The organism is Streptomyces sp. LaPpAH-108 (assembly GCF_000373625.1).
Taxonomy (GTDB): Bacteria; Actinomycetota; Actinomycetes; order Streptomycetales; family Streptomycetaceae; genus Streptomyces.
The window spans coordinates 1-55,209 of record NZ_KB891988.1; the positions used below are offsets into that span (position 1 = coordinate 1).

At 72.3% G+C, this 55,209-nt stretch carries 53 protein-coding genes, 3 tRNA genes and 1 pseudogene (1 of these 57 only partly in view); 24 read left to right on the plus strand and 33 right to left on the minus strand.

The annotated features are described in order from the left end of the window. Positions 1–267 precede the first annotated feature (267 nt). Positions 268–987: pseudogene (locus B079_RS36405) on the plus strand (MFS transporter); the annotation flags it as partial. A gap of 36 nt (positions 988–1,023) precedes the next feature. On the opposite strand, the gene B079_RS36410 reads toward B079_RS36405, so the two are convergent. Beyond that, entirely contained in the window at positions 1,024–1,326 is a 303-nt protein-coding gene (locus tag B079_RS36410; protein ID WP_078495903.1) for a hypothetical protein, read from the minus strand. Positions 1,327–1,548: 222 nt separating this feature from the next. Between B079_RS36410 and B079_RS36415 the strand changes: the two genes are divergently transcribed. Beyond that, positions 1,549–1,977 carry a DUF2267 domain-containing protein gene (locus B079_RS36415; RefSeq protein ID WP_324604050.1) on the plus strand — a complete coding sequence of 143 codons (429 nt, stop codon included), beginning with the start codon at positions 1,549–1,551 and terminating at the stop codon, positions 1,975–1,977. On the opposite strand, the gene B079_RS0106075 is transcribed toward B079_RS36415, so the two are convergent. Next, on the minus strand, positions 1,939–2,733 hold the full coding sequence (locus B079_RS0106075; RefSeq protein WP_018544889.1) for an HNH endonuclease: 795 nt from the start codon (positions 2,731–2,733) through the stop codon (positions 1,939–1,941). The genes B079_RS36415 and B079_RS0106075 overlap by 39 nt on opposite strands. 160 nt (positions 2,734–2,893) lie before the next feature. Here B079_RS0106075 and B079_RS31425 point away from each other — a divergent pair, with 160 nt between their 5' ends. After that, complete coding sequence (locus B079_RS31425) at positions 2,894–4,111, plus strand: DNA cytosine methyltransferase (protein WP_018544890.1); 1,218 nt, start codon at positions 2,894–2,896, stop codon at positions 4,109–4,111. On the opposite strand, the gene B079_RS0106085 is transcribed toward B079_RS31425, so the two are convergent. The 4 genes from B079_RS0106085 to B079_RS0106100 form a co-directional block, all read right to left on the minus strand. Next, positions 4,112–4,609 carry a very short patch repair endonuclease gene (locus B079_RS0106085; protein WP_078495860.1) on the minus strand — a complete coding sequence of 166 codons (498 nt, stop codon included), beginning with the start codon at positions 4,607–4,609 and terminating at the stop codon, positions 4,112–4,114. 13 nt (positions 4,610–4,622) lie between these two features. Then, positions 4,623–5,375, minus strand: coding sequence for an NgoMIV family type II restriction endonuclease (locus B079_RS0106090; protein ID WP_026248399.1), 753 nt, complete (start codon positions 5,373–5,375; stop codon positions 4,623–4,625). Between the two features lie 12 nt (positions 5,376–5,387). Continuing rightward, positions 5,388–6,350 carry a NaeI family type II restriction endonuclease gene (locus B079_RS0106095; protein ID WP_051095030.1) on the minus strand — a complete coding sequence of 321 codons (963 nt, stop codon included), beginning with the start codon at positions 6,348–6,350 and terminating at the stop codon, positions 5,388–5,390. A gap of 105 nt (positions 6,351–6,455) precedes the next feature. Further along, positions 6,456–7,469, minus strand: a complete 1,014-nt coding sequence (locus B079_RS0106100; RefSeq protein WP_018544894.1) for a hypothetical protein — start codon at positions 7,467–7,469, stop codon at positions 6,456–6,458. 165 nt (positions 7,470–7,634) lie between these two features. Between B079_RS0106100 and B079_RS0106105 the strand changes: the two genes are divergently transcribed. Together B079_RS0106105 and B079_RS0106110 are read left to right on the plus strand one after the other, a co-directional pair. Continuing rightward, the gene (locus B079_RS0106105; RefSeq protein ID WP_037801376.1) at positions 7,635–7,934 is read left to right on the plus strand and encodes a DUF6412 domain-containing protein; all 300 of its coding nucleotides are present in this window, start codon (positions 7,635–7,637) and stop codon (positions 7,932–7,934) included. A 138-nt stretch (positions 7,935–8,072) separates the two neighbouring features. Beyond that, entirely contained in the window at positions 8,073–8,774 is a 702-nt protein-coding gene (locus tag B079_RS0106110; protein ID WP_018544896.1) for a YidC/Oxa1 family membrane protein insertase, read from the plus strand. A 13-nt stretch (positions 8,775–8,787) separates the two neighbouring features. Here B079_RS0106110 and B079_RS0106115 read toward each other — a convergent pair whose 3' ends face one another. From B079_RS0106115 to B079_RS0106125, 3 genes are all read right to left on the minus strand, one after another. After that, positions 8,788–9,672 carry an LLM class F420-dependent oxidoreductase gene (locus B079_RS0106115; protein ID WP_018544897.1) on the minus strand — a complete coding sequence of 295 codons (885 nt, stop codon included), beginning with the start codon at positions 9,670–9,672 and terminating at the stop codon, positions 8,788–8,790. A gap of 140 nt (positions 9,673–9,812) precedes the next feature. Then, entirely contained in the window at positions 9,813–10,292 is a 480-nt protein-coding gene (locus B079_RS0106120; RefSeq protein WP_018544898.1) for a heme-degrading domain-containing protein, read from the minus strand. Further along, positions 10,292–11,365, minus strand: a complete 1,074-nt coding sequence (locus tag B079_RS0106125) for a Gfo/Idh/MocA family oxidoreductase (protein WP_018544899.1) — start codon at positions 11,363–11,365, stop codon at positions 10,292–10,294. The genes B079_RS0106120 and B079_RS0106125 overlap by 1 nt, the downstream gene beginning before the upstream one ends. A 48-nt stretch (positions 11,366–11,413) precedes the next feature. Between B079_RS0106125 and B079_RS0106130 the strand changes: the two genes are divergently transcribed. From B079_RS0106130 to B079_RS0106155, 6 genes are all read left to right on the plus strand, one after another. Further along, the gene (locus tag B079_RS0106130) at positions 11,414–12,553 is read left to right on the plus strand and encodes an ROK family transcriptional regulator (protein ID WP_037801377.1); all 1,140 of its coding nucleotides are present in this window, start codon (positions 11,414–11,416) and stop codon (positions 12,551–12,553) included. A 273-nt stretch (positions 12,554–12,826) separates the two neighbouring features. Further along, the gene (locus tag B079_RS36420; RefSeq protein ID WP_158684945.1) at positions 12,827–14,038 is read left to right on the plus strand and encodes a hypothetical protein; all 1,212 of its coding nucleotides are present in this window, start codon (positions 12,827–12,829) and stop codon (positions 14,036–14,038) included. A gap of 61 nt (positions 14,039–14,099) precedes the next feature. Beyond that, positions 14,100–14,879 (plus strand): HAD-IIA family hydrolase, encoded by a 780-nt coding sequence (locus B079_RS0106140; protein WP_018544902.1) that lies wholly within the window; start codon positions 14,100–14,102, stop codon positions 14,877–14,879. A gap of 214 nt (positions 14,880–15,093) precedes the next feature. Beyond that, positions 15,094–15,711, plus strand: coding sequence for a hypothetical protein (locus B079_RS0106145; protein WP_324604040.1), 618 nt, complete (start codon positions 15,094–15,096; stop codon positions 15,709–15,711). A gap of 16 nt (positions 15,712–15,727) precedes the next feature. Continuing rightward, on the plus strand, positions 15,728–16,405 hold the full coding sequence (locus B079_RS0106150) for a class F sortase (RefSeq protein ID WP_018544904.1): 678 nt from the start codon (positions 15,728–15,730) through the stop codon (positions 16,403–16,405). A gap of 107 nt (positions 16,406–16,512) precedes the next feature. Continuing rightward, positions 16,513–17,553: a glycoside hydrolase family 6 protein gene (locus B079_RS0106155; RefSeq protein WP_026248401.1), complete on the plus strand. Its 1,041-nt coding sequence runs from the start codon at positions 16,513–16,515 to the stop codon at positions 17,551–17,553. 67 nt (positions 17,554–17,620) lie between these two features. Here the strand turns inward: B079_RS0106155 and B079_RS0106160 are convergent, their stop codons facing one another. The 3 genes from B079_RS0106160 to B079_RS0106170 all read right to left on the minus strand — a co-directional run bounded on the left by B079_RS0106160 (position 17,621) and on the right by B079_RS0106170 (position 22,170). After that, on the minus strand, positions 17,621–19,558 hold the full coding sequence (locus B079_RS0106160; RefSeq protein WP_026248402.1) for a kelch motif-containing protein: 1,938 nt from the start codon (positions 19,556–19,558) through the stop codon (positions 17,621–17,623). Further along, complete coding sequence (locus B079_RS0106165) at positions 19,555–21,771, minus strand: glycosyltransferase family 2 protein (RefSeq protein WP_018544907.1); 2,217 nt, start codon at positions 21,769–21,771, stop codon at positions 19,555–19,557. Before B079_RS0106165 ends, B079_RS0106160 begins: the two co-directional genes overlap by 4 nt. A gap of 325 nt (positions 21,772–22,096) precedes the next feature. Further along, positions 22,097–22,170 (minus strand) — tRNA-Lys (locus B079_RS0106170). Positions 22,171–22,366: 196 nt separating this feature from the next. Between B079_RS0106170 and B079_RS0106175 the strand changes: the two genes are divergently transcribed. The 4 genes from B079_RS0106175 to B079_RS0106190 all read left to right on the plus strand — a co-directional run bounded on the left by B079_RS0106175 (position 22,367) and on the right by B079_RS0106190 (position 26,232). Then, positions 22,367–23,680: a peptidoglycan-binding protein gene (locus B079_RS0106175; protein WP_018544908.1), complete on the plus strand. Its 1,314-nt coding sequence runs from the start codon at positions 22,367–22,369 to the stop codon at positions 23,678–23,680. A gap of 116 nt (positions 23,681–23,796) precedes the next feature. Beyond that, positions 23,797–24,942: an SPFH domain-containing protein gene (locus tag B079_RS0106180; protein ID WP_018544909.1), complete on the plus strand. Its 1,146-nt coding sequence runs from the start codon at positions 23,797–23,799 to the stop codon at positions 24,940–24,942. A gap of 125 nt (positions 24,943–25,067) precedes the next feature. Next, on the plus strand, positions 25,068–25,667 hold the full coding sequence (locus B079_RS0106185) for a lytic polysaccharide monooxygenase auxiliary activity family 9 protein (protein ID WP_018544910.1): 600 nt from the start codon (positions 25,068–25,070) through the stop codon (positions 25,665–25,667). A 136-nt stretch (positions 25,668–25,803) separates the two neighbouring features. Continuing rightward, on the plus strand, positions 25,804–26,232 hold the full coding sequence (locus B079_RS0106190; protein WP_018544911.1) for a hypothetical protein: 429 nt from the start codon (positions 25,804–25,806) through the stop codon (positions 26,230–26,232). Positions 26,233–26,381: 149 nt separating this feature from the next. Here the strand turns inward: B079_RS0106190 and B079_RS0106200 are convergent, their stop codons facing one another. From B079_RS0106200 to B079_RS0106245, 10 genes are all read right to left on the minus strand, one after another. Continuing rightward, a complete protein-coding gene (locus tag B079_RS0106200) occupies positions 26,382–26,585 on the minus strand; it encodes an ATP-binding protein (protein ID WP_234016760.1) in 204 nt (67 codons plus the stop codon). A 169-nt stretch (positions 26,586–26,754) separates the two neighbouring features. Further along, positions 26,755–27,969 (minus strand): helix-turn-helix domain-containing protein, encoded by a 1,215-nt coding sequence (locus B079_RS0106205; protein ID WP_026248403.1) that lies wholly within the window; start codon positions 27,967–27,969, stop codon positions 26,755–26,757. Positions 27,970–28,045: 76 nt separating this feature from the next. After that, positions 28,046–28,771, minus strand: a complete 726-nt coding sequence (locus B079_RS0106210) for a dienelactone hydrolase family protein (RefSeq protein WP_018544914.1) — start codon at positions 28,769–28,771, stop codon at positions 28,046–28,048. 110 nt (positions 28,772–28,881) lie between these two features. After that, a tRNA-Lys gene (locus B079_RS0106215) sits at positions 28,882–28,955 on the minus strand. Positions 28,956–29,029: 74 nt separating this feature from the next. Further along, entirely contained in the window at positions 29,030–29,788 is a 759-nt protein-coding gene (locus B079_RS0106220; RefSeq protein ID WP_018544915.1) for an IclR family transcriptional regulator, read from the minus strand. A 211-nt stretch (positions 29,789–29,999) separates the two neighbouring features. Then, positions 30,000–30,794 carry an ectoine/hydroxyectoine ABC transporter ATP-binding protein EhuA gene (ehuA, locus tag B079_RS0106225; protein WP_018544916.1) on the minus strand — a complete coding sequence of 265 codons (795 nt, stop codon included), beginning with the start codon at positions 30,792–30,794 and terminating at the stop codon, positions 30,000–30,002. Next, positions 30,784–31,434: an ectoine/hydroxyectoine ABC transporter permease subunit EhuD gene (gene ehuD / locus B079_RS0106230; RefSeq protein ID WP_018544917.1), complete on the minus strand. Its 651-nt coding sequence runs from the start codon at positions 31,432–31,434 to the stop codon at positions 30,784–30,786. The genes ehuA and ehuD overlap by 11 nt, the downstream gene beginning before the upstream one ends. Then, positions 31,431–32,159 carry an ectoine/hydroxyectoine ABC transporter permease subunit EhuC gene (gene ehuC, locus B079_RS0106235; protein ID WP_018544918.1) on the minus strand — a complete coding sequence of 243 codons (729 nt, stop codon included), beginning with the start codon at positions 32,157–32,159 and terminating at the stop codon, positions 31,431–31,433. Before ehuC ends, ehuD begins: the two co-directional genes overlap by 4 nt. Beyond that, positions 32,156–33,067 carry an ectoine/hydroxyectoine ABC transporter substrate-binding protein EhuB gene (gene ehuB, locus B079_RS0106240; protein WP_026248404.1) on the minus strand — a complete coding sequence of 304 codons (912 nt, stop codon included), beginning with the start codon at positions 33,065–33,067 and terminating at the stop codon, positions 32,156–32,158. Before ehuB ends, ehuC begins: the two co-directional genes overlap by 4 nt. 54 nt (positions 33,068–33,121) lie before the next feature. Continuing rightward, complete coding sequence (locus B079_RS0106245) at positions 33,122–34,078, minus strand: D-2-hydroxyacid dehydrogenase (protein ID WP_018544920.1); 957 nt, start codon at positions 34,076–34,078, stop codon at positions 33,122–33,124. A 251-nt stretch (positions 34,079–34,329) separates the two neighbouring features. On the opposite strand from B079_RS0106245, the gene B079_RS0106250 reads away from it, so the two are divergent. Continuing rightward, the gene (locus tag B079_RS0106250; RefSeq protein WP_018544921.1) at positions 34,330–35,031 is read left to right on the plus strand and encodes a hypothetical protein; all 702 of its coding nucleotides are present in this window, start codon (positions 34,330–34,332) and stop codon (positions 35,029–35,031) included. 113 nt (positions 35,032–35,144) lie between these two features. Further along, positions 35,145–36,233 (plus strand): LLM class flavin-dependent oxidoreductase, encoded by a 1,089-nt coding sequence (locus B079_RS0106255; protein ID WP_018544922.1) that lies wholly within the window; start codon positions 35,145–35,147, stop codon positions 36,231–36,233. A gap of 6 nt (positions 36,234–36,239) precedes the next feature. Here B079_RS0106255 and B079_RS0106260 read toward each other — a convergent pair whose 3' ends face one another. Then, entirely contained in the window at positions 36,240–38,075 is a 1,836-nt protein-coding gene (locus B079_RS0106260; protein WP_026248405.1) for a putative bifunctional diguanylate cyclase/phosphodiesterase, read from the minus strand. 375 nt (positions 38,076–38,450) lie between these two features. Here B079_RS0106260 and B079_RS0106265 point away from each other — a divergent pair, with 375 nt between their 5' ends. Next, the gene (locus B079_RS0106265) at positions 38,451–39,665 is read left to right on the plus strand and encodes a M6 family metalloprotease domain-containing protein (protein WP_078495905.1); all 1,215 of its coding nucleotides are present in this window, start codon (positions 38,451–38,453) and stop codon (positions 39,663–39,665) included. Between the two features lie 93 nt (positions 39,666–39,758). On the opposite strand, the gene B079_RS0106270 is transcribed toward B079_RS0106265, so the two are convergent. The 7 genes from B079_RS0106270 to B079_RS0106300 all read right to left on the minus strand — a co-directional run bounded on the left by B079_RS0106270 (position 39,759) and on the right by B079_RS0106300 (position 45,987). Further along, positions 39,759–39,832 (minus strand) — tRNA-Lys (locus tag B079_RS0106270). Then, on the minus strand, positions 39,823–40,395 hold the full coding sequence (locus B079_RS33685; protein WP_026248407.1) for a bifunctional DNA primase/polymerase: 573 nt from the start codon (positions 40,393–40,395) through the stop codon (positions 39,823–39,825). Before B079_RS33685 ends, B079_RS0106270 begins: the two co-directional genes overlap by 10 nt. 123 nt (positions 40,396–40,518) lie before the next feature. After that, positions 40,519–40,890, minus strand: coding sequence for a hypothetical protein (locus B079_RS0106280; protein WP_026248408.1), 372 nt, complete (start codon positions 40,888–40,890; stop codon positions 40,519–40,521). 139 nt (positions 40,891–41,029) lie between these two features. After that, positions 41,030–42,367 (minus strand): AAA family ATPase, encoded by a 1,338-nt coding sequence (locus tag B079_RS0106285; RefSeq protein ID WP_018544926.1) that lies wholly within the window; start codon positions 42,365–42,367, stop codon positions 41,030–41,032. Continuing rightward, positions 42,364–43,962 (minus strand): hypothetical protein, encoded by a 1,599-nt coding sequence (locus tag B079_RS0106290; protein WP_018544927.1) that lies wholly within the window; start codon positions 43,960–43,962, stop codon positions 42,364–42,366. Before B079_RS0106290 ends, B079_RS0106285 begins: the two co-directional genes overlap by 4 nt. Then, positions 43,953–45,083 carry a hypothetical protein gene (locus B079_RS0106295; protein ID WP_018544928.1) on the minus strand — a complete coding sequence of 377 codons (1,131 nt, stop codon included), beginning with the start codon at positions 45,081–45,083 and terminating at the stop codon, positions 43,953–43,955. Before B079_RS0106295 ends, B079_RS0106290 begins: the two co-directional genes overlap by 10 nt. Continuing rightward, positions 45,046–45,987 (minus strand): phosphatase PAP2 family protein, encoded by a 942-nt coding sequence (locus tag B079_RS0106300; protein WP_018544929.1) that lies wholly within the window; start codon positions 45,985–45,987, stop codon positions 45,046–45,048. The genes B079_RS0106295 and B079_RS0106300 overlap by 38 nt, the downstream gene beginning before the upstream one ends. A gap of 220 nt (positions 45,988–46,207) precedes the next feature. Here B079_RS0106300 and B079_RS0106305 point away from each other — a divergent pair, with 220 nt between their 5' ends. Beyond that, the gene (locus B079_RS0106305) at positions 46,208–46,804 is read left to right on the plus strand and encodes a histidine phosphatase family protein (RefSeq protein WP_018544930.1); all 597 of its coding nucleotides are present in this window, start codon (positions 46,208–46,210) and stop codon (positions 46,802–46,804) included. 45 nt (positions 46,805–46,849) lie between these two features. Here B079_RS0106305 and B079_RS0106310 read toward each other — a convergent pair whose 3' ends face one another. Further along, positions 46,850–48,331: a hypothetical protein gene (locus tag B079_RS0106310; protein WP_026248409.1), complete on the minus strand. Its 1,482-nt coding sequence runs from the start codon at positions 48,329–48,331 to the stop codon at positions 46,850–46,852. A gap of 264 nt (positions 48,332–48,595) precedes the next feature. On the opposite strand from B079_RS0106310, the gene B079_RS0106315 reads away from it, so the two are divergent. Beyond that, positions 48,596–49,003: a hypothetical protein gene (locus tag B079_RS0106315; protein ID WP_018544932.1), complete on the plus strand. Its 408-nt coding sequence runs from the start codon at positions 48,596–48,598 to the stop codon at positions 49,001–49,003. A 408-nt stretch (positions 49,004–49,411) separates the two neighbouring features. Then, complete coding sequence (locus B079_RS0106320) at positions 49,412–50,284, plus strand: spermidine synthase (protein ID WP_026248411.1); 873 nt, start codon at positions 49,412–49,414, stop codon at positions 50,282–50,284. 18 nt (positions 50,285–50,302) lie between these two features. Here the strand turns inward: B079_RS0106320 and B079_RS0106325 are convergent, their stop codons facing one another. Next, a complete protein-coding gene (locus B079_RS0106325) occupies positions 50,303–50,977 on the minus strand; it encodes a hypothetical protein (RefSeq protein WP_018544934.1) in 675 nt (224 codons plus the stop codon). Between the two features lie 56 nt (positions 50,978–51,033). Next, positions 51,034–51,576 (minus strand): hypothetical protein, encoded by a 543-nt coding sequence (locus B079_RS35130; RefSeq protein ID WP_026248412.1) that lies wholly within the window; start codon positions 51,574–51,576, stop codon positions 51,034–51,036. Positions 51,577–51,687: 111 nt separating this feature from the next. Between B079_RS35130 and B079_RS0106335 the strand changes: the two genes are divergently transcribed. The 3 genes from B079_RS0106335 to B079_RS0106345 all read left to right on the plus strand — a co-directional run. Next, positions 51,688–52,395 (plus strand): response regulator transcription factor, encoded by a 708-nt coding sequence (locus tag B079_RS0106335; protein WP_018544936.1) that lies wholly within the window; start codon positions 51,688–51,690, stop codon positions 52,393–52,395. Further along, positions 52,392–53,768, plus strand: coding sequence for a sensor histidine kinase (locus tag B079_RS31435; RefSeq protein WP_018544937.1), 1,377 nt, complete (start codon positions 52,392–52,394; stop codon positions 53,766–53,768). The genes B079_RS0106335 and B079_RS31435 overlap by 4 nt, the downstream gene beginning before the upstream one ends. A gap of 166 nt (positions 53,769–53,934) precedes the next feature. Beyond that, positions 53,935–55,209 carry the 5' portion of a cellulose binding domain-containing protein gene (locus tag B079_RS0106345; RefSeq protein WP_018544938.1) on the plus strand. It continues 165 nt past the right edge of the window, so the window shows 1,275 of its 1,440 coding nt (coding positions 1–1,275); it begins with the start codon at positions 53,935–53,937; its stop codon lies beyond the right edge, outside the window.

The following is a 55,209-nucleotide window of genomic DNA, read 5'->3' on the forward strand; positions in this document are numbered from 1 at the left end:
TTGGCTCGGGTGGGGTGCCGCTGGCGGGGTGCGGGTTGGGGCTTTGGCTTGGGTGGGGTGCCGCTGGAGGGGAGTGGGCGGGGGTTTGGCTCGGGTGGGGTAGCGCTGGCGGGAGAGCAGGGCGGGGGTTGGAGTCGTTGGCCGGGGGGTGTCGCCGTGGGTGGGGCTGTCATGGGGTCGAGGCGACGCTGAACGGGTGATCGGCCGGCCTGTTTCCGCCGGCCCGGGGAACCCGGTTCTGCACCTTCGACGAGGAGGCCGCAGCCCATGAGCCGAGCCGAGTCACCGGCGTCCCGCCGCACCGTCCCCACGATCACCACCGACATCCCCGCCCGGCTGGACCGGCTGCCCTGGTCCCGCTGGCACTGGACCATCGTGATCGGCCTGGGGACCGTATGGATCCTGGACGGCCTGGAGGTCACGGTCGTCGGCAACATCGCGAGCCGGCTGTCCGAGCCGGGCAGCGGGCTGGCGATCTCGTCCGGGCAGGTCACGGGCGTGGCGGCGGCGCTGTACGTGGCGGGCGCGTGCACCGGTGCGCTGTTCTGGGCGCGGCTGACGGACCGGTTCGGGCGCCGCAGGCTGTTCATGATCACGCTGGCGGTGTACCTCGCGGCGACGGCGCTGACCTCGCTGTCGACCGAGGCGTGGTGGTTCTTCCTGTTCCGCTTCCTGACGGGCTTCGGCATCGGCGGGGAGTACGCGGCGATCAACTCCGCGATCGACGAGCTGATCCCCTCCGAGCACCGGGGCCGGGTGGACCTGATCATCAACGGCAGCTTCTGGCTGGGCGCGGTGGGCGGTTCGCTGCTGTCGATCGTGGCCCTGGACACGGCGTTCCTGCCGGAGAACCTGGGCTGGCGGCTGACGTTCGCGCTGGGTGCGGTGCTGGCGCTGGTGATCCTGCTCGTACGCCGTCATGTACCGGAGAGCCCGCGCTGGCTGCTGATCCACGGCCGGGAGCGGGAGGCGGAGGAGATCGTCGCGGGGATCGAGCGGAAGATCGAGGCGGACGGGGGGGGCTTAACCGCGTCGGTCCGCGACCGCCCAGGACGCGAGGGCGACCGCGCCCGCGACGCCGAAGACCGACGGCCAGGCGCCCACCTTCTTGGCGAGGGGGTGGGAACCGGCGAAGGCGGCGACGTAGGCGGCGGTGAGGCCACCGGCGACCGCGGTACCGGCCTGCTCGCGCCACTGCCGGGCGGCAGCCGCACCCGCGGCGGCCAGGACGACACCGCCGAGCGGACGCTTCTTGGTCCAGCGGGCGACGCCGTAACCCCCGACGAGCCCAGCGGCGGCGATCGCCGCACTCGGAATCCTGGCCATGAATGCCTCCTGATTGTTCCCGTATGTCGTGTCCCGGCCGAGGCTAACGCGCACAGGGGGGACGGGCCGCGACCGGGTGGCAGGAGGCGAACGCGCGCCGACAGACCGCCCCGGATCGGCGGCTGCGGCCGGACATTGGCCGAAACCGTCCCTCATACGACCGGAAGGACGGGGCACCGGGAGCTTCGCCACCCCATGCCACGCCCCGCAGGAGGAGCCCCGATGACCGTGACGACCCCGCACCCGAGAACCACCGTCCCGGCCCCCCTGCCCCTGACCGACGCGGTACGCGAGACCGGCCAGTACGGCACCCGGACGGAAGCGGCGACCGTCACCCGCACCGTCCTGACAGCCCTGGCCGCCCTGATCCCCCTCGAATCCCGCGAACCCCTGACCACCACCCTCCCCCCAGAAGCCGTCACCCCCCTCCTCACCCAGCCCCCGACCCCCCACCCCGTCACGGCCCGCGCATTCGTCGACACGATCGCGACCCGGATGAACGTCCCCACCGCCACGGCCCGCTGGCATGTCACCTCAGTCCTGACGGCACTGTCCCAGCAGTCGGAGACCGCTACGACGCGGCTGCTGGGCTGTCTGCCGGCGGGGTATGCCCTACTGTTCGGCCGGGCCGAACTCGCGGCTGCGGGGTAGCAGCGCCGCCTGGCCGGAGGAAGCCCGCATCAGCTCCCGCAGGGCCGCAGGGGTGCGCCAGCTTTCTCCGGGGCGGTTCCTGTGGCACATGCGGTGGCAGTTGGCGCACAGGCAGGCGAGATCATCGAGCTTGGTCTCCCGCACTCCGGAGACGTGGAGCGGAGTGACGTGATGCACTTCGATGTAGCCCTCACCGAGAGGCCCGTAGGCGCGGCCGAAGTCGAAGTCGCAGACCTCGCACTGGAGGGCGCGACCGCGGCGCCGCATCTGCTTGATCTTCTGCATCCGCAGCTTGGGATCCCGCTCCCGGGCCAGCGCGCGCCGGACGAGCAGGCGTCCTTCGATGGCCGAGGTGCCGGTGTCGTCGACTTCACCCGGCTGTGACGGGATCAGGTGAAGCTCGCCAGAGCCGATGCTGTCTTCTAGCGCTTGGGCGGCCTGGAGCATGTCTGCCTCACGGCTGGTGAAGGCTTCGATCATGAGCAGCGTGGGCTTGCCGCAGCGCGTGGGCTTGCCTGTGTACAGGTGGTGATTGGTCGCGAAGTCAGTCGTCTTCCGGCTCACGCTGTCCGGAGACCTGAAGCCGGGAAGCTCCAGCGCCTCCGAGGGGTGAAGCGGCAGCGAGCGAAGCAGTTCCGACAGTTCCAGGACCTCAGGGTTCCCGGTCCGCAGCTCGCGCCAGCCGTTTTTTACGACCAGCGCTCCGGCGAGCAGCAGCTCATCTTCGGTCCAGGCAGGGCTTCGCATGATCGGCATAGCAATACCGTACGAACGTTCTATGGAAGGCAAGGCGCGTTCAACGAACTGCGAAGCATGCTGGCACACTGGACGACTGTCGTTGTCAGTAGGGTCTGTCACCCTCAGTGATGGTGGATTGCAGGATGCGTCTGCCGCTGCATGGCTGTAAGGAGGGGACATGACCCGCGCGAGGGAAGCTGGACGCGCCGACGCGGTGCGGACGGAGCCCGTGTTCACGTCGATCGAGATCTGCGCTGGTGCCGGCGGTCAGGCTGTGGGGCTGCATCAGGCAGGCTTCGGGCATCTGGCTCTTGTCGAGATCGACCAGCACGCTGTCGCGACTCTTGAGCTGAACATCGAGGACCACGAGCTGTGGGCGTGGGAGCGAAAGCACTGCGACATCATCTCGGGTGACGTCAAGAACTTCGATCCCCGCCGCGACCTGACGAAGGGAGCGGAGCTGCTCAGGCGGCGTGACCTGGATCTTCTGGCCGGAGGCGTCCCCTGTCCGCCCTTCTCGCACGCGGGTAAGCAGCTGGGCAAGGACGATGAGCGAGACCTCTTCCCGCGCATGCTGGAGCTGGTCGGCATCCTCAGGCCGCGGGCTGTGATGATCGAGAATGTCCGGGGGATCATGGACCCGAAGTTCTCGGCCTACCGCGACTGGATCCAGGCCCGGCTCCAGGGCGGCACGTACCTGGGCGACGACGGGGAGCTGGCCCACGAGGACGGTCTTGGCTACACGGTCAGCAAGTGGGGAGTCCTGGAGGCCAGCGACTTCGGTGTGCCGCAGCTCCGGCCGCGGGCCGTTCTTGTCGCCTTCAGGGATGACGTCATCCGGGACCTGAAGTACGAGTGGCCCTCAGCTACGCATGAGGACCCGGTCAGCGTCGCGGAGAGTCTTGCGCCTTCCATGCTGGAGCGGTTCGAGCCCTACTTCGAGGGTGTGCACGCGGAGAAGGCCCGTGCGGCGTATGACCGGTGGCTGCAGAAGGCGCGCGAGCGGGATGCTGAACTCAGGGGCAAGGGCGGGGGCATCGCGCCCACACTTGTCGGCGGGTCGAAGAAGCACGGGGGCGCGGACCTTGGGCCCAGCCGCGCGAAGGCAGCCTGGAAGCAGCTCGGTGTCTCGGGCATGGGCGTAGCCAACGACATCGAGACCTGTGCGAAGAAGCAGACTGAAGCCCGCGACCTCTTCGGTCCTGACGGACCGATGCTTACTGTGCGGCAGGCTGCCACCATTCAGGGCTTCCCGCTGGAATGGGATTTTTCCGGCGGAAAGACTGCGCAGTACCGGCAGGTCGGTAACGCTTTTCCGCCGCCGGTGGCCAAGGCGGTCGGCAGGTCGATCATTGATGTGCTCAAGGCGGCGATGGAGCGTGACCAGGAGAGCTGATCAGCCGGTTGTTCTTCTTTTCCGGGCTGCGTTGCGACGCTTTTCTACCTCGGCGGCGATGCGTGCGGCGCAGTCTTCCGGCGGCTCGTGTTCCCAGAACCGGAGCACTGTCCAGCCCGCCTCTTCGAGGCGCTGGTCAGTGTCCCGGTCGCGGGCCATGTTCCGGGTGACCTTGGCTGACCAATAGGCTGGATTGGTCCTCGGCGGCACGTAGTGCTCAGGGCAGCCATGCCAGTAGCAGCCGTCAATGAAGACCGCGACCTTGGCCGGCCGGAAGACCATGTCGGCGGTCCGCCGGAGGTCCGGAAGCGGCTTGGCCGCGACTCTGTAGCGCAGGCCCTGGGCGTGCACCAGCGTGCGGATGAGCCACTCCGGCTTGGTGTCCCGGTTGCGGATCGCCTGCATGTTCCGGCGCCGGGCTGCCGATGAGGCCCACGAACCTTCCGGCGGAGACCAATCGCTGCCGGGCCCGGCTGGTGAACCTGATGGCGTACTCATAACGCTCTGACTCTTACCAGGTTGCCAACGTGGGGGCCAACTCCTCGTACGGCCGGAGCCGTCCCTGCCCGATGATCTCTGCCAGATCGTTTTGCTGCTGCTTGCTGCCGACGTCCTTCACCGCTTCCCTCAGGGCGTCGAACGCGATGTGGTACACGGCGTCGACCTCTCCGGTGCCCCTGGCGATCGCGGCGATCCGGCTGGGCATCGGCTCTGCGGTCACCACTACCAAGTGCGGAAGACGGCCGCGCCGGTGCCTGATCATCTGAAGGAACTCGTGCCGGACGTTCTGGACACGGTCGGAGCGGATGGTCCATTTACAGGATACGGCTGCATGCAGAAATGGAACCGTGTCCAGCAACGGGTCGCCGGGTACGCCGACAGTGACATCGGGCCTGATCAGATAATCCCGCCCCAGATCGGCGCTGAGTACGGGGTTCTTATGGACGGCCTGTTCAAGTTTCCCCAGGTGTGTGTACTGGGAGAAATCTGCGACCACTTTCTTGTGGCCGATCTGCCAGGCACGAGAAGGGTCGGTCTCCGGTACGGTTTCCGAGAGGTCTGCTGTTACCGCTTGTTCCAGTTTGGGGCCAAGATTTTTCGGAGTGTCCGGCAGGACAATTCCCGGCGGCACCTCCAAGGAGTCAAGTATTCTCCGCGCCAGCTCTTTGGAGGGTGTGCTGTTGCTGTCGGCGCTGTTGGGCACGATTTCGCCTGAGTCAAGCTTTCTCCACCCGAGGAGCTTGACTGCGAACGATGCACTCATCTTTACGCGTTCCTACTTCGTGGTGGAAGGGAGTGACGGAGCCATCTGCGGAAGATCCTCTGGAGTGGCGATCACCCACTGCTCGCCATCCAGGGCCACGTACGGCGCGTCCAGATGATGAGGAGCACGCTTGGCGACGCGCACACTGATGAACTCGCCCTCCCGCGGCGCCACCAGGCCCAGCTGGCGAGCTACGGCACGGTGGCTGTCGTAGTCGCCCATGATCAGGATCCCGTCAGGCCGGAGCGCTGAACGTGCGCCTCCATTGCCGCGGACCCGCTTCATGTAGTCCTTCTGCTGGGCTACGGTCCGCACGACATTGCGGCTTATCCGGCGCTTCTGGGCACGCCGGAACAGCTCGTTGAGGCGCTGCTGGCCAGACGGCGGCGCGAAGACCGCCTCCCGGTCGGCCGGATCCATGTGCAGAAGCGTGTTCTCGGGAAGGTCCGCGTCGCGCCAGAGCCACTGGATCTTGTCCCTGTGTCTGGCCTTGACGGTGAGCTTCGCATCGCGATTGCTCCCCTGGTTCAGCCACTCCTCACGGACCCGGAAGAGCCCAGCGCTCCAGCGGCTGGCGTAGTCACTGGCCCATACCAGCAGGCAGAGATGGCCTCTGGCCTCAGGGGGAATCATCCAGCCCCCGAAGTTCTGGGAGTACTTGCAGTCCACCTCGATGCCGGCGATCCGGTAATCCATCGCATCGCCATCCGCGAAGGTGAACTCGCGCTGGAGATTGATCTCGACGAGAGTACCGGCGTGCGTCCTCTCCGTCTTGTACAGGGTTTCCCAGTCGTAGCGGCCCGTGATTTCACCGTTCAGCAGCTGATCGATGGTGTCACGCAGAACGGCGGCGAACCGCTGCCCCGAGGCGTCAAGGCGCATCAACTCCGCATATACCGCCTGGAGTTCGGCGTCGAACCCCAGGTTCTCGGTCAGAGTGACGTTCTGCGCGGCCTGGATGTCGATAGGCAGCAAGGCAACCCCCCTCATGCTCAGCTAAACGCGCATCGTACCGTCGCTGCGGTGAGATGAGCCTTTCGCGTGAGCAACGGCACGGGGGCTTTGCGCAGACAGCCGTTCCTATGCTCCGTGGCAGCCCGTATACGGCATCCCCGACCCGCACCAACACCCGGCCCCGGCCCCCGGCGGCCACTCCGCCGCCAACCCCCGTGCCGCCAGCGTCGTCGCATACTGCGGCAGCAGGGCCGCGTCCGAGGGGGACGCTCCCTCCGATGCCGCGAAGGCTTCGTACGAGGGGACTGTGCCGGTGACGATGCCGAGGTTGGGGGTGCCGGAGGTGGCGAGTTCGCGGAGGGAGGTTTCTATGGTGAGGAGGTGGTGGGGGTGGGAGGGGTACTCCGAGGTCAGGGTCGGGTACGCCGTGAGGAGTTCGGTGAGTTCCGCGGCGGGCCAGTGGAGGATCGCGACCGGGAAGGGGCGGGAGAGGGCCTCGCGGGCCGTGTCGAGTTCGGCGCGCAGGCGGGAGATCTCCGCTTCCAGCTCGGCCGGGTTGTCCGAGCCGAGGGACCAGACGCGCTTGGGGTCGTGCAACTCGTCCAGGGAGACGGGGGAGGCGTGCAGGGTGTCGGCCAGGCCGTCCCAGTCGTCGTGCGGCAGGCCCAGCATCCGGCGGACCCGGTGGCGGCCGAAGAGCAGGGCGTGCGTCGCGTACGGCGGGCGCTCCGGGCTCTCGCTCAGCAACAGCCGCGCGCCTTCCGTGAACGTCTCGTGCGCCGCCTCCAGTTCGTCGTGCGACTCCAGGGACTCCGCCACGATCACCCAGGGTGCCGGATCGCGCGGGGCCGCCATGCGGATGCCGTCGATGATCGCCCGCGCCTCCGCCTCGTGGCCGTACTCCCACAGGTTCGACGCCTTCAGCGCGCGGACCAGCTGAGGGTTGTCCAGCGGGCCAGGACCGGACAGCAGGCGGTCGTACAGCGCGGTCGCCGCGGGGCGGTCGCCGGACAGCTCCAGGTGGGCCGCGGCGCGCAGCAGCAGCGCCTCCGCGTCCTCCGGATACAGTCCGGCGGTCCGCTCCAGGCGTGCCGCCTCAGCGGTGTGGTCGACGTTCTCGGCAGGCGTGTCGGGGCGCATGGGTGACACCGTACTGCCGACCACCGACACAGGTGGAGGGTGCGTCCGGCATCGGGCCCCGGGGGAATTTCCGGATTCCTCTTCGAATCCGGAACCGAGCGGGGATCTCCGGCGTTCCCAGAGAAGACAGAGAGATCACAGAAGGTCCAGGGGGGTGGGGTGTCCATGCGGTCGCTGATTCTTTCCGCCGTCTTCGTGCAGCTTCTGCTGCTCCAGGCCGCCCTCCTCGGCACCGGCACGCTCTCCGCCGCCGTCGCCCTCGCCGCGACCACCGCCGCCGCCTCCGCGCTCACCGTCTGCTCGCTGGTCGCCCGCCGCGTCCCCGCCGTGCCCCGCACCCGCGTCCGCACGGCGATACGCGACCGGGACCGGCGTACGGCCTTCCTGCCGCAGCGTGACCCCGACGCGGCGGGCCGCCGCCGGCCCCGGGCCCCGGGATTCGCCCTCGCGGCGATCCACGCGTAGGGCAAGAGAGCGGACAAACACCTCGATCGGCTTCCCCGCCGGTCTCCGGGCTCCTCCGGCCCTCCCCGCGTGAGTCGTCATGCCGACCTGCCATCCGCCACACCCGGCACGACGCACCCCACTTCGGAGGGTCCACCCATGTCCGTCTTCGCCCGGCTCGTCGAGCAGCTCGCGAGCCTGCTCCAGCCGCTGTGTCACGCCTCCGCGGCTGCCGCCGCGATCGTCCTGTTCACCGCGCTCGTCCGGCTCCTCGTGCATCCGCTGTCCCGGGCCGCCGCGCGCGGACGGCGGGCGCAGGCGGCGCTGCGGCCCCGGCTCGCCGAGCTGCGGACGCGGCACGGCAAGGACCCGGAGCGGCTGCGGGAGGCGGTGGCGAAGCTGCACGCGCAGGAGAAGGTGTCGCCGTTCGCGGGGCTGCTGCCGAGCCTGCTCCAGCTGCCCGCGTTCTTCCTGCTGTACCACCTGTTCTCCAGCACCACGATCGGCGGCGGGAGCAACGGCCTCCTCGCACACGACCTGTTCGGCGCCCCGCTCGGGGACCGCTGGGCCGACGCGCTCGGCACCGCCGGGGCGTTCGGGTCGGCCGGGCTCGTCTACCTCGTGCTGTTCGCCGTCGTCGCGGCCGTCGCCACCGTCAACTACCGGACCACCAAGAGGACGGCGGCCGAGAACCCCGTCATGACGCAAGAGAACGCCGTCCCGGGGCTCAACGCCGTCGGCAAGGTCATGCCGTTCATGTCCTTCCTCACCCTGGTGACGGTCGCGGTCGTCCCGCTCGCCGCCGCGCTGTACGTCGTCACCAGTACGGCGTGGAGCGCGGCGGAGCGGGCACTGCTGTAGCCCGGCGGAAGGCTCAGAACAGGATCGAGGCCAGCCTGCGCCACGCCTCGCGCGGCAGCTCGTCGCGGGCCGTGTCCTCCTCCACCACCTGGAGGGCGACATGGTCGGCGCCCGCCGTGAGGAAGGAGTCGACACGGTCGCGGATGCGGTCGGGGCTGCCCCAGGCGTACAGCGCGTCGATCAGCCGGTCGCTGCCGCCGTCGGCGAGATCGGCGTCGGTGAAGCCGAGGCGGCGCCAGGTGTTGGTGTAGTTCGGGAGCTGGAGGTACATCGCGACATGGCCGCGGGCCAGCGCGCGGGCGCGGGCCGGATCGGGCTCCAGGACCACGCCCAGCTCCGGGGCGAGCAGCGGCTCGGGGCCCAGGATGTCGCGGGCCTCGGCGGTGTGCTCGGGGGTGACCAGGTACGGGATCGCCCCGAGGGCCCGCGTGCCGGACAGCTCCAGGGTCTTCGGGCCGAGCGCGGCCAGCACCCGGCGCCCCGCCGGGACACCGGCCTTGTCCAGCTCGTCCAGGTACGAGACCAGCGCCGAGAACGGGCGCTTGTACTGCTCCGCCAGCTTGGCGTGGCTCACGCCGAGGCCGAGCAGGAAGCGGCCGGGGTAGGTGGAGTCCACCTCGGAGAACTGGGCCGCGCTCTCGGCCGCGTCGTACTGCCAGATGCTCTGGATGCTCGTGCCGACGACCAGACGCGACGTCGCCCCGAGCAGCGGGAGGGCGTGGCGCGGGGCGCTGCTGCCGCCCAACCAGGCCGCGCCGTAGCCGAGTTGTTCCAGTTCTGCCGCCGCCTCAGCGATCGCGTCGCGCCGGTCGGGGTCCTCGGAGCGCAGTCCCACGCTCCAGACGCCGTACCGGCCGATCGCGTCCTTGGTGATGCGTTCGCTCGTCGACTCGCTCATCGGGTCTGTCCCTCCGGCTGGGTTGGTGCCGTCGATCGTCGGTACTCGATCGTCGTGCACACCGGTCCCAACCGGAGGGAGCCGCGCGGTAATCCCGGGGCGGAGGGTGAGCGTGAGGCGCATGTGACGAAGGGGGGCGGTCAGCCCGCCAGGAACCGCTCCAGCGCCTCCACCACCAGCCGGTGGTCCTCCAGCTGCGGCAGCCCGGACACCGTCACCGAGCCGACGACGCCCACGCCGTCGATCGTGATCGGGAAGGAGCCGCCGTGCGCCGCGTACTGGTCGGGATCGAGCCGGGAGGAGTCCTCGAAGGTCGTGCCCTTGGCGCGGAACCGGGAGCCGACCAGGTACGACGCGGCGCCGTACCGCTCCACGACCCGGCGCTTGCGGACGATCCAGGCGTCGTTGTCCGGGGTCGAGCCGGGCAGCGCGGCGTGGAAGAGCTGCTGGCCCGCGCGGTGGATGTCGATCGCGATCGGCGCCTGGCGCTCGCGGCCCAGCTCGACCAGGAGCGAGCCGAGCGCCCACGCGTCGTCGCAGGTGAACGCCCGGAACACCAGGCGCCGTTCCTGCGCCTCCAAGTCGGCGACGCTCGGGACGGCTTCGGGGGTGGAGGTCATCAGAACGTCACCGTCACCTTGTCGAGAGCGGAGCGGCGGGCCGCCTCCAGGACGTCGAGGGCCTCGGCGGCCTCCAGGGCGGTCACCGGGTTGGGGCCGGTGCCGCGGACGGCGGCGGCGACGGCCGCGTAGTACGCCGGGTAGTCGCCGGGCACGGTCTCGACGGCGGTGCCGCCGCCGGTCACCGGGGACTCGCCCGCGCCGAGACGGCCGTACAGCTCCGCCTCCTCGGTGCCCCAGGCGGTCTCCGTGTCCGGGCGGGCGCCGTCGCGCAGCGCGGCCTCCTGCGGGTCCAGGCCGTACTTCACGAAGCCCGCGCGCGAGCCGAGCACCCGGAAGCGGGGGCCGAGCTGGGCGGTGGTCGCGGAGACATAGAGGTGGGAGCGGACGCCGCTCGCGTGGGTCAGGGCGATGAAGGTGTCGTCGTCGGTCTCGGCGCCGTCGCGGCGGACGACCGCCTCGGCGTAGACCTCGGTGACCGGGCCGAACAGGACCAGCGCCTGGTCGACGACGTGGCTGCCGAGGTCGTAGAGCAGACCGCCGATCTCGGCCGGGTCGCCGGACTCGCGCCAGCCGCCCTTGAGCTGCGGGCGCCAGCGCTCGAAGCGGGACTCGAAGCGCCAGACGTCGCCGAGGGCGCCGTCCTCGATCAGCTTCCTCAGGGTGAGGAAGTCGTTGTCCCAGCGGCGGTTCTGGAAGACGGAGAGCAGCACACCGCGCTCGTCCGCGAGGGCGGCCAGCTCGCGCGCCTCGGCGGCGGTGCCCGCGATCGGCTTGTCCACGACGACCGGCAGGCCCGCCTTCAGGGCGGTGGTGGCGAGCGGCACGTGCGTCTTGTTCGGGGACGCGATGACGATCAGGTCCAGCTCGTCGGCGCGCGCGAACAGCTCCTCGGGCGTGGCGGCCACGCGTACGTCGGGGAACTCGGCGCGGGCCTGCTCCTGCCGCTCGGGGTTCGCGGTGACGACCGTGTCCAGGACGAGGTCGTCGGTGGCGGCGATCAGCGGGGCGTGGAAGACGGAGCCGGCGAGGCCGTAGCCGATCAGGCCGACGCGGAGAGGGGTAGCAGTCATGTGGCCCACTTTCGCAACGCTGTTGCCAAAGTGCAAGCGGCGGGGACAATGGACCGTGTGAACAGGACGAAGAGCGGCCCCGGCCCGGTGGGAGCGAACCTCCTCGCGGTGCGGTCCCACAACACCGCGCTCGTGCTCGATCTGCTGCGCGGCGCGGGGGCGGAGGGGATCAGCCGCCTGGAGCTGGCCGAGCGCACGGGGCTCACCCCGCAGGCCGTCAGCAAGATCACCGCGCGGCTGCGGGAGGAGGGGTTCGCGGCGGAGGCCGGGCGCCGGGCCTCCACCGGGGGCAAGCCGCGTACGGTGCTGCGGCTCGTCCCCGAGGCCGGGCACGCGGTCGGCGTCCACCTGGACCGGGACGAGCTGCGTACGGTGCTGCTCGATCTGAACGGGGCCGTGGTGGGGGAGCGGTACGGCACGGTGGGGCTCGGCGGCGGGGCGGACGCGGTGCTGGACCTGGTCGCGGCCGAGGTGACGGCGCTGGTCCGCGCGGTGCTGGGTGCCGGTGTTCCCGCCGATGCCGCGACGCTGCTCGGGGTCGGGGTCGCGCTGCCCGGGCCGCTCGATCATGTACGGGGCGTACTGCACCGGGTCACCGGGTTTCCCGAGTGGGCCGGGTTTCCGCTGCGCGACGCGCTCGCCGGGCGGCTGGGGGTGCCGGTCGTGGTGGACAAGGACACGAATGCCGCTGCGCTCGGCCTCGCCGCTGCGGGTGAGGGTGGGTCCTTCGCCTACCTTCACCTCGGTACGGGGCTCGGTGCGGGGCTCGTGATCGGGGGGCGGGTGCATCGGGGGGTGCGGACGGGGGCGGGGGAGTTCGGGCATCAGGTGCTGCAGCTGGACGGGCCGTTGTGTTCTTGCGGGGACCGGGGGTGCGTGGAGGCGTTGTGCCTCGCGGCTGTGGGGCGGGGGGAGACGGCTGAGGCGGCTCGGGTGCTGGGGGTCGGGGCGGGGAATCTGGTGTCGTTGCTGGATATCGACCTGGTGCTGCTGGGGGGTCGTACGGTCGCGGGTGATCCTGAGGAGTATGTGCGGGGGGTGACGGAGGTGCTGAGCGGGCGGGCTCGGCGGGCTGTGGGGACGGGGGAGGCGGTGCCGGTCCGGGTCGTCTCCGGCGGGGAGCGGGGGGTGGCTGTGGGGGCGGGGCAGTTGTTGCTGGGGCCGGTGTTCGGGCGGGGGGAGGAGTAGGGGGGCGCCGCCTCGGCTTCGCCTTCGGCGGTTTTTTCGTTCCCACCCGCACCGCCCGTGCAACTTTCGTCGTCGGGTGCGAGTGGCCCCTGTGGGGGGTTCTCGCCGTCGGCGGCCTCGGGTTCAGGAGTCGTGGCGCCCGGTTGGGGGAGTCGGGCTCCACTGATCGGGGGGAGTTGTCGTGTCGCACGGGGGGTGGGGGCGGCGGGTGCGCTGGGGTGGGAAATTCATATGGTCATGCGATCGTGTGTGTCCTTGTCTCCCCTGGCCTCCTTGCCTTCCGCCTTCTGCCTCGCCTCGGCCGTCGTTCTGCTCCCGCTGAATCCGGCCGCCGCGCACGCCGCCGCCACGGCCGGGTGCGCACCCTCCGGTGACGGGCGGTCCTTCCCGTTGGAGACCCGTATCCACGGCGGCCCCAACTCCTATGCGGCGGGCGGCGATTACGGCATCTGGTACATCGACCTCACCAACACCACCAAGGACACCTGCACCGGGGTCCACCCGGTCGTCGTCCTCGTCGACGAGCGGCGGGCGCTGAAGGCCGCGCAGCCCAGGATGGATTTCTACGACGGCTCCCGGGCGCGGCCCGTCCGGTTCGTGGCCAGTGACGAGCAGGAACTGATCGGGGTGCTGGAGGGCGACGGGTTCGGCGGGTTCACGGTGGCCCCCGGCAAGACGGTGAGCGTCAAGGTGCGGCTCGCGCTGGCTCCCGACGCCGCCCGCGAGCAGGTCACCGCGAACGCCGCCGTCGTCCAGCGGAAGGGGGACGACGGGGACTGGGTGGGGGAGTCCAACGCCTATCGGTTCGGCATCACGGACGCGGAGAGCGACAGCGACGAGGAGGAGCTGCCGACCGCGCCGTCCGCGTCGACCGAGCCGAATACGCCGACCGCTTCGGCGGTGCCTACAGCGTCTGCGGCGACCACGGCGTCGGCCGCGCCGACCGGAGTGCCCGTAGGCAGTACCAGTCCCGGTGCGACCGAAGTCCCCGGTACCGGGAACCCCCGCACGCCCTCCGCCGCCTCACCGGGCGCGTCCACCCCCGCCCCGACCCTCACCGGCACCGAGTCCCCCGGCCCCACCCTCTACCCGACCACCAAGGCCCCCGAGCCTCCCGAGGCCGCCGAGTCCTCCGCCTCCGGCGCCGTAACGAACCCGGAGGACACCGAGAGCGCGGAGAGCGCCGAGGCCGCAGAGGACACCGAGGACACCGAGGACACCGAGGACACGGCAGCCTCAGAAGACACAGACGACACAGGCGACACCCAGAACCCCGAGGACTCGGACACCCCGGACACCCCGGAAACCTCAACCGACCTCACCGACCCCGCAGACCCCGCAGACCGCCCCGCCGAGCTGGCCCAGACCGGCCCCGCCCCCACCCTCCCCCTTCTCGCCACCACCACCGTCCTCCTCACCCTCGGCGCCGCCGCCGTCCTGATCGCCCGCAGGCGCCCCCGCTCGCACCCCCGCCCCCGCCCCTGACCCCGTCACCCTCACTACGCTGGGGGCTGCACCGCACTCAAGCCGGGAGACGGAGACGTACATGGCAGACCGCAAGCCCATCGACTCGTGGCTCACCGACATGGACGGGGTGCTGATTCACGAGGGTGTTCCGATCCCCGGTGCCGATGCCTTTCTGAAGAAGTTGCGGGAGGCCGAGCGGCCCTTCCTGGTGCTGACCAACAACTCCATCTACACGGCCCGTGATCTGCACGCGCGGCTGCGCAGGCTGGGGCTCGAGGTGCCGGTGGAGAACATCTGGACCTCGGCGATGGCCACGGCCCAGTTCGTGAACGAGCAGCGGCCCGGCGGCAGCGCGTACGTCATCGGGGAGGCCGGGCTGACCACCGCGCTGCACGACGTCGGCTACATCCTCACCGACCACGAGCCGGACTTCGTGATCCTCGGGGAGACCCGTACGTACTCCTTCGAGGCCATGACCAAGGCCGTCCGGCTGATCAACGACGGCGCCCGGTTCATCGCCACCAACCCGGACAACGTCGGCCCCTCCACCGAGGGCGCGCTGCCCGCCACCGGCTCGGTCGCCGCACTGATCACCGCCGCCACCAAGAAGAAGCCGTACTTCGTCGGCAAGCCCAACCCGCTGATGATGCGCGCCGGGCTCAACGCGATCGGCGCCCACTCGGAGACCTCCGCGATGATCGGCGACCGCATGGACACCGACGTCCTCGCGGGCCTGGAGGCCGGCATGCGCACCTTCCTCGTCCTCACCGGCGTCACCCGGCCCGACGAGGTCGACCGCTACCCCTTCCGCCCCTCCAAGGTCGTCGACTCGATCGCGGACCTGATCGACCTGGTCTGAGACCTGGATCCGGTTCGAGGCCCGGCTCACGAACCCCGGGCCTCGGACCCTGGTCCTCGAACCACACCCCCAAACCCCGATTCATCCCGCCCCTGCCCCACCCCCACCCGTTCGGAGCAACCGCCCCCCTCCCGGGGATGCGGGCCCGCTCCGCTCGGGGGAGCCTCCAGATATCTGGAGGTTCACGATGTGCTCAGCTCGCCTCACTCTCTGTGTGCCGCTCCTGGCGGCGGCTGCTCTCGCTCCCGCCGCGCTCGCTCCCGCCCATGCGGCGGACGGCGGGGTGACCGTGTCCCCGGCATCGCCCGCCCCCGGCTCCGACGTGTCCCTGCGGGTGCGCGGCTGTTCCGGGTCGCAGGGCAGCGCGGTGTCGTCGGCGTTCGTCTCGGCCGCGCGGCTGACCGGTGTCGCGGGCGCGCTCGCCGGGGACACCCGGGTCCGTACGGCGCTGAAGGCGGGCGCGTACGACATCCGGGTCACCTGTGCCGACTACGCGTTCACCAGCCGGATCACGGTGGCCGACCGGGCCGCCGGTGACGCGGACTCCGGCCAGGCGACCGGTCCCGACGACCCGGCGGCGGACTCCGCCGAGGAGCCCCTGACCGCCCCCTCGCCCATCGCCCCGGTCCACGCGGGCGGCGGCGGCATGGCGCAGGGCGTCACGGCCAAGGACGTCACGGCCGACGGCGACAGCGACACCCTCTTCGCCACCGTCGCCCCCACCGGCTCGGGCCCCGGCGCCGCGCAGGCGCTGAGCGGCCTGGCCCTCGCGGGCTGCGCGGCGGCCGGGGTCGTCCTGCTCCGGTCCCGCCGGAGACGCGGCACCGACTGAGGGCGCGGAATCCGTCATGCCCGATGAATCCACCGCGCCCGGCGAGGGCGCGCACACCTCCGGCACCGGCCGGCTGGTCATGCTCACGGCCTGGGCGGTCCTGCTCCTCGGACTGTGGCTGTGGGGCCGCGAGGCGACCGGACTGCCGGACACCGCGACCGGCGACCTGGCCGGGCTCGGCAGGGCGTACGACGGCGCCCCCCTGCCCGCCCCGGCGAAGCCGCTCGGCCCCTCGGCACCGCGACGGCTCGACATCCCCCAACTCGCCGTCCAGGCACCGGTGATGTCACGCGGCCTGGACAACAAGGGCGCGATCGTCCCGCCGCCCTTCAACCAGCCCGGAGTGGTCGGCTGGTACGGCGCAGGCACCGCGCCGGGCGCCCCCGGCACCGCGCTGCTCGTCGGCCACGTCGACACCACGACCAAGGCCGCCGTCTTCTACAAGCTCAGCACCCTCAGACCCGGTGAGAAGGTCCGCGTCGTCCGCGCGGACGACAAGGTCGCCGAGTTCACCATCGACGACGTCCAGGTGATCCCGCTGACCGACTTCGACGCCGACCGCGCCTACGGCACCCGCAAACCCGGCCGCGCCGAACTGCGCCTGATCACCTGCGGCGGCACCTTCGACCGCACCACCCAGAGCTACACGGCCAACGTGGTCGTCTCGGCGTACCTCACCGCCACCGGCCCCTGACCCCGGCCGCCCAAAAGCCTCAACTCCCTTTCCTGGACGACCTCGTGGCGTCCGCACCGGTATGCCACGATTGGTACCCGACCGGATGCGCTCCAGGGGGGAATCGCATGTACGACGGCAGGGGGGACCGTCCTTCGGGACGGGCACGGATGTCCGCGATGCTGCTGGGGGCGGCACTGCTCGCGGCAGGGTGTTCCTCGGGGGACGGCGGAGGCAAGGACGCGGGGGCCAAGGACCCCGGTGCGCGGATCACCCAACAGCCGCGCGCCACCGACCCGTTCTGGGTCAACCCGGACGGCAACGCGGCCCGCCAGGTCGCCGCCTACGAGGAGGCGGGCAGAAAGACGGACGCCGACCGGATCCGCAGGATCGCCGAGCAGCCGACGGGGGAGTGGATCGGCCCGGAGAAGCCCGAACAGGAGGCCCGCGGCTTCACCGAGGCCGCCGAACGCTCAAACCGCACCGCCCTGTTGGTGCTGTACAACATCCCGCACCGCGACTGCGGCCAGTACTCCAGCGGCGGCGCGGCCGACGGCGACGCCTACCGCGCCTGGATCGACGGCGTGGCCCGGGGCATCGGGGACCGCCCCGCCACCGTGATCCTCGAACCGGACGCCCTGCTGCACCTGGTCGACGGCTGCACCCCCGCCGAGTTCCACGAGGAGCGCTACGACCTCCTCTCCGGCGCGGTGGACCGTCTCAAGTCCCTGAAGAACACCCGGGTCTACCTCGACGCGGGCAACGCGGGCTGGGGCCACCCCGACCAGATCCACGACCCCCTCACCCGGGCAGGCATCGCCCACTCGGACGGCTTCGCCGTCAACGTCTCCAACTTCTACTCCACCCAGGACTCCCTCACCTACGGCAAACGCCTCTCGTCCAAGGTCGGCGACAAACACTTCGTGATCGACACCAGCCGCAACGGCAACGGCCCCTACACCGGCGGAAACCCGAACGAACGCTGGTGCAACCCACCGGGCCGAGCCCTGGGCGCCGCCCCGACCACAAAGACGGCGGACCCGCTGGTGGACGCCTACTTGTGGGTGAAACGCCCAGGCGAGTCGGACGGCACCTGCAAGGGAGGCCCGAAGGCAGGAGATTGGTGGTCCGAGTACGCCTTGAAGCTGGCGGCGGCCTCAACTCCCTAAAAGGGGCGCGGGGAACTGCGCGACAAGCCACAGCGCTCCCGCACCCACCCACAAACCCGCGGGAGCACTACGGCACGCGCACCCACCGCGCCACCGACGGAGTCCCCTGGTCGTCATCCACGAACAGCATGTACCACCCCGCCTGCACCAGATTCCGGCTCTTCGGCACAGTGACGGTCACCCGATCCCCCACCACCTTGAAATCCAGCGCGATCGACCGCTGATCCACATCCGTGACATGCGTGGACGCGCTGGGCCGAATCAACCGCGCCTTCCGAATACTCGGCGCATGCCGCGAGGTGAACGTCCCCGAGGCCCCCCGGGCGATGACACTGGGCCCGCCGCTCAACTCCGGCCGAGCGTCCCGGTAGAGATACGGCGGGCTGTAGACCTCGATCCGCTGCTCGAACACCCCCGGCTTGGTGTTCGCCTTGTCGCCGTACAGCGAGTCGGAACCGAAGAACAGCACCCGCCCGTCCGGGAGCAGCAGGGAGCCGGAGTGGTAGTTCCGGCCCACCAGCGGGTCCGCGACACGCGTGAAGCTGTTGCCGTCCGGGTGGTAGAGCCGCGCCTGGTGGATGTTGGAGTCGCCGCGCCCCCGGTAGTCCTCGGAGCCGCCGGAGACCAGCACGGTGTCGTCGGGCAGGATCGAGGACTGCGGATATCTGGTCCCCTTCTCCAGCTGAGGCCCGTCCGTGAAGCGCGGCTGCTTGGCCTTGAGGTCGATGAGCCGCGTCTTCCTGCTGGACAGCGCGGACTCGCCCACCCCGCCCCCGCCGATCACCAGGAACCGTTCGTCCTGGGCCGGCGGCAGCAGCACGGTCCCGGACGTCTCCAGCCGGTCCGGGTCGCTGAGCCCGGGCAGATCGGTGAACCGGTTGCTGTCCAGGTCCCAGATGCCGGGGGTGCGGCCCACGTCGTCGGGGCCGTAGCCCGCGTTGGACCCGGAGTAGAAGATCTTGCCGTTCTGCAGCAGGAACAGCGCCGGGTAGGTCGGGAACTGCCGGATCTTCTTGGTGTACGTCCACTTCCTGGTCTTGGGGTCGAAGATCTCGTTCTTGCCGGGGACGAGCTGGCCGATGTCGTCGAGCCCGGAGACGCTGAGGATCTTTCCGTCGGACAGGGTGGTGAGCGTCGGGTACCAGCGGGCCTCGTGCATCGGGTCGACCTTGATGTACCGCTCGGCCACCGGGTCGAACTCGTAGGCGTCGCGGATGCCTTGGAAGTCCTTCTTGTCGAGCGCGAGCTTCTGCGCGATGCCGTACGTGTTGCGCGCGTCGGCGCCCTTGAGGCCCTGGACGCGGTAGTTGTCCTGGGTGCCGGTCTCGTACTTGGCGCCGCTGCGTTGCGCCTCGACGTAGATGCGGCCCAGGCCCGGGTCGTTGCGCAGGAACTTGCCCGTCTTGCGGTCGAAGACCTTCTTCGCGCGCGGCACGAGCACCGGGTCCTTGGAGACGAACGTCCTGCCGTTGGAACGCCCGGTGAAGCGGGTGCCCGCGGGCAGCGTCACCGGCTTGTCCGGGTTCTCGTTGTGGACGATCATCAGGCCACCGGCCTTGGTGACGTCGCCCTTGAGCTTCTCGTACCGCTTGGTGCCGCCCGCGATCAGCAGGTTGCCGTTGGCGAGTTGGGTGTGCCCGGTGCAGAACAGGTCGCTGGGCGTGGGGATCTGCTTGATCGTGCCCTTGACCGGGTCGTAGAGCCGGGTGTCGAACTTCTTCTGGTCGAAGTTGTCCTGGTTGTTGCCCGACCCGGCGACCAGCAGCACCTTGCCGGTGTGCAGCAGGGCCGCGTGGATGGTGTCCTGGCGGTACTGCTTGGGGAAGTCGATGACGTCCCAGTGGCCGTTGGCCGCCTTGTACTCGGGCTCGTTGATCTTGTACTGGTGGTACTGCGCGGTGCCGAAGCGGTAGAGCCAGGGGCCGTTCATCCCGGCGAGCGCGAGCACCACCACGCTGCCCATGGCGAGCCTGCGGACCCGGCGGCGCCCGGTGTGGTTCCTCATTCCGTACGCCCCCCGAGTCCGCCGAGAGCGATCGGCAGCGTCTCATCACGCCGCCCGTCCTGCGGCGGCCCGCTCCGACCGGGCCGGGGATGCGGGATCTGCGGGGTGCCTTCGGCGATTCCCTGGACTCCGCTCGCGACCCCGGCACCTCCCTGGCTCCCGCCTGCGATCCCGGCGCTCCCTTGGGTTCCGCTTGAGACTCCGGCGCCTCCTTGGGCCCCGCCTGCGATCACGGCGCCTCCTTGGACCCCGCCTGCGATCCCGGCACCTCCTTGGGCCCCGCTTGCGACTCCGGCACCGCCCTGGACTCCGCTCGCGACCCCGGCGACCCCCTGGCCCCCGCCCGCGACCTCGGCCACCACTCCGGCCCCGGCCGCGACCCCGCCTCCGACCGCCTCCCCGGCCGCGTCCGCCGTCCGCCCCTCCCGCCGCAGCGCGTACCGCCACGCGAGGATCGGTGCCGCCGTGATCAGCAGCGCGAAGACCGCCCACGTGATCATCGCCGGATGCGCATGTCCGAGGGTGAAGCCCGCGGCCAGCGACCCCGCGAAGACCGCGATGAAGAACCAGTGGATGCGGAAGGTCCCGAACAGCGTGTCGGGGCTGGCCGATTCGCCCTTGGGCGTCACCACGAAGCGGCTCTTGCGGCGCAGTACGGCATCCATCAGGGAGCGGGCGTAGACCGGCGCGGACAGCGCCGACATCACCATGCCCGCGACCCCGCCGGAGCCCTCCGGCTCGTGCGGGGAGACGTTGTGCCGCCGGTTCCAGATGTACAGGCCGATCTGGAGCGCGGAGGCGTTGCCGTAGAGCATCAGCCACACGGTCGGGTCGATGTTCACGCCCGAGGCGCCCAGGCCCAGGAACAGGGCGCAACTGAGCGCCGCCAGAATCCAGTTGAGGGCGGACATCGGGTAGAACACGATCATCATCGTGTAGTTGAAGAGCTTGCCCGGCGGCAGCGTGAACAGGCCCTTCCAGTACTGCTTGAGGATCGTCTCGTACGTGCCCCGGGACCAGCGCAGTTGCTGGGTGAAGAAGTCGGTCCAGGCGTTCGGGCCCTCGCCGACCGCGAGCACGTCGGGCGTGTAGACGGACTTCCACTTGCGGCCGGTGGCGGGGTTCTTCGTCCGGTGCATCTCGAACCCGGTGGCCATGTCCTCGGTGATCGAGTCGTACAGCCCGCCGATCTGCCGGATCGCGCTGATGCGCACCGCGTTGGAGGTGCCGACGAACATCGGGCCGCCGTACCGGTTCCCGGCGCGCTGGATGAGCGCGTGGAAGAGGAACTGCTGCGACTCGGCGGCCTTGGTGACGAAGGTGTCGTAATTGCCGTACACCTGCGGGCCGATGACGAAGCCGACGTCCGGGTCGCGGAAGTAACCCAGCATCCGCTCCAGGTAGTTGGGGAGCGGGACGTGGTCGGTGTCGACGGAGGCGAAGAAGTCGTACGCCTCGCCGTGCGCCTCCAGCCAGGCGTTGTAGTTGCCGTGCTTGGTCTTCGCGCGGTACGGCCCCTCGGGCCGGTTCCAGCGCTCGACGCCCTTGCGGCTGAAGTGGTGGACGCCGAGCCGGGCGCAGACCTCCTTGACGGCCGGGTCGTCGCCCTCGTCGAGCAGCCAGACGTGCAGCAGGCCCCGGTGGCGCAGCCGGACGGCGGCCTCCAGGGTGCGGGTGACCATCTCCAGCGGTTCCTTGCCGGGCACGAAGGTGGTCAGGAAGGCCACCCGGGTGCCGGTCTCGGGCACCACCGGCACCGGGTCGCGGGCGACGAGGGTGGCGTGCGCGTTGGACAGCACGTTCACACAGCGGAAGAACTCGATCAGGCCGATCGAGACCAGCATCACCGTGTCCAGCGCGGGCAGCGCGGCGAAGGCGGGATAGTCGCGCTCGGTCCAGTGCTCCGGCTGGAGCAGCCAGCCCAGCAGGACGAGCGAGAGCAGCGGGGCGGCGCCGAGCATGAGCGCCGCGCGTATACGGTGCGGCTCCTGCGCGAGCAGCGAGCGGTAGCGCACGGTGTAGGGCTTGCCGGGCGGCGGCTGGGTCAGCGGCCCGGCGAGGCGGCTGTAGTGCTCGTAGTCGTATCTGGGCAGGTTCCTCCTGATCCTGCGGAACTGGCCGTCCCGGTGCTGGACGGTGCGCAGCCGCGTGGTCCGCGACGGATCGTCGGTGTGGTCATGGCTCTGCCGGGCGCCCTGCGGCGTCGACGTCATGAGTGATCCCCCCACACGCGCGTCGGCGCGTGTTTCGTCGGTCTTCCGCCCCGCCGGTGCCCCCTCGGCCGTCGCGGGACGGTGAACTCCGGTCCAACGCGGCACCCCCCTCGGCGCCGCTCAGTCGGCGGGCCCCCTCCCGCCGGTCGATCACCGGTATCAACCCCCCAACTGCCGTGTTTCCACGGCATGATGGACAACAGGGTTCTACGGCGTCGAGCATGATCGCAAGATGCGAAACGCGGTGTTTACCGGTCAAAAGTGCTCATGTTCCGCACAACGCGATCAGGCCCCTCGTTTTCACGAGAGGCCTGATCGTTGTCTGTGCGCCGCCAGGGACTCGAACCCCGGACCCGCTGATTAAGAGTCAGCTGCTCTAACCAACTGAGCTAGCGGCGCCTGCTGACAGGGAAAACTCTACATGACCTGCACGGGTGCTCCGACCACCGTCGGCAGCGCCCCGGCCGCTCCGGCCCGCCTTCCGGGGGTGCCGTACATCATTCGGACCGTCAACATGCGCGTCCCGCCGACAGTTGTGAGACTGATCGACGTGCACACTCGCGGACAAATCCACCCCGAATGTGAGGTAGATCGCATGATCGTTCCGGTGTTCGAGGAAATCGAGCCCGTGAGCGACTGCGACTGCCCCGGCTGTGTCCTCGGGCGGCGGACGGCGCCCCGTCCGTCGTCCGGCGGTTTCCCCGGCCGTCCGGCGGTCCGGGGTGCCGCGGTCGTGGCCGCCGCCGCGTCCGCCGCCCTCGGGGCCGTCCCGCAGGCCGTCGCGCAGGCCGGGGAGCACGCCCCGGCCGGTCCGGCCCGCCTGGTCGCCCCGGCCGGTCCCGCCCGCCCGGGCGCCCCGGCGGCGGACGGTACGGCCGCGACCCCGCAGGGCGGCACCGCCCCGCTCTTCGGGACCGGCACCTCCGCGGCCCCGGCCAGCCGCTCCCCGGCCCTGACCCGGACCCAGATCATCAACCGGGCCAAGCTGTGGGTGGACGCGCAGGTGCCGTACAGCACGACCCGGTACTGGTCCGACGGCTACCGCCAGGACTGCTCGGGCTATGTCTCCATGGCCTGGGGGCTGCTCTCCAACGAGTGGACGGGCAGCCTCGCCCAGTTCGGCGTCAAGATCACCAAGGATGAGCTGGAGCCCGGCGACATCCTGCTCTTCCACAACACCGCCGACCCGCAGAACGGCTCCCACGTCGTGATCTTCGGCGGCTGGACCGACTACACCCGCACCGCCTACACCGGCTACGAGCAGACCCCGCCGCACACCCGCCGCCAGAGCACGCCGTACCCCTACTGGAACAACACCACCAAGTACGTCCCCTACCGCTACAAGAACGTCACCAGCGGGGCGTCCGGTTCGGAGCCCGCCACCGGGGGCGCGCTCACCCCCTTCCCCGGTGCTTCGTACTTCGGCCCGGGCGCCAACAACAAGTACGTCACCCAGCTCGGCCAGATGCTGGTCGCCCGGGGTGGCGCCGCCTTCTACTCCACGGGTCCGGGGCCGGTCTGGGGCGAGGCCGACCGGCGGGCCACCGAGGCGTTCCAGAAGGCGCAGGGCTGGACCGGCTCGGCCGCCGACGGACTGCCGGGCCCGCGCACCTGGGAACTGCTCGTCACCGGCGCGGGCAAGGACATCCCGCCCGTCAAGACGGGCTCGGTGCCCGCCTTCCCCGGCCGGGACTATTTCCGCCCGGGCGCGAACAACGTCTATGTCACCCAGCTGGGGCAGCAGCTGGTGAAGAAAGGATTCGGCAGCTACTACGCCACCGGTCCAGGACCCCGCTGGAGCGAGGCCGACCGGCGGGCCGTCGAGGCGTTCCAGAAGGCCCAGGGCTGGCGCGGCTCCCAGGCCGACGGCTACCCGGGGCCCGAGACCTGGCGCCGTCTGTTCACCTAGCCGGAGGCGGCCCCGGCCGCACGGACGCGGCGCCGGACGCCCCCGGCCCCGCCCCACGAGACCCCCTTGATCACCCCTTTGTCATGACGCATCTGGCGCGGAGGCTGGAGGCACCCATGAGTACGACCGCACCGCACACGCACGAGTCCGAGGAACAGCCCGAGGAGGCACCGGCCCCCCTGAGCACGGCGGGCCACCGGCCGCCCCGGCTGATCCACAACGAGGTCACCACCGAGATCCCCGTCCATCTCCTCTTCCGTGACGACCCGGCCCCCGAGCCGGTCCCGCTGAAGCCCGCCGTGGTGGGCCGCAGACAGGGCACGGGCGAGCAGCCGCGTCTGTCGCGCCCGGCGCCGCAGGCCCGTCCCCGCCCGGTGCCCCCGGCCGACCCGGAGCTGGTGGAGCGCCCGGCGCGGGTGCTGCCCGGCGCGGCCGGGGTGTGCGCGGGGCTCGGCGGGGTCGCCGGGTGCCTGGCCACCTCGTGGTGGGCGGGGGTGCTGCCGCCGCTCGCCCTGGAGTCGCTGCGGCTGCCGTCGTACGCGGGCGCGGGGCTCGGTCCCGCCCAGTGGGCGGCGTACGCCGGGGCCGGGGCCGTCGGCCTGTTCGGCTTCGCGGGGCTGGCCCGGGGGCGCACCGGACGGGCCTGGGTGCTCGGGATGTTCGGCCGCTACCGGGGCACGGTCCGCCGTACCGGACTGCTCTGGGTGAACCCGCTGCTGCGGCGGCGCCGGGCGGACGTACGGCTGCGGCACTGGCGCAGCGAGGCGATCCCGGCGGCGGACGTGAGCGGGGTGGCGCTGCGGGTGTCGGTCCTCGTGGTGTGGCGGGTGCGGGACACGGCGCGGGCGCTGCTCGGGATCGAGGACCACGAGGGCTATCTGCGCGAGTGCGTGGAGGCGGCCCTCGCCCGGGTGCCGGTGGAGGCGCCGGGCGGCACACGCGGCGGCGCGGACGCCTCGGCGGAGGTGCTGACCCGGCTGGTGGCGGGCGACGCGGCCCCGGCGGGTCTCGAGGTGTTCTCGGTACGGCCGCTGCGGGTGGAGTACGCCCCCGAGGTGGCCGCCGCGATGCACCGGCGCCGGATCGCCGCGCTGGACGCCCAGCAGCGGGCCACGATGCTCAGCTCGGTGGTGGACTCGGTGGAGGACACGGTGACCCGGCTGACCGTGCGTGGTCTGGTCGAGCTGGACGACTACGAGCGCAAGGCGCTGGTACGGGATCTCACGGTGGCGTTCTGCTCGGGGCGGGGGGAGCCCGCCTGAGGTCCGGCCGCCTCGGGTGTGCGCACGGTATGGACATGTTCAACTCCCGGTAATAATCTGGCACTTGGTCTAGACCTACTGCACGGCTCAGTGAACTTCCCCCACGTTCTCCCAGGAGCGGCAGCATGAAGACCAAGTTGTCCGCCGCCCTGCTCGTCGCGGTGACCGCGGGAGCCTTCGGGCTCTCCACCACCGCGGCCAGCGGGCACGGCTACACCGACCTCCCGGTCAGCAGGCAGAAGCTCTGCCAGAACGGCACCGTGGCGAACTGCGGCGACATCCAGTGGGAGCCGCAGAGCGTCGAGGGCCCCAAGGGCTTCCCGGCCTCCGGCCCCGCCGACGGCCAGCTCTGCAACGGCGCGGTGGGCCGGTTCGCACAGCTCAGCTCGCCGGTCACCCCCTCCGGCGCGGCCTGGCCCACCACCAGGGTCAGCGGCGGCCAGTCGTACACCTTCCGCTGGCAGTTCACCGCCTCGCACGCCACCACCGACTTCAGCTACTACGTCACCAAGCAGGGCTGGAACCAGAACCACGCGCTCGCCCGCTCCGACCTCAACCTCACCCCGTTCCTCAAGGTGCCGTACAACAACCAGCGTCCGCCGTCCTCGCTCAGCCACAGCGGGACGCTGCCGACGGGGCTCAGCGGGCATCACGTCATCCTCGCGGTGTGGACGATCGCGGACACGGGCAACGCGTTCTACGCCTGCTCGGACGTCACGTTCTGACCTCCGGCCGATCTCTGAGCTTCGCTTGAGTCCGGCCGCGCTGCGGTGCGGGTAGGGTCCGCATGCGCCTGGTGGGCCGACCGGGTCCACCGGGCGCACGAGTCACGGATCCGACGTACGGGGGGTACGCGCGCCCATGGACTTCTTCGACCTCTGCATGGCGCTGATTCTCGTGGTGATGGCCGTGACCGCCGTGGGCCTCGTCCGGCGGGCGCGGCAGCGGCGTGCGGCCTGGGCGAGCGGGCTGACCGCCCAGGCCCGGGTGGTGCGGGCGTGGACCACGGCGCGGGTGGTCGACAACGTGCCGCAGCGGGTGCAGTGGCACGAGTACGACTTCACCACCGGCGACGGCCGCGCCGTCCGCTTCAAGGAGAGCGGCGGCCCGCGCGACCGCGCCAAGGACGACATGGTCGTGATCCACTACGCCGCACACGAACCGGACAAGGCCACGGCCGGTACCCCCCGGCCCGGCGCGGAACTGACGGGCACCGTCGTATGGCTCCTGCTCCTCACCACGGCCGCGGGCTACGTGATCCACGAGTGGGCCACCTTGTCCCACTTCTGAAACGTCCAGGCCACGAAGCCCCGGCTCTGTGGAGTTCACTGGCCGGGGATTCACCGCGCCTTGGGGCTGTCACGTCTTCTCGTGGCCGAACATTTTGATCAACTGGGACAGGTGAGCGCGGGCCGTGCTGGGGCCGGGGGGCTCGTCGTTCACCGTCGCCCCTCCAGCTCTGCCCATACGATCTTGCCCCAGGGCTCCTTCTTGGTGCCCCACTTGGCCGCCAGCCCCGCTACGAGGGTCAGGCCGCGTCCGCCTTCCGCGTCGTCCTTCGGCGTGCACGGCTCGGGCAGCGCGTGGGAGAAGTCCGACACGGCCACGCGGACCATGCCCGGCTCGGGACGATCCACCGTCACGGTGATGTCCTCCCGCCGGGCGTGCCGCACGGCGTTGGCCACCAGCTCGGTGAGGACCAGGGCGCCGGGCGGTGGCGGCGCTCTCGGGCTGCCTCGGCAGGCACTGTCCGCTCATGTAAGCGACACGCCAGGGACGTTGACAGGGGCGTGACGTCCCACTTTCGGCACGCTATTCGGCGACTCCCAGGAACTCCGCCAACGGCCGTAGTCCCGCCGGGTGGTGGGGGAGTGCCCACAGGTCCCGCACGATGGCCACGGCCAACGTGTGGTGCTGCATCCAGGTGGGCGCCACCCGGCGCAGGGACTCCAGTGCCTTCACCGCTCCGGCGGCGTCCCCGGTGTCCGTGTGCGCCCGGGCCACGTCCAGCAGCAGCCACGTCCGCCAGGACGGCGGGGTGTCCTTGCTCAGCCGCATTCCCTTGGCGAGTGCCAGGGCGTCCTGCGGGTGCCCGTACTGCACGGCGAGGCGGACGCGTTCGATGCGGACCGACGACGGGCTGAAGACGCTCACCATGCGGTTGTCGCTGCCCGCGGGCAGCTTGGCAACGCGGGCCGCTTCCTTCTCCGCTCCCGCCATCAACTCCGCCGCGCGCTCGTAGTCGCCGCTTCGCGCGGCGGAGGTCGCGGCGCTCATGGTGAGGGCGCCCCACACCTTCAGCCCGTCGGCCGTGTCCGTGTGCCCGCCGCTCTCGATGGCTTCGGCCGAGCGGAGGGCGATCCCCAGGGCGTCGTCCAGGCGGCCTTGCCGCTGGTAGGTCCAGGCGACGGAGTTCACGATCATGGGGACCAGGAGCGGGTCCGCGGACTGCTCGGCCGCGCTGATGGCCCGCTCCAGGCTCGTCAGCGCAAGGTCTGTCTTGCCCATGCGCACGGCGACGTGTCCGGCGAGTTGGAGCGCCTTGCCCAGGGCCGCGAAACCGGCCCCGCGATCGTCGTCGCTCCCGGACACCGTGGCGGAACGCGCGTCGGTGATCAGGTCGGGCAGGCTCTTCATCACGGAGTCGAACTCGGCCGCGTGATACCGCGACCACCCGTCCGCGATCTGTTCGCGCAGCCGCTCCATGGAGAAGTCCGGTCCGGTCGGTTCGGGCCGAGGTCCCCACAGTGCGGGCATCACGGCCCGGCGTACGGCGACGAAGCGCGGGCCGTCGCTCTCTCCACCTGCCGTGACGGCCGGAGGGTCGCCCAGCAGTGTGGTCAGCTCCACGCCCAAGCCGTTGGCGAGAGCGTGCAGCGTGGGGAGGCGCGCCGAGTGCTTCCGCCGCTGCTCGAGCTGACGGATCACATCGACGGACACACCGGAACGCTCGGCCAGTTCTTCTTGCGTCAGGGAAGCCAGCCGGCGCAGACGGCGCAGCGTCTTCCCGAGGTCTTCGTTCGCCACGCCGCCACCGTACGCCGCCGACCTCCAGCGCTCGCCGGAGAACCAGGCGCCGCACCCGTGGGCCATGGAGCGGGGGTCAATCCGGCACGGGCAGGCATTCGGTGAGCAGGGCGATGATGTCGTGCCAGGCTCGCTGTGCGTGCTGGGGGTGGTGGCCGACGCCGGGAGGGGTGGGGTGGTCGACCGGTGGGTGGTGGAAGGCGTGCAGGGCTCCTCCGTAGATCACGAGGCGCCAGTCGATGCCCGCGGCCCGCATCTCTGCGGTGAACGCGTCCCGTTGGGCGGGCGGCATGATCGGGTCTTCCGATCCGACCCCGGCCCATACCGGGCAGCGAATGCGTGCCGCGTCGCCCGGTCGGCCCGTGGTCAGTGCGTTGACCGTCCCGATCGCGCGCAGGTCGGCGCCATCGCGGCCGAGTTCCAGTGCGACCGCGCCCCCGGTGCCGTAGCCGATGGCGGCGGTCCGGTCGGGGTCGGCCCGTGGTTCGGCACGCAGCACGTCGAGCGCGGCATGCCCGATGTCCCGCATCCGGCCGGGGTCGGCGAGCAGCGGCAGGCAACGGGCCAGCATCTCCTCCGGGTCTTCCATATAGCGCCCGCCGTGGAGGTCGAAGGCCAGCGCCACGTACCCCAGCTCGGCCAGAGCCTCGGCCCGGCGGCGCTCGACATCGCTGAGCCCCATCCCCTCGGGTCCGATCAGGACCGCGGGCCTGCGCTCGGCACCGGCCGGGAGCGCGAGGTGTCCGATCATCGTCAGGTTGTCGGCCGGGTACTCGACCGTACGGGTGGTGACCGTCGTCATACGACGGGACGGTAATGACCGTTGCGCCCGCTCGGGGCGGTGTTCACCGACGGCACAGCGAAGGCCCCGCACCGCTTTCGCGGTACAGGGCCTCACCTGATGTTTCTCTGTGCGCCGCCAGGGACTCGAACCCCGGACCCGCTGATTAAGAGTCAGCTGCTCTAACCAACTGAGCTAGCGGCGCGTGACTCTCGCCTTCCGCTCTCGCGGTCGGCGACAGAGAAAATACTACCCGGTCCCCGAGGGTGCTCGTGACCACTAGAGCGCGAGTGAGAGGAGCACCGGGGCCGCGCTGCGGTGGAGGGTGTCCGCCGCCTGGCGGAGCCGGTGGGCGCGCTCCACCGGGAGGGAGACGGCGAGGCAGCCGACGGCGGAGCCGGCCGTGACGGGGACGGCGGCGCAGACGGTGCCGACCGCGTACTCCTGGAGGTCGAGGACCGGTGCCGTCGGCGGCTGGGCGGCCAGCCGGGACAGCAGGAGTTTGTCGCTGGTGATCGTGTGCGAGGTGAGCCGGGCCATCCGGTGCCGGGCCAGATGGTCACGGCGGGCGCCCGGGTCCAGCTGGGTCAGCAGGCTCTTGCCGACCGCCGTGGCATGGGCCGAGCAGCGGAAGTCCACCCACTCGTTGACCGCCGGGGTGGCCGGGCCCGCCGCGTACTGGGTGACCCGGACCTCGCCGTCCACGTACCGGCTCAGATAGACCGCCGCGCCCACCGAGTCGCGCAGCCGGTCCAGGACGTGCTGGATCTTCTCGCGCAGCGCCCGCTCCCGGCCGTGCGCCGAGGTGAGGCGGCGCAGGGCGTCCCCGGTGACCCAGCCGCCGTCGGTCAGCTGCTCGACGTACCCCTCGCGGCGCAGCATGCGCAGCAGGGCGGTCAGCCGCTCGGCGTCAAGGCCGGTGCGGCGCGACAGGACGGTGTCGTCGACCCCGGCGGAGTGCCGGGCCACCCACTCCAGCACGCGCAGCGCGTCCTGGGCCGAGTCGTACGGAGCGGTCGGCTCGTGCTTCAGCGCCACGGTTTCCCCCTGCGCTCGCTCGCTTGTGGCCGCGAGGTCCGGTCGGGACCGTCTTCCACGATAACGGCCAACAGGCCCCGGGGAGGAGGGGGTTGACAAACTTCGCCGCGCCCCTCCCGGCCCCCTCCGAGCTGCGGCGCAGGCCCTGTGGCATATGCCACAGGCATCACCCAACGCCTGGACCTCGGCTTCCCGCGTTCACCCTGTGTGCTCACAGCACCGCGCTGAGAAACTCCCGGGTCCGCTCCTGCTCCGGATCGCTGAAGATCTTCTCCGGCGGCCCCGACTCCAGGACGCGGCCCTCGTCGAACATCAGCACCTGGTCGGAGATGTCCCGCGCGAAACCCATCTCGTGGGTCACGCACAGCATGGTGATGTCGGTGCCCCGCGCGATGTCCCGCAGCAGATCGAGCACGCCCGCGACCAGCTCGGGGTCGAGCGCGCTGGTCACCTCGTCCAGCAGGAGCACCCGGGGCCGCATCGCCAGCGCCCGGGCGATCGCCACCCGCTGCTGCTGGCCGCCGGAGAGCCGGGTGGGCCGCGCGTCGCACTTGTCGGAGAGCCCGACCAGCTCAAGCAGCTCCCGGGCCCGCGCCTCGGCCTCGTCCCGGTCCAGACCGAGGACCTGGACGGGCGCCTCGGTGAGGTTGCGCAGCACCGACATGTTCGGGAACAGGTTGAACTGCTGGAACACCATCCCGATCTTCTTGCGCACCTCCCGGATCTGCTTCTCCGGGGCGGGGAACAGCGCCTCGCCGTCCACGGTGATCGTGCCCTCGTCCGGCTTGGTGAGGGTCATCAGCATGCGCAGGATCGTGGTCTTGCCCGATCCCGAGGGGCCGATCAGGGTCACATGGCGACCGGCGTCCACGGAGAAGTCCAGCCGGTCGAGCACGGTGTGGTCGCCGAACTTCTTGCCGACCCCGGCCAGCCGGATCAGCTCGCCGCCGGGGGCGTTCCCGGCCGGGGTCGGGTCGGCGGACGTCGGGGTGATGTCAGCGGACAAGGCGTCGCTCCAGGGCTCGCAGGAGAAGGGAGGCCAGATAGGACAGGACGATGAAGGCCACACCGATCACGGTCAGCGGCTCGGTGAACTGGAAGTGCTGCTGGGAGAAGAGCCGGGCGCGGCCCAGCATCTCCAGCACCGTGATCACCATCAGCATCGGTGTGTCCTTCAGCATGGAGATCACGTAGTTGCCGAGCGCGGGCACCACCCGGCGCACGGCCTGCGGCAGGATCACCGCCGTCCAGGTCCGCCGCCCGGGCAGGCTCAGCGCGGTCGCCGCCTCCCACTGGCCGACGGGCACGGCCTCGATCCCGGCCCGGTAGACCTGCATGGTGTACGTCGAGTAGTGCAGCCCTATCGCGACGACACCGGTGGTCAGGGCCGAGAAGGTCAGCCCCCACTCGGGCAGCACGTAGAACAGGAAGAACAGCTGCACCAGCAGCGGGGTGTTGCGCACGAACTCGGTGACCGTGCCCACCGGCCAGCGCACCCAGCGCGAGGGCAGCCGCATCAGCAGCGCCCACACCAGGCCCAGCGTGAAGGACACCAGCGAACCGAGCACCAGCACCCGCAGGGTGACAAGCAGGCCCTTCCAGAAGTACGGCATGAAGTCGCCGACCGCGTTCCAGTCCCAGGTCATGCCGCACCACCCCCGCCGGTGGCGACACCGGTCGTCTGCGCGCGCTTGCGCTCACGCGCCGCCGTCTCCGTCCCCGCGTCCTGGCCGAGCCCGGCCTTCAGCCGCTTCTCCAGCGCGCGCATCAGCCGGGTGAGCACGAAGGCGATCACGAAGTAGATGAGCAGCACGTACGTGTAGATCTCCGCGCTCTGCTGGAGCGCGAGCCGCACCAGATTGGCGCTGAACGCCAGATCGCCCATGCCCATCACCGACACCAGCGCGGTGCCCTTGAGCAGTTCGACCAGCAGATTGCAGAACGAGGGGATCATCTCCGGCACCGCCTGCGGCAGCACGATCAGCCGCAGCCGCTGCCAGGGCGTGAACCCGAGCGCGATGCCGCCCTCGCGCTGCGCGGGGTCCACCGCGTTCAGCGCGCCGCGCACGATCTCCGCGCCGTACGCGCCGTAGGTGAGACCGAGCGCCAGCGTGCCCGCCCACAGCGGGACCAGCTGCCAGCCGAAGGCGATCGGCAGCACGAAGAACACCCAGAAGATCATCACCAGCGCCGAAGTACCGCGGAACACCTCGGTGTACAGCCCGGCGAGGAAGCGGACTATCCAGCGCCGGTCGGTGCGCGCGACGCCGACGACGAAGGACACCGCCGCCGCCAACGCCGCGCTGAACAGCAGTAGTTGGAGCGTGGTCCAGACGCCCTTGAGGACGAGTATCCAGAGCCCTGAGGTCATCGGCCGCACAGCTCCTTCGCGGTCAGGTCCGTCAGCTCGTCCTCGGTGAACCCGAAGGGCCGCAGAATCCGGAGCAGTTCGCCGCTCTTCTTCAGCTGGTGCAGCTCGGTGTTGAAGGCGTCGCGCAGCCGGGTCTCGCCGGGCCGGAACGCGAACGCGCCCCCGTCGACCTGCCGTTGACCCTTCACCACGGGCGCGAACGGCTCGATGGCCTCCGTCTTCGCGGACTTCTTCACCACCTCGCGGACGGTGACCGCCGTACCGGCGAACACGTCCACCCGTCCGGCCTCGACCGCGTTCAGCCCGGCCACCTGGTCGGGCACGATCAGGATGTCGCTCTCCTTGTAGCCCGCGTCCACGGCGTGCTGGATCTGGGCGTACCCGGTGCCGGTCGCGAACTTCGCCTTCTTCGCCACCACATCCTGGTAGGAGCGCAGCCCCTTGGGGTTGCCCTTGCGGACGACGAAGGAGTCGAGCATCTGATAGTCCGGGTCGGCGAAGATGACCTGCTCACAGCGCTCGGCGTTGACGTACATCCCCGCCGCGACCACGTCGAACTGCTGGGAGTTCAGGCCCGGGATGAGCGAGCCGAACTCGGTCGGCACGGGCTGCACCGCGTCCACCCCGAGCCGCTTGAAGATCACCCGGGCCAGCTCGGGCGCCTCGCCCGTCAGCCGCCCCTGCCGGTCGATGTACCCGAAGGGCACCTCACCGGCGATCCCGAGCCGTACGACGCCCTGCGCCCGCAGCCGGTCGAGCAGTTCACCGCCTCGTGTGCCCGCGGCCGGGGCCACCCGGGTGCAGCCCGCCGCGCCTATGCCGCCCAGCGCCGCAGCGCCGAGCAGCAGCGAGCGTCTGCGCACGCGTGGCCTGATTCCGTCTCTGCCCTTGCCTGGTGGAGAAGCCATGGCCGCGCCGCTACCCAGACGTACACGGTGTATGCCCGCCGGTTTCCGCCGAGATCAATGTCCCGGCACGTAACCCCGCTTCTTGTCCACCACGTTGACCAGCGGCCGGCCCGCCGCCCAGCGCTCGTACAACTCCACGAACTGGGTGCCCAGTTCATCGCGCCAGCCGACCGTGTCCCCGGCCATGTGCGGCGAGACGAGCAGCCCGGGCGCGCTCCACAACGGGCTGTCGGCGGGCAGCGGTTCGGCGGCGAACACGTCCAGGGCGGCGCCCGCGATCCAGCGGTCGCGCAGTGCCCCGGCGAGCGCGTGCTCGTCGACCAGATCGCCCCGGCCGACGTTCACGAACACCGCCGAGGGCTGCATCACCCCGAACCGGCGCGTGTCGAACATGCGGTACGTCCGCTCGGTCAGCGGAGCCGCCGCGATCACCCAGTCCGCGCGGGCGATCAGCCGGTCCAGGTCGGCCGGGCCGTGCACCCCGGTCCTGGGCACCCGGCCCACCAGCGCCGGGGTCACCCCGAGCGCCTTCAGGGTGCGGGCGATGGCCCGGCCGATCGGCCCCGAGCCGACCACGCAGGCGCGGGTGCCCGCGACCCGCCGTGTCTCGCGGTGCCGCCACGCGCGCCGCCGCTGGAACTCCACCGTGCCCGGCAGGTCCTTGGCGACGGCCAGCACCAGCGCGGCCACGTACTCCGCGACCGGCTGCTCGAAGACCCCGCGCGCGTTGGTCACCACCGTGTCGCTCGCGGCCAGCTCCGGGCACAGCAGATGGTCGACGCCCGCGCTCGCCGTGTGCACCCACACCGGCCGGGGACCGGCCCCCGGCCACGCCTCGCGGACGGCGGTGGAGGCGACGTCCCACACCAGCAGCACATCGGACGCGGGCAGCCGCTCGGCGAGCCCGGCCGCGTCGGTGCTCAGCACACGGACCCGGCCGGTGAGCCTGCCCAGCCGGGGCGGCGGATCGGTGTCGAGGACCAGCAGGGTGGGACGGGTCGGGATGTGCATCGGCCTCCCGGGTCCGGGGGCGCGCGGGGCGTCCGGCACAGGCGGAGCGACCACCGTGGCACGCGCGCCGGACCCCGTCAACGACCGCGCGCCGCTCGGCCACGCGGGCACCGTGGCGCCCTTCACCCCATGGGCGCGGCTCCGACGGGGTACGTGACCGGGTGGCGGCCACCCGGTCACACGGGGCGGTGCGCCGACGGCCGGACCCGTACCGGGCCCGGCCCGCACACGAACCCGACGGAAGGGCCGCCATGACCGCACTCGGACTGCTCAGCACGGACCAGCGGGGCGAGGACGACTACCCCCGCATCGAGCAGCTCCTCGGCAGCGACGTCCGGGTGGACCTCGTACGCCTCGCGCCGGGGGCCGCGATCACGGGCGCCGCGGAGGAGGTGCGGCTGTCCGGGGCCGACGCGGTGGTGCGTACGGGGGAGGGCTTCACGCACGACGCGGAGGCCGAGGCCGACCGGGTGGAGGAACTGGCCCGGCAGACCGGGATGCCCGCCTCCTCCACCGCGCTCGCCTTCGTCAACGCGGCCCGCGACCTCGGCGTGACCCGCGTCGCGGTGGCGGCGCCCGTGGGCACCCACGAGGACACGGCCCGGCTGCGCGGCTTCCTGCGCGCGGGCGGCCTTGAGGTGACCGGCACCCACACCGCCGAGCCTGAGGCCGCGTCGGGTGCGGGTGCCGGTGGTGGTGGCGCGGGCTCGGACGAAGACGCCCTGCTCGCGCTGGTCACCGCCGCCGACACCCAGGACGCCGAGGCCGTCCTGCTCACCGACCCCGCGCTGGAGACGGCCGCGCAGCTGCCCGCGCTGGAGAAGGCCGTCGGCAAGCCGGTGCTCACCGCGAGTCAGGTCACCGTCTGGGAGGGGCTGCGGCTGGCCGAGCGCCGGGTGCACGCCCCCGACCTGGGCGCGCTGTTCACCCGTACCCCTAGCTGGGAGCGGTGAGCCGAGGCTCCGAGAGCGGGGACGGGCGCGGAAACGAGGCGCGGAAATAAACGGAGACCGCCTCCTGTTAGTCGTGGCAGGACAGCCACGCCGGACAGCAGGAGGCACCCACCGTGTCGGCAGACGAGATCCGGGGCGCCGCCCTCGGCACCGCCCCCGTCCCCCTCTCCGTACTGGACCTGGTCACCGTCGGCGCGGGCAGCACCGCCACCGACGCGCTGCGCACCAGCGCGGACCTGGCCCGGTTCACCGAGGGGCGCGGCTTCCACCGGTTCTGGGTCGCCGAGCACCACTCCATGCCGGGCGTCGCCTCCTCCTCGCCCGCCGTGATCCTCGCCCACCTCGCAGCCCACACCGACCGCATCCGGCTCGGCTCGGGCGGCGTCATGCTGCCCAACCATGCCCCGCTGGTCATCGCGGAGCAGTTCGGCACCCTGGAGGCGCTCGCCCCTGGCCGGATCGACCTGGGCCTCGGCCGCGCGCCCGGCACCGACGGGGCGACCGCCGCCGCGCTGCGCCGCAGCGACACCCTGCACGAGGGCGCCGACGACTTCCCGCAGCAACTGTCCGAGCTGACCCGCTTCCTGGACGACGACTTCCCCGACGGCCACCCCTACGCCCGCATCCACGCCGTACCGGGCCCGGTGCAGGCCACCAGCCCCGGCGGGGTGCAGTCCCCGCACCGGCCGCCGATCTGGCTGCTCGGCTCCTCCGGTTTCAGCGCCCAGCTCGCCGGAATGCTCGGGCTGCCCTTCGCCTTCGCCCATCACTTCTCGGCGCACAACACCATCCCGGCGCTCGACCTGTACCGGGAGACCTTCCGCCCCTCCGAGGTGCTGGCCGAGCCGTACGCCCTCATCGGCGTCTCCGCGCTGGCCACGGACGACGAGCGCGAGGCGGCCCGGCAGGTGCGGGCGGCGGCGCTGAACATGGTCCGGCTGCGCACCGGCCGCCCCGGGCTCTTCCCGGACCCGGAGGAGGCCGCGAAGCACGAGTTCAGCCCGATGGAGGAGGACTTCGCGTCCTCCTGGACGAAGAACATCGTGCACGGCACCGCCGAGGAGGTCCGCGCGGGCCTGGACGACCTGCACAAGCGCACCGGCGCCGACGAGCTGATGCTCACCACCCACGCCCACCGGGGCGAGCTGCGGCTGCGCTCCTACGAACTGATCGCGGACGCCTACGGCCTGCCGGTCGCGTAGCCGCGACTACGTGCTGAGCGGCGGGACGGCATGCGACGGGCCCGCCGCACAGGACCGCACGCCGAGCAGCTCGGAGATGCCCTCCGGCGGCACCGGGCGGGAGTAGAGCCAGCCCTGCCCGGTGTCGCAGCCGATCCGGCGCAGCCGGGTGGCCTGCGCCGAGGTCTCCACGCACTCGGCGGTGACGGTCAGCCCGAGCCGGTGCGCGAGCTGGATCATCGCCTCCACGATCACCTCGTCGGCCGGGTTGGCGGACGAGGCCGAGGTGTCCCGCTCGCCCTCGTACTGGAAGCCGCGCACGAAGGAGCCGTCCAGCTTGAGCACGGACACCGGCAGACGGCTGAGGTAGGCCAGGTTCGAGTAGCCGGTGCCGAAGTCGTCGATGGCGATGCGCACGCCCATGTCGCTGAGCGACTGGAGCGCCTGGATGGGCCGTCCGGCCGAGCCCATCACGGCCGACTCGGTCAGCTCCAGCTGGAGCAGATGCGGGGCGAGGCCGGTCTCGGCGAGGACCGCCGCCACGTCCGTGACCAGGTCGGAGTCCCACACCTGACGCACGGCCACGTTCACGCTGACGAAGATGGGCGGCTCGCCCGGATGGTCGAGCTGCCAGCGCCGTGCCTGGCGGCAGGCGGTGGCCAGGGCCCAGCGGCCGAGCGGCACGATCGAGCCGTCCTCCTCGGCCAGACCGATGAACCGATTCGGCGTCAGGGTGCCGAACTGCGGGTGGTGCCAGCGGATCAGCGCCTCCACCCCGCTGAGCGAGCCGTCCTCCATGCCGACCAGCGGCTGGTACTCCAGGGCGAACTCGCCGCGCTCGATGGCGGGGCGCAGCGCGGAGGTGAGGGCCTGACGGGTCATGAGGTGCGCGTTGCGCTCCGGGTCGAACAGGGTCCAGCGGGCCTTGCCGTCGGTCTTCGCCCAGTACAGCGTGGTGTCGGCCGCCTGCATCAGACCGGTCGCGGTGGTCCCGGCCGCGTGCCGCTCGACGACGCCCACGGAGGCGGTCAGATGCAGCCGCCTGCCGCCCAGGTCGAAGGGCTCCTCCAGGGCGTTCAGCGCGGACCCGGCGAGGTCGGAGAGCTGGTCGGTGCCGGTGGAGTCCTCCACGAGCAGCGCGAACTCGTCGCCCCCGAGCCGCGCCACCAGCGGCGTACCGGCGTGGCCCTGGCCGCACTCGGCGGCCACCCGGGTCAGCCGCTCGGCCACGGCCGCGAGCAGCCGGTCGCCGACGCGGTGGCCGTGGGTGTCGTTGACGGCCTTGAAGCCGTCGATGTCCAGATGGCACAGGCCGATCCGCCCGGTGCCGCCCGACTCGCCGGGCTCGGTCTCCAGGGCGGCCGACAAGCGCTCGAAGAACAGCGTGCGGTTGGGCAGCCGGGTCACCGGGTCGTGCATCCGCAGATGCCGTATCCGGGCCTGGAGTTCGCGCCGGGCGCTGATGTCGGTGAGTGACAGCAGGACACCCGGACGGCCGTCGGCCAGCGGGGCGACGGTGATGCGCGCCCACACCGCCGTGCCGTCGGGGTGCTTCAGGCGCCGGGTGCAGCGCAGCCGGGCGCGGCGCCCGCGCAGCACCTCGCGGTAGGCGTGCCAGGCGCGGGCGTCGGTGGTGAGGCCGGTCAGATCGGCGGCGGAACGGCCCGTCAGGGCCTCGGTGTCGGTGCCCAGAAGCCTGCCGAGGGCGGTGTTCGCGCTGACCACGAGCCCGTCGCCGTCCACGACGGCCATGGCGAGCGGGGCGGCGGCGAAGACGCGCCGATAGGTCATGTAGTCACTGTCTGTGACGGCTGACCGGTCGAGGTCTGCCGCGGGCGTCGGCCCTTCGGACGTTCCGCTCACCGCTCGCTCCCGCAGTGCACTCGATCGTTGTCCGTCGTTGTCCGTGCCGGAAAGTGTGCCGATCATAGAGGCTGGTACCGGGGCCTTCCAGCCGGTCTCCAGTGTCCCCGGCGGACCCCACGTTCCGACAGATCGTTTCTGCTCGCACCTGGACGGGTTCTTCAGGCCTCCGACCGGTTGTGACGTTGCGTGAGTGATTCGGGGTGTCGTCCGCCGGTGCACACCGGCGCGCGAACGGGCGCACTCACCCTTCCGGTTCAGATAAACAGGGCATCTTCTGACAAATCGCCACAGGCTGGATTCGGTGTCCCCTGAACCGCGTCCGGAGGTCTGTCCGTGCCCAAGCTGCGCAGTGCCGCCGCCGTGGCCACCACGATGTCGGCGCTCGCCGCGACCTCGATCCTCGGCGGCCCCTCCGTCGCCGAACCCTTCTCCCCGGCACCCTGCGCCCTGCACCGCACCACCGCCCACCACTCGGAGGGCGCGGACACCTGGAACCCCGCCTACGCCCGCCCCCTCGGCACCCGCGACGCCGTCCTGGTCTTCCTGTCCTTCCCGGACGCCGCCCCGCGCACCACCCCCGCCCAGCTGACGGCCGACCACTTCCCGGAGACCAGCGACTTCTACACCCGCGCCTCCTACGGCCGCTTCACCCTGCGCCCGCACCCCGTGAACCGCTGGCTGCGGATGCCGCACCCCTCCACGTCGTACGCCATGAAGCGGGACTGGGCCGCCGCGGACCGCTCCGCCTATCTGCGCGACGCGTTCACCGTCGCCGACAAGGCGGTGGACTTCTCCCGCTACGACGTCGTCTACCTCGTCGCCGACCCGGACGCGCCCGGTGTGGACTCGGACGCGACGAAGGTCGTCAACCTGGACAAGCCCGTGCGGCTGGACGGCAAGGACGTACGCCGGGTCGTCACCGTCTTCGAGCGGCACCCGCCGGACCGGCTGGTCCTGGCCCACGAGACCGGCCATGTCTTCGACCTGCCCGACCTCTACCACCGCCCGCTGGACAACAAGGGCGACTGGGACACCTATGTGGGTGACTGGGACCTGATGGGCAGCCAGTTCGGCCTCTCGCCCGACCTGTTCGCCTGGCACAAGTGGCGCCTTGGCTGGCTGGACCCGCGCCAGGTCAGCTGCGTACGCGGCACCGGCCCGACCCGGCTCACCCTGGAGCCGCTGGAGGCCGGGCCCGGGGTGTCGGTGCCGGGCGCGGCCGGGGCCCCGGCCTTCGGGCTCGGGCGCGGTACGAAGCTCGCGGTGGTGCGCACCGGGCCCGACAGCGCGCTGGCCTTCGAGGCGCGCGCCTCGGCGGGGAACGACGACTCCGGGTGCCGGGAGGGCATCCTCGTCTACCGCGTCCACGCCACCGCCGAGTCCGGTGACGGGCCCGTCCAGGTGATCGACACCCACCCGCACAGCTCGGCCTGCTGGGAGGACTCCGTCTACCCGCCCCTTGCCGACGCCCCGCTGTCGGCCGGGGAGAGCTTCACCGTGCCAGGGGAGGGCGTGAAGGTGGAGGTGGAGGAGCGGACGGCGGCGGGGGCGTGGACGGTGTCGATCACGCCGGGGGTGGTGGGGTGAGGGTGGCCCTGCGCGGGGATGCGCGGGAACGCTGCGCGGACGCCGGAACGCGATCAGGCCCCTCGCTCGCGCGAAGGGCCTGATCGTTGTCTGTGCGCCGCCAGGGACTCGAACCCCGGACCCGCTGATTAAGAGTCAGCTGCTCTAACCAACTGAGCTAGCGGCGCCTGCTGACGTCGTAGACCTTAGCATCCTGGTCGGCGGGAGGAAAAATCGATATCCGCACCGCCGCGCGGGCCGCCCGGACCGCCGCCCAGAGCACCACCTCGGGGCCGGGCAGCCAGGGATGCCGGGTGTCCGGCGCCACCAGCCAGCGGGAGCCCGCGGGGCCCGAGGAGTCCTCGCCGTGGAGCGCCGGTACGGTCACCGCGTCCCCGGTGCCGTGACACAGCAGCGGCGGTACGGCGTGGGTGCGCGGGCCCCACTCCTCCCAGGTCAGCAGGGAGGGCAGCCGCTGGGCGGTGCCCGGCGCGGCGAACAGCAGCGTGCGACCCCGGTGCACCGCGACCGGACCCGAGCCGGGGCCCTCGCCCCACAGCCGGTCCAGCATCCGCCGGCCGAAGATCGCCGGGGCGCTGACCACGTCGAAGACGCTGCCGCAGGGCAGGACGACCGGGGCGCCCGGGCGCTCCTTCCACAGGGACAGCGTGCTGCGCGGATACGTTCCGGCGGAGGCGAGCCAGGCGGCGCCGTCGGCGGTGGCTGCGGTGACGTTCGGTGCGCTGCTCATACCGTCATGTCTACCGTCGGTGAGCGCCCGCTTCCCCTGGGTTGTGGAAAACAGGGACAGGGGGGTGCGGGAGGGGGTATCTTGCCCGCTCGGCATATGCCAGACGGGTCGGACAGCTCTCCGTCAGCGGGGGTCGACGGGCGTACGGCCCTCCGTCTCGGCCCCGCGCATCAGGTCCCGCCCGAACTCCACCATTCTCTTGGCGTAGTCCTCGGTCCACTCCGCGCGCTCGGCGAGGTCCGCCGAGGTCAGCCGGTCGAACCGGCGCGGGTCGGCGAGCTGGGCCGCCGCGATGGCCTGGAACTCCATGGCGCGGTCGGCCGCCGCGCGAAACGCCTGGGTCAGCTCCGTCGCCCGCGTCAGCAGCGTCCTCGGGTCCTCGATCGACTCCAGATCGAAGAAGTGCTCCGGGTCCGCCGCCGCCTCGGCGGGTTCGAAGAGCAGGGGCGCGGGGCGTAGCCGCGGTTCGTTCCGACGCGGCGTGGGCTCCGCCATGTCCACATCTCCTCCTCTGCGTTTCCGGCCCCCCTCGGGGTGGGCCACCGTCCATTGTCCCGCGCGGACGCAAGGGGACGTACTGGCCCATGACTACCCGGCCCCCGGCCTGCTCATGGCTGCCGACGCACCTGGCGATTCACGGCTTCCAGCTCACTCGGTGTTCCGCGAGGTGTGCCAGCACCGCGTGGTTCGCCTCCCAGCCGTCCGGAAACTTCACCAGCGTGCCCAGCTGGACCGGTTCGGTGGAGGGGTAGTCGTCCAGGAGGGTGTCGACGCCCGCGCGGCAGACGACCACGCAGGCGTGGCGGTGGCGGGAGGCGAGGACGCAGAGGCGGCCGGTCTCCAGGTGGAAGGCGGTGGCGTCGGGGCGGCCGGAGAGGGGGTGGAGGACGACCGTGACGTCGTACTCGCGGCCCTGGAGGCGGTTGGCCGTGTCGACCGTCACCCCCGTCACGCCCAGGTCGGCGAGGGCCGCGCGGATCGCCGCCGCCTGGTCGCGGTGGGCGGTGCCGACAGCGACGCGGGCGGCGGTCAGCGGGGCCGGGTCGGGGGAGCGCTCCGAGCGGGCCGCGCCGCCCCGGTCCAGCAGGCGGCGTACCACCAGGGCCACCGCCCGGACCGCCTCCGGGTCCGTGCGCGGGGTGTGCCGGGGCGGCAGCTCCAGCAGGCCCCAGCCGGACTCCGCCGCCTCGTCGATCACCCGGTCCGGACCCGAGCCGTCCGACGGCACCGCGAACGACAGCCGCCGGTCACCGTGCCCGGTGCCGCTGCGGAACGGGGTGTACGGATAGAACGCGGCCGAGACCAACGGGGCCGCCGAGGCAGGCAGCCGCCAGGAGACCGGCAGCCGGTGCTGCGGCAGCCGGGGGTTGTGCGCGAGCAGCGTGCTCACGGCGGAGGCCGACGGGTCGTACGACAGGCCCGCCCACTGCTCACCGCCCACGATCGAGAACGGGTCCAGCTGGCCCGGGTCGCCCACGAACAGCGCCCGCTCGAAGAGCCCGGCCACGGCCAGCAGCGAGTCCGAGCGCATCTGGTACGCCTCGTCCACGATCGCGTGCCGCCACGGCTCGTCCACCGTGACGTGCGCCCACTTCGCGGCCGTGGACAGCACCACCGGAAGCCCGGCGAGGTCGGCCGCCTTCGCGGAGGCGCGCACGTTCGGCAGGGCGTCGAGCGCGCGGTCGTAGGCGTCGGCGTCGCTGCTGTGCAGACGGCCCACCGGCAGGTCCGGGTTCTTCTCCGCGAGCCGCAGCACCAGGTCGTCCACCTGCGCGTTGGTCTGCGCCACCACCATCAACGGGCGCCCCGCGTCCGCGAGTTCGAGCGCCGCGCGGACCACGAGCGTCGACTTGCCCGCGCCCGGCGGGGAGTCCACCACCACGCCCCGCTCGGTGCCGTGCAGGGTGTCGTGGAGGATCGCGTCCGTGGCGCGCCCGGCGGCGGTTCCCGGATCGAAGTCCACCGTGGTCACAGCACGTCCTCCTCGGTCATGGCGTCCGGCGCCTCGGCCACGGCCCCGTCCGGCGGGCCGCCGTGGGTCCACGGGGTGTCCTCCTGGTCGGGCAGCTTCGCGCCGCCCCGCTGCTCGTGCTCGAAGAGCGTGAAGCAGAGCCGGTCGCCCTTCTCCGGCACCGAACCCGCCTCCGGCTCCTTGCCCCGGCCCATCTTGTCCGTGATCCGCAGCACGAGCAGCCCCTCCTCGGGGTCGCCCGCGTACCCGACGAACTCCGCCGACTGCGGCTTGCCGTTCAGCGCGCGGTACGCCTTCGCGCGCTCCGCCAGATGCGGCCGGTCCTCGGTGCGCACGGTCACCAGCGGGCGCGGGCTCGGCCGCTTGCCCTCGCTGTACGCCATGACGACGTCGACGACCTCGCCCGCGAACGCCTCCCCGGCCAGCCGCCGCCCCGCCATCACCAGCGGGTCGTCCAGTGCCTCCTGCGCCTCCAGACGGGACTGCTCGCGCTCGCGCGTGGCCAGCTTGTTCGCCGCCGTCACCGCGTCGTCCCGGCGCGGCTGCGGGGGCTCGCCCGCCAGCACCCGGTCCCGGTGGCCGGTGAACGACCAGCGGTCCCGCGTCCACCGCTCCTCGACCCGCGCCCCCTCGGGCAGCGCCCGCAGCAGATCGAGACCGGTCCACACCGCGTCCCAGGTGGGCCGGGTGACCTGCGCCACCAGCTCCCGGACACGCCGCTCGGCCCGGGTGACGGCGGCCGTACGGTCCTCCGCCTCCACCGGGTCCTCGGCGGCGGCGAGCGCGGTCCGCGCGCGGTCGTACGCCTCGATGGCCGGGGCGAGCAGCTTGTTGTCGAACGCCGGGTCCGTGGCCGGACCGGCAGGCGGGCAGGTCAGCTGCCCCCGGCCGTCGCGCTCGCGCTCCGCGCGGAAGGCGGCCTCGGCACCCGAACTGCCCGCGGGCGGCGCGATCCAGGCGAGCAGGGCGCCCAGCTGCTGGTCCTCCAGGCTGCTCTGCCCGGTCGCCCAGTGCCGGGACAGCACCTCGGTCAGCGCGAGCAGCAGCGAGGACCCGGGCACGCGCGCCCGCTCGCCGTAGTGCGTCAGCCAGCGGCCGAGCAGCGGCACCCGGGGCGGCGCCGGGTGCGGGGCCTCCGGCTCCTGCTCGGCGGTGCGCCGGAAGCGCGTCGAGCGGCCCAGCAGCCGCACGTACTCCACGCCCGCCCGGCTCGGCACGATCAGCTGGGGCGCGTCCGCGCACAGGTCGACCTCGACCTTGACCCGCTTGCCGGTCTCCGGGTCGGTCTCGGTGCGCTCGGCGGCCTCCACGGCCTCGGCGTGCGCGTCGATGTACGGCAGGACGACGTCGGCCAGTTCGGCCAGGAACGCGAAGCGCAGGTCGCGGTCGCGCGGCTGGGGCACGACCAGCAGCCGGGGTGCGTCCCGGTCGGTGCCGACCAGCGCGCCGAGCGGGGCGCCCGCCTCGCCGGAGGTGGTCAGCGGCACGAACACCAGCGGCCGGCCGGACAGATGACGGTGCCGGACGGTCGTGAGCGGCTGGGCCACGCCCGTGCCGACGGCCTCCAGACGGGCGAGGGTCGCGATCAGGGACACAGGGCCACCTCCCGCGCTACCGCTGCCTGCTCCAGCGCCTCCGCGCGCAGGGCGGCGGCCCGGCGCAGCGCGGCCACCGCCGGGTCGTCCGGGTCGCCGCTCTCGCCGCGCGCCGCCGCAAGCACCTCCTCCACCGTGCGCAGACCGCCGAGTTCGGCCCGCAGGGGGCGGCCGAGCCGGGTCACCGCGCCGGACGCGCGCGAACGCTCCCGGCAGTGGAAGGCCAGCTCGCAGGAGGACAGACACTCCGGCGCGTACGTCGCCGGAACCGCGTCCACCGCCGCCTCCAGCTCCTCGGGCGTACGGTCCGGCGCGAAGCAGGTGCCCTCCGGCAGCTCGTCGGCGATCTCCTCGATCCGGGTGAGCCGGGTCAGCTGCCGTGCCGTCACCGCGCGCTGACGGCGCACGTCCACCGCGCGCGCGGTGGGCAGGTTGGAGAAGTCCTTCGGGCACACCAGCAGCACCTCGTGCCGTACCCGGGGCGCCGGGTCGAGCCGGGCCGCGACCTCCTCCAGGGCCAGCACGTACACCGCGGCCTGGCGGGCCGCCGCGCCCACCTTCGCCGGGTCGGCCGAACCGTCCAGCATCGGGAACGACTTGATCTCCACGACCGTCCACACCCCGTCCGGGTGCACCACCACCGCGTCCGGCTCCAGGAACACGGGCGCCCCGGCCACCTCCAGGGTGAGCATCGGGTGGTCCAGGAGCGTCCAGCCGCCCGCCTCCGCGGCCTCGCGCAGCGCCAGTTCCGTACGTGCCGTACGCCCCTTGGGACCGTCGGCGGTCAGGTCGGGCACGGCGGCGTCCGCCGGGGGCTCGGTGGCGGGGTCGAAGCAGGCGTGCGCGAGGCGCAGCAGCTCGGCGCCGCGGTCCGCCTTCACGCGGGCCTCGAACGCGTTGCCCCGGATCAGGGCGAACTGCGACTGGCCGTAGTCCGAAGGGGAGCCGAGGCCGGTCGCCAGACGTGCCTTGTCCACCCCCGCGCCGTCCAGGATCGCGCGGCGGCGGCAGCCCGGGTTGGACGCCAGTGCCGCGAGGGCACGGGCGTCCAGGGCCTTGGCCGGGACCTCGGGACCGCGCAGCTCAGCGAGCCGGTGCCGGAGTGCCGTCGCCCGCTCCACTGGGGGAGGCGTCCGGTCCTGCCGGGGGATCGAGCCGAGACTCGCGCTGCCGTGGAATTCGCTCACCCGCGGAAGTCTGGCATCCGCCACTGACAACGGGGGCGACCACACCGGCCGGAGCGGCCCAGACGAGGCTCAGCCGGGCCTTCACCGCGTCCGCCGCGCGCGTCACATGCGGCGTCAGCAGCAGCCCCACGCCCATCACCGCGGCCCCCGCCACCGCGTCCAGCAGATAGTGGTTGGCGGTGCCCATGACCACGAGCGCGGTGAACAGCGGGTAGATCACCGCGGCTGCCTTGGCCGCACGGGTGCGGCCGTAGCGCCACAGCATGACCCCGCAGAACAGCGCCCAGCCGACGTGCAGGCTCGGCATCGCCGCGTACTGGTTCGTCATGCCGCCCATGCCGCGCGGGGCACTCGCCTCGCCGCCCCACCAGCCGTACGCCCTGTACTGCGCCATGGTGTCGGTGAAGCCGTGGCCCGGGTGCAGCAGGCGCGGCGGGCAGGTCGGCAGCAGGGTGAAGCCGATCAGGCCGATGAACGTGGACGTCATCAGCCAGGTGCGCGCCGCCCGGTAGCGCACCGCGTGCGAGCGGAACAGCCAGACGAGTATCGCGGGCGTGACCAGGTAGTGCAGCGAGGCGTACCAGAAGTCGGCGGGCACGCCGATCCAGGGTTCGCGGGTGAACAGCCGGTTGAGCGGGTGCTCGGCGTCCAGGTGCAGCAGCTGCTCGATGCGCAGGATCGCCAGGCCGTGGTCCACGGCCGAGGAGACGTCCCCGCGCGCGAGGAGGCGCCCCGCCGAGTAGCAGCCGTAGACGAGCAGGATCAGCGGCAGCTCGGTCCACCAGCGCAACCGGGGTCGCGTCGCCGCCTCGGTGCCCGGTGTCTCGGTCTGCGGCATCCGATCGCCCTCCCCCTTCTGTGCCCCTGCGCGTACGGCGTCCCCGTCGGGCGCCGTGACACTTTACGGTGTCGGCTCCCGCCCCGCGCGGACGCTTCAGCCCTGGAAGACGCCGTCCTCGCCCGCCGGGTTGCCCGCCTCGCCGGTGCGCGATGATGGAGGGACCTGGGCTGTCGTCACCCGGCGGCCCTCTCGCGTTCCCCTCCCGGAAAGGTCTCCCATGGCACCGCGCATCCTGCTGGCCCGGCACGGACAGACGGCCTGGTCGCTGTCCGGCAAGCACACCGGCAGGACGGACATCCCCCTCCTGGAGGAGGGACGGCGCGGCGCCAAGCTCCTCGGCGAGCGGCTGCACCGCTCTCCGCTGGACGGCCTGCCCGACGCGGAGGTGCGCACCAGCCCGCTCGTGCGCGCGAGCGAGACCTGCGAACTGGCCGGGTTCGGCGACCGCGCGCGTCCGTGGGACACGCTCATGGAGTGGGACTACGGCGCCTACGAGGGCCTGACCCCGGCCGAGATCCACGCCGAGCGGCCCGGCTGGCTGATCTGGCGCGACGGGGTGCCCGGCGGGGAGAGCGTCGCGGACGTCACCGCGCGCGCGGACGAGGTCGTCGCGTGGGCCCGCTCCGCCGACCGCGACGTGCTGGTCTTCGCCCACGGCCACATGCTGCGCTCCATCGGCGCCCGCTGGCTCGGGCTGCCGCTGGACTTCGCGGCCCGCATCCGGCTCAACCCGACCTCGCTGTCGGTGCTCGGCTGGGCGTACGGCGAACCGGCGATCGAGAACTGGAACGACGTGGGGCACCTGGTGGGCTGACGGGCTTCTCCGTGCGCGTGGCCGCCGTTCCGCGCGAGGACCCGCTCAGGCCTGCCGGGGCCGGGGCACCGACGCGTGGCGTTCCAGGAACTCCGACACGCCGGACGCTCGCCGGTGCGGCAGCAGTACGCGCGCGGTGCCCGCGAGCATCGTCTGGATGCGCGAGGACTGCACCTGGGTGAGCAGTTCCAGGACCCGCAGTCCGGCGGAGGCGGCCTCGTCGGGGCGGCCGTCGCGGGCGAGGTCGTCGGCGAGTTCGGCGGTGTACAGCGCGATGTTCCGGGAGAAGTGCGGGTCCTGCAGCTCCGCCGCGCGCCGTGCGTGCCGGGCCGCGCGCCACCAGTCGCCCAGCGCCGACCAGCACTGCGCCTCCAGGCCCTCCAGCTCGGCCTGCCCGTAGAAGACCATCCACTCCGGGTCGGCGTCCGACGCGCCCCGAGCGAACAGCGCCTGCGCCCGCGCCATCGCCTGGCGGCAGCCCGCGCGGTCGGCGAGCCCGGCCCAGCCGCCCGCCTCGCGCAGTGCGAGCAGCGACATCAGCCGGGGCGAGCCCAGCGGGCGCGCGGCCCGCTGCGCCGCCTGCGCCGCCCGCACCGCCTCCCGGGGGCGGCCCGCGTCCCGCGCGAGGAACGCCGTGTTGCAGAAGGCGTGCGCCTCCAGGGCCCCGTCGCCGGTCATCCGGGCGGTGGCCAGCGCCTCCGCGTAGTGCGAGCGGGCGTCCTCGAAGCGGCCCGAGTCGTGGGCCAGCCAGCCGACCGAGATGGCCAGTTCACCGGCGCCCGAGTGCAGCCGCTCGGTGGTGGACTGCCGGGTGGCGCCCGCGTCGAGGAGCGCGTAGGCCAGGCGCAGCGGCTGGGCGGCGTGCCGGTACAGCCCGTCCGCGCCGTGCTTGTCGTCGAGCACCCGGATGCGGCGGACGGCGTCCTCGACGGCGGCGGCCTCCGACGTGCCGGGGCGGCGCGGTGTCCCGGCCGCCGAGGCGTCCGTGGCGAGCCCCAGCGGGCCCAGCGCGGCGGCGGCCACCGTGGCGCCCCCGTTGGTCATGAATGCGCGACGCAGCACGTCGCTCTCCTCGTGGTTCAGCGGCTCGTTCTCGTCCGGCTCGTCCGGGCGGTACGGGTCGTGCGGGTGCGGGTCGTACAGGCGCGGCCGGTCGTACGGGTGGCCCCGCGGCTGCTCCCGCGCGGCCGGTGCCGGACCGGTCTGCTCCCTGGCGGGACCGGCCGGCCGGGCCGCCCGCCCGCGGACGGCCGAGCGCGGCGCGAAGCCGAGGTCGGTCAGGGTGCGGCCGGGGAACATATGCAGGAACACCCGCTCGTACGCGTAGTTGGGACAGCGGATCTCACCCGCCTCGACCCTGCCGACATAGCGCGCGTCACAGCTCACCCGCTCCCCGATCTCGCGGGCAGCGCGCCGTACCAGCGCGGCGAACTCCGCAGGGGAACGGCGGCCACGCAACTGCCGGAAGGCGGTGTTGGGCCGGGGCGGCCGGTCGGGCTGCGCCGAGGTCTCGGTTGACGACGCCATGGCGGTCCTCTCGTACGAACCGTCGAACCGTGCCGGGGCCGGGGCGAATTCGGGCACAGCTGCCCGAGTGACACCCTGGTTCCGGCGGGCACGAACGTACCGGCTGTGTCCGGCCCGACACGCAGTGTTTGGCTACAAAACGGATATCTCATCCACGATCTGCCATGAACTGCCATCCTTTGCGGCACACTTGCGCCGTAGCCGTTGACGGCATCGCGCGTTGTACCCCGTGGACTGCAACAGGGCAGCGTGGTGGAGGCCGGCATGGAGACCAGCCAGAACAACGAACCTTGTACGGCGCCGACATGGTCGCGGGCGCCGGGCGACGCGGGGTGCGACCTGGTGACGGTGCCGACCCGGCAGGGGCTCGAAGCCGTGGACATCCTGCGCCGGGGCGCGGTCGCGGCGGTCGGCCCGGTGCTGCACGACGACGGGCGCGACACCCTCGGCTTCCTGGTCCCGGCGGGCACGGCGGCGGGCTGGGACGTCCCGGGCAGCACCTGCGTCCGCACCGAGGGCCGCGGCCTGCGGCTGACCCCCGAGCCCCCGCTGGCGGGCTCCGACTGGCTGCTGCCCCCCGACGACGGCGACCCCGCCACGGACCCGGCGGTGCTGCGGCGGGCGCTGGGCGAGGCGGCCCGGCTGATCGAGGCGGCGGACAGCTGCCGGTGACGCTGCCGCTGAGCTCGGCGGAGGAGACCGGGCGCCGCTGTCCTCTGCCGAGAGGCTGAGGCGGGCCGCTGACGCCGACGCCGCCGACGCCGCCGACGGCGGTGCGCGGGGGAGGCCGCCGCTACGGCGTGGTGCCGCCCGGAGACATCGGTTGCCGCTCTACCCGCTCTACCGCTCCGACGCCGAGGCCGGTCGCGGTCGTGCCGCCCGCTGCGGCCAAGGCGGGCCGGGACCGCCGCCCGCTGGCTGGTCGGGGGGCCTGCCGCCGTTGTGCCGTCCGAGACCGGCCGAGGGCCGCCGCCCGCCGCCGCTCTGCCGCCCGGGCCGGGTCCACGCCGCCGGAGCCACTGCCCCGCCTGCCCCCGGCCCCGTCCGGCGGGCCCCCGTGCCACCTGCGAGAATGGGGCGATGGGCAGGTCCAGGAACAACCGGCGCGGAGCGGGCGCCGAGGCCGTCGTGGAGGCGGTCGACGGGGGGCTGGCCGAGCTGATCCCCGACCCGGACCGCTCCCGCGCCTGGACCCTGCTGGTCGACGGCGCGCCCCAGTCGCATGTGGACCTGGACGACCCGGCGCACCTCACCTTCGAGTACCAGCGCCGCATCGGGCACGTCATCGACCTGGCCGCGCCGCCCGGCAAGCCGCTGCGCGCCGTCCACCTCGGCGGCGGCGCCCTGACCCTGGCCCGCTACGTCGCCGCGACCCGGCCGCGCGCCACCCAGCAGGTCGTGGAGCGCGACGCGGCGCTCGTCCAGCTGGTCCGCCGGGAGCTGCCGCTCGACCCCAGCTCCCGGATACGGGTGCGCTCGGCCGACGCCCGCGAGGGCCTGGCGAAGGTGCCGGACGGCTGGGCCGACCTGATCGTCGCGGACGTCTTCAGCGGCGCCCGCACCCCGGCCCACCTCACCTCCACCGAGTTCCTGGACGAGGTCCGCCGCGCCCTGAGCCCGTCCGGCCGCTACGTCGCCAACCTCGCCGACGGCCCGCCGCTGACCCACCTGCGCGGCCAGATAGCCACCGCCGCCGCCCGCTTCACGGAACTCGCCCTGATCGCCGACGCGGCGGTCCTGCGTGGCAAGCGCTTCGGCAACGCCATCCTGATCGCCGCCGACACTCCGCTCCCCATCACGGAGCTGACCCGCAGAGCCGCCTCCGACCCCCACCCCGGCCGCGTCGAACACGGCCGCGCCCTCCTGGACTTCACCGGCGGCGCGACCCCGGTGACGGACAGCGCGGCGGTGGCGTCCCCGGCCCCGCCGTCGGGGGTGTTCCGCTCCAGGTGAGGCCCATCGTCGGTACGGTCACGGGTGCCGCGGCGGCACGGTGTACCAGTCGACACGGGTGCCCGAGGCGACCGGCAGCGTTTCGAGCCCGGGCTCGTCCAGAAGCAGCCGGGCCGTCCTGGCCGAGCAGCCGACGTAGGTCGAGAGCAGGTCGTAGTCGGTGGTGACCACCCAAGCGCGGTCCTGCGGCCACCAGAACTCCGGGCCGTCGTCCCCCACCAGTTCCCTGACCGCCTCCCGTACGTTTTCCAGCTCCGTCAAGGACCCTGTACGAACGAGCGGTTCGTCCTCGCCCCAGAGCACAGCCGCGAGATCGTAGGCGAAGTGGACCGGCTGCTCACCGGACACCTCGGCGAGTACATGGGCGAGCGCCCGTCGGCTACCACTGTCGAGCGCCCCGGCCCCGGCCGTCCACAGGGGGCGTTCCGGGGCGGGGTTCGCTTTCCGCCACCAGTGGTGGGACAGCTCAGGACGGAAGGGGACGCCCGCCTCCTCGGCACAGGCCCGCCAGGTGCGGCTGCGGCCCGATCCGTCCGTGGCCTCCAGGAGGTGGAAGATCCGCACGTACGCCGCGTAGCCGCTCGGCACCAGCTCGGACACCACATGTCCCGGCCCGGGCGCCGGGCGGCCGAGCCGGTCGTGGAGCCAGGCCAGCGCGGTGCCGTCGTACGTCCAGGGCCATGTCTCCGTCATGGCGCCATTCTCGCGGCCCGGCCGACGGCGACCGGCACGGCAGCGGCGTCACGGCACTAGTACGTCTGCACATCCACGTGCGGTGGGCCGTCGTGCCAGTCGCAGAAGACCGTCACGCGGTCCGTGCTGCGGCTGAACTCGACCCGGATCCAGGTCTCCGTCTTCCAGACCTGCATGGACCAGCCGGTGCCGGGGGTCGCGGAGACGAGGGTGGCGCTGACCGGGCCGATGTCGAAGACCGCGCGGCCACCGGGGGTGTCGTACGGCTTGACGTCGCTCGCCGGGGCGGGGGCGGAGGAGGTCGTGGGGGACGACGGGGGCGCGGTGGTGGGGGAGGGGGTGGCCGTGCGGGCCGGGGGGCGGGACGGGGTGGGGGAGGCCGGGCGGGGGGCGCCGCTGGTCTGGGGGGACGGGCGGCTCGTGGCGGGGGGTGACGGTGAGGCATGGGCCGCGGCGGCCTCGGCGGCCGTGATCGGGACGGCGCGCGGCGGGTCGTAGGCCGTCCCGGCCATGACCGTGTGCACGCCCCACCAGGAGAGGGCCACCGCCGCTCCCGTGGCGAGCAGCCACGCCAGTACGTGTACGAGTCCTCTGCGCATCGGGGCCATACTGCCTCAGCCGCCACCGGCCGCGCACGGGGCCCCAGTTGTCCACAGGGAGTTGTCCACAGGCCAGGACCCGGCTCGGCCGCATGGCGTACGGTGCGGCGCATGGCAAGTGTGCTCGTGGTCGAGGACGATCAGTTCGTCCGCTCGGCGCTCATCAGGCATCTCACCGACGCCGCCCACACCGTGCGCAGCGTGGGCACGGCGCTCGAAGCGCTGCGCGAGGTCGCCCACTTCCGGTTCGACGTGGTCATACTCGACCTCGGACTGCCGGACCTGGACGGCTCCGAGGCGCTGAAGATGCTGCGCGGCATCACCGACGTGCCGGTGATCATCGCCACCGCGCGGGACGACGAGACGGAGATCGTCCGGCTGCTCAACGCCGGTGCGGACGACTATCTGACCAAGCCGTTCTCCGTCGAGCACCTCTCCGCCCGCATCGCCGCCGTGCTGCGCCGCGCCCGCTCCGGCGGCGGGGAGGCACCGCCCCCGGCCGTGCTGAGGGTCGGCGGCCTGACCGTCGACCCGCTGCGCCGCCAGGCCGAACTGGACGGCAGCAGACTGGACCTGACGCGCCGCGAGTTCGACCTGCTCGCCTTCCTCGCCGGGCGCCCCGGCGTGGTCGTCCCGCGCAAGGAACTGCTCGCCGAGGTCTGGCAGCAGTCGTACGGCGACGACCAGACCATCGACGTCCATCTCTCCTGGCTCAGACGGAAGCTGGGCGAGACGGCGGCCCGGCCGCGCTATCTGCACACCCTGCGCGGTGTCGGGGTGAAGCTGGAGCCGCCGCTCGCGGGGGAGTCGCCGCGATGAGATGGGCCCTGGTCAAGGTGTGCCTCGCGGTCACCACGATGGTCGTGGTCGCCTTCGCCGTGCCGCTCGGGCTTGTCGTCCAGGAGATGGCCCGCGACCGCGCCTTCTCCAACGCCGAGCGCCAGGCCGCCGCCGTCGCCCCCGCGCTGTCCATCACCACCGACCGGGACAAGCTGGAGCGGGTGGTGGCCGCCGCCGGGGTCGAGTCCGGCATGGCCGTGCACCTGCCCGCCGAGGAGGGCCGCGCCGCCACCGACCTGGGCCACGGCCGGGCCGCCGCCCGGGACATCGAGGCCGTGCGCCGCATGGGCCGCGCCTCCACCGCCGAGGTGCCCGGCGGCTCCGCGCTGCTCCAGCCCGTCGCGCTCGGCTCCGGGGCCATCGCGGTGGTCGAGGTGTGGGTGCCGGAGGCCGAGATGAGCAACGGCGTCGGCACGGCCTGGGCGGTGCTCGCCGCCGTCGGTATCGCGCTGATCGCCGGGTCCGTCGCGGTCGCCGACCGGCTCGGGGTGCGCATGGTGCGCCCCGCCCGACGGCTCGTGGAGGGGGCGCGCGAACTGGGCGAGGGACATCTCGGTGCCCGGGTGCCCGAGGACGGCCCGACCGAACTCCGGCTCGCCGCCGTCGCGTTCAACTCCATGGCCGACCAGGTCGTCCAGCTCCTGGCCAACGAGCGCGAGCTGGCCGCCGACCTCTCGCACCGGCTGCGCACCCCGCTCACCGTGCTCCGGCTGAACGCGGCCTCGCTCGGTGCCGGGGCCGCCGCCGACCAGACCCGCGCGGCCGTCGCCCAGCTGGAGGGCGAGGTGGACACCATCATCCGCACCGCCCGCGAGGCCAAGCCGCAGACGGCCGCCGCAGGTCCCGGCGCGGGCTGCGACGCGGCCGAAGTGGTGCGCGAGCGCATGGAGTTCTGGTCCGCGCTGGCCGAGGACGAGGGCCGCAAGTGGCGGGTCGCGGGCGCCGAACGCCCGGTGCGCGTCCCCGTCGCCCGCGCCGACCTCGCCGCCGCCCTGGACGCCCTGCTCGGCAACGTTTTCCGGCACACCACGGAGGGCACGGCTTTCGCGGTGGACGTGCACCACGCCGACGACGCGGTGATCGTGCTCGTCTCCGACGCGGGCACCGGCATAGCCGACCCGGAGACCGCCATGGCACGCGGCCAGGGCTCCGGCACTGCGGGCTCCACGGGCCTCGGCCTGGACATAGTCCGCAGGCTGGCGGAGTCCACCGGCGGCGACGTCCGCATCGGCTCCTCCGTCCTCGGCGGCACCGAGGTGCGGATCTGGCTCCAGCTCGACGGCCGCAAGCCGGACCGGCGCGGCCACCGGGGCACCGAGCGCCGCCGCAGGCGCACCCCCGCCCTGCGCTGAGCCGCGAATCCGGCGTATTGGTCTCGACCTTTAACCGCCCCCGATCTCTTCCTTAAGCGCACCCTAAGGTCTCGAACTCCCGTCCCTATCAAGCCGATTGCCCGATTCCTCATCGGTAGCGTCTGCCTCACCACCCCCCACCTCCGCTACGAAGGACAGGCACCGCATGAGCAGCACGCACCGGCGCAGGATCAGCGGCAGGAACAAGGCGATAGGCGGCATCGTCGCCGCGGCCGTCGCCGGTGGCGGCGCCTTCTTCGTGACCGGGATCGCGCACGCGGCCGGTGTCGGCGCCGTCTACACGAAGAACAGCGACTGGTCCTCCGGTTACAGCGGCCAGTACGTCATCTCCAACGACACCGGCCAGACCGAGAAGTCCTGGACCCTGGAGTTCGACCTCCCCCAGGGCGCCAAGCTCAGCTCCCTGTGGAACGCGGAGTCCAGCGTCAGCGGGCAGCACGTCACCGTGAAGGCCGCCAAGTGGGACGAGGGCATCGCCCCCGGCAAGTCCCTCACCGTCGGCTTCGTGGTCGACGGCAGCGGCGACCCCACCGGCTGCCAGATCGACGGCACCTCGTGTTCCGCCGACTCCACCGCCACCCCCGAGCCCAGCGGCCGTCCCACCGAGGCCCCCTCGCCCGAGCCCACCCAGCCCGAGCCCACCAAGAGCGACACCCCCGCCCCCACCCAGAGCGCGGGCAGCGGCACCACCAAGACCGCGGGCTTCGCGCCGTACGTGGACACCTCGCTCTACCCGGCCTTCGACCTGGTCGGCACCGCCGACGCCACCGGCGTGAAGAACTTCAACCTCGCCTTCGTCACCGACGGCGGCGGCTGCACCCCCAAGTTCGGCGGCGTCTCCGACCTGACCGCCGACGGCGTGGCCTCCCAGATCGGCGCCCTGCGCGCCAAGGGCGGCGACGTCCGGGTCTCCTTCGGCGGCGCCACCGGCACCGAGCTGGCCACCACCTGCTCCTCGGCCGACGCGCTGGCGGCGGCCTACGGCAAGGCCGTCGACGCCTTCAAGCTCACCAAGGTCGACTTCGACATCGAGGGCGCCACACTGCCCAACGCCGCGGCCAACACCCGCCGCGCCCAGGCCATCGCCAAGCTCCAGGCCGCCCACCCCGACCTGAACGTCTCCTACACCCTCCCGGTGATGCCCCAGGGCCTGACCCAGGACGGCATCGACCTGCTCTCCGACGCCAAGTCCAACGGCGTGCGCATCGACGCCGTCAACATCATGGCGATGGACTACGGCCCGGCCTTCAGCGGCGACATGGGCGACCTGGCCGAGCAGGCCGCCACCGCCACCCAGGCCCAGATCAAGGGCGTCCTCGGCCTCTCCGAGGAGGACGCCTGGAAGACCGTCGCGGTCACCCCGATGATCGGCGTCAACGACGTGGCCTCCGAGATCTTCAAGGTCGACGACGCCACCCAG

What these genes read in the sequence shown, in the direction of transcription:
- B079_RS0106280 (WP_026248408.1), bottom strand. Translation starts at nt 40,890, where the DNA reads ATGGCGGAGCCCACGCCGCGTCGGAACGAACCGCGGCTACGCCCCGCG.
- B079_RS0106335 (WP_018544936.1), top strand. Translation starts at nt 51,688, where the DNA reads ATGGCAAGTGTGCTCGTGGTCGAGGACGATCAGTTCGTCCGCTCGGCG.
- B079_RS0106180 (WP_018544909.1), top strand. Translation starts at nt 23,797, where the DNA reads ATGAGTACGACCGCACCGCACACGCACGAGTCCGAGGAACAGCCCGAG.
- ehuD (WP_018544917.1), bottom strand. Translation starts at nt 31,434, where the DNA reads ATGACCTGGGACTGGAACGCGGTCGGCGACTTCATGCCGTACTTCTGG.
- B079_RS0106150 (WP_018544904.1), top strand. Translation starts at nt 15,728, where the DNA reads ATGCCCGATGAATCCACCGCGCCCGGCGAGGGCGCGCACACCTCCGGC.
- B079_RS0106185 (WP_018544910.1), top strand. Translation starts at nt 25,068, where the DNA reads ATGAAGACCAAGTTGTCCGCCGCCCTGCTCGTCGCGGTGACCGCGGGA.
- B079_RS0106155 (WP_026248401.1), top strand. Translation starts at nt 16,513, where the DNA reads ATGTACGACGGCAGGGGGGACCGTCCTTCGGGACGGGCACGGATGTCC.
- B079_RS0106100 (WP_018544894.1), bottom strand. Translation starts at nt 7,469, where the DNA reads ATGCGCCCCGACACGCCTGCCGAGAACGTCGACCACACCGCTGAGGCG.
- ehuB (WP_026248404.1), bottom strand. Translation starts at nt 33,067, where the DNA reads ATGGCTTCTCCACCAGGCAAGGGCAGAGACGGAATCAGGCCACGCGTG.
- B079_RS0106125 (WP_018544899.1), bottom strand. Translation starts at nt 11,365, where the DNA reads ATGACTGCTACCCCTCTCCGCGTCGGCCTGATCGGCTACGGCCTCGCC.
- B079_RS0106140 (WP_018544902.1), top strand. Translation starts at nt 14,100, where the DNA reads ATGGCAGACCGCAAGCCCATCGACTCGTGGCTCACCGACATGGACGGG.
- B079_RS0106310 (WP_026248409.1), bottom strand. Translation starts at nt 48,331, where the DNA reads ATGGCGTCGTCAACCGAGACCTCGGCGCAGCCCGACCGGCCGCCCCGG.
- B079_RS0106165 (WP_018544907.1), bottom strand. Translation starts at nt 21,771, where the DNA reads ATGACGTCGACGCCGCAGGGCGCCCGGCAGAGCCATGACCACACCGAC.
- B079_RS36415 (WP_324604050.1), top strand. Translation starts at nt 1,549, where the DNA reads ATGACCGTGACGACCCCGCACCCGAGAACCACCGTCCCGGCCCCCCTG.
- B079_RS0106320 (WP_026248411.1), top strand. Translation starts at nt 49,412, where the DNA reads ATGGGCAGGTCCAGGAACAACCGGCGCGGAGCGGGCGCCGAGGCCGTC.
- B079_RS0106210 (WP_018544914.1), bottom strand. Translation starts at nt 28,771, where the DNA reads ATGACGACGGTCACCACCCGTACGGTCGAGTACCCGGCCGACAACCTG.
- B079_RS0106315 (WP_018544932.1), top strand. Translation starts at nt 48,596, where the DNA reads ATGGAGACCAGCCAGAACAACGAACCTTGTACGGCGCCGACATGGTCG.
- B079_RS0106325 (WP_018544934.1), bottom strand. Translation starts at nt 50,977, where the DNA reads ATGACGGAGACATGGCCCTGGACGTACGACGGCACCGCGCTGGCCTGG.
- B079_RS0106160 (WP_026248402.1), bottom strand. Translation starts at nt 19,558, where the DNA reads ATGAGGAACCACACCGGGCGCCGCCGGGTCCGCAGGCTCGCCATGGGC.
- B079_RS0106245 (WP_018544920.1), bottom strand. Translation starts at nt 34,078, where the DNA reads ATGCACATCCCGACCCGTCCCACCCTGCTGGTCCTCGACACCGATCCG.
- B079_RS0106115 (WP_018544897.1), bottom strand. Translation starts at nt 9,672, where the DNA reads ATGAGCGAGTCGACGAGCGAACGCATCACCAAGGACGCGATCGGCCGG.
- B079_RS0106075 (WP_018544889.1), bottom strand. Translation starts at nt 2,733, where the DNA reads ATGCCGATCATGCGAAGCCCTGCCTGGACCGAAGATGAGCTGCTGCTC.
- B079_RS33685 (WP_026248407.1), bottom strand. Translation starts at nt 40,395, where the DNA reads ATGAGCAGCGCACCGAACGTCACCGCAGCCACCGCCGACGGCGCCGCC.
- B079_RS0106265 (WP_078495905.1), top strand. Translation starts at nt 38,451, where the DNA reads ATGTCGGCGCTCGCCGCGACCTCGATCCTCGGCGGCCCCTCCGTCGCC.
- B079_RS0106300 (WP_018544929.1), bottom strand. Translation starts at nt 45,987, where the DNA reads ATGCCGCAGACCGAGACACCGGGCACCGAGGCGGCGACGCGACCCCGG.
- B079_RS36410 (WP_078495903.1), bottom strand. Translation starts at nt 1,326, where the DNA reads ATGGCCAGGATTCCGAGTGCGGCGATCGCCGCCGCTGGGCTCGTCGGG.
- B079_RS0106110 (WP_018544896.1), top strand. Translation starts at nt 8,073, where the DNA reads ATGTCCGTCTTCGCCCGGCTCGTCGAGCAGCTCGCGAGCCTGCTCCAG.
- B079_RS0106105 (WP_037801376.1), top strand. Translation starts at nt 7,635, where the DNA reads ATGCGGTCGCTGATTCTTTCCGCCGTCTTCGTGCAGCTTCTGCTGCTC.
- B079_RS0106085 (WP_078495860.1), bottom strand. Translation starts at nt 4,609, where the DNA reads ATGAGTACGCCATCAGGTTCACCAGCCGGGCCCGGCAGCGATTGGTCT.
- B079_RS31435 (WP_018544937.1), top strand. Translation starts at nt 52,392, where the DNA reads ATGAGATGGGCCCTGGTCAAGGTGTGCCTCGCGGTCACCACGATGGTC.
- B079_RS0106090 (WP_026248399.1), bottom strand. Translation starts at nt 5,375, where the DNA reads ATGAGTGCATCGTTCGCAGTCAAGCTCCTCGGGTGGAGAAAGCTTGAC.
- B079_RS0106305 (WP_018544930.1), top strand. Translation starts at nt 46,208, where the DNA reads ATGGCACCGCGCATCCTGCTGGCCCGGCACGGACAGACGGCCTGGTCG.
- ehuC (WP_018544918.1), bottom strand. Translation starts at nt 32,159, where the DNA reads ATGACCTCAGGGCTCTGGATACTCGTCCTCAAGGGCGTCTGGACCACG.
- B079_RS0106130 (WP_037801377.1), top strand. Translation starts at nt 11,414, where the DNA reads ATGGACCGTGTGAACAGGACGAAGAGCGGCCCCGGCCCGGTGGGAGCG.
- B079_RS31425 (WP_018544890.1), top strand. Translation starts at nt 2,894, where the DNA reads ATGACCCGCGCGAGGGAAGCTGGACGCGCCGACGCGGTGCGGACGGAG.
- B079_RS0106120 (WP_018544898.1), bottom strand. Translation starts at nt 10,292, where the DNA reads ATGACCTCCACCCCCGAAGCCGTCCCGAGCGTCGCCGACTTGGAGGCG.
- B079_RS0106250 (WP_018544921.1), top strand. Translation starts at nt 34,330, where the DNA reads ATGACCGCACTCGGACTGCTCAGCACGGACCAGCGGGGCGAGGACGAC.
- B079_RS0106175 (WP_018544908.1), top strand. Translation starts at nt 22,367, where the DNA reads ATGATCGTTCCGGTGTTCGAGGAAATCGAGCCCGTGAGCGACTGCGAC.
- B079_RS0106190 (WP_018544911.1), top strand. Translation starts at nt 25,804, where the DNA reads ATGGACTTCTTCGACCTCTGCATGGCGCTGATTCTCGTGGTGATGGCC.
- B079_RS35130 (WP_026248412.1), bottom strand. Translation starts at nt 51,576, where the DNA reads ATGCGCAGAGGACTCGTACACGTACTGGCGTGGCTGCTCGCCACGGGA.